This is a genomic window from Paenibacillus intestini, from assembly GCF_030803945.1.
GTDB lineage: Bacteria > Bacillota > Bacilli > Paenibacillales > Paenibacillaceae > Paenibacillus > Paenibacillus polysaccharolyticus.
The window spans coordinates 345817-403487 of record NZ_JAURUN010000001.1; the positions used below are offsets into that span (position 1 = coordinate 345817).

General features: G+C 44.2%; 55 protein-coding genes and 2 riboswitches (2 of these 57 only partly in view). Of the genes, 40 read left to right on the forward strand and 15 right to left on the reverse strand.

All coding sequences use genetic code 11. From position 1 onward, the window contains the following. The 3 genes in view from J2T16_RS01520 to J2T16_RS01530 are tightly spaced (at most 14 nt apart) and all read left to right on the forward strand, a layout consistent with a single transcriptional unit that may run on beyond the window. Positions 1-628, forward strand: the 3' end of a protein-coding gene (locus J2T16_RS01520) for an FG-GAP repeat domain-containing protein (protein WP_499017589.1). Its footprint begins 689 nt before the window's first position; the window shows 628 of its 1317 coding nt (coding positions 690-1317); the start codon falls outside the window, past its left edge; its stop codon occupies positions 626-628. Positions 629-642: 14 nt separating this feature from the next. Beyond that, the gene (locus tag J2T16_RS01525; protein ID WP_090916668.1) at positions 643-1341 is read left to right on the forward strand and encodes a response regulator transcription factor; all 699 of its coding nucleotides are present in this window, start codon (positions 643-645) and stop codon (positions 1339-1341) included. Next, positions 1338-2891, forward strand: coding sequence for a sensor histidine kinase (locus J2T16_RS01530; RefSeq protein ID WP_261769335.1), 1554 nt, complete (start codon positions 1338-1340; stop codon positions 2889-2891). Before J2T16_RS01525 ends, J2T16_RS01530 begins: the two co-directional genes overlap by 4 nt. Positions 2892-3004: 113 nt before the next feature. On the opposite strand, the gene J2T16_RS01535 is transcribed toward J2T16_RS01530, so the two are convergent. Beyond that, positions 3005-4231, reverse strand: coding sequence for a glucose-1-phosphate adenylyltransferase (locus J2T16_RS01535; RefSeq protein WP_154890433.1), 1227 nt, complete (start codon positions 4229-4231; stop codon positions 3005-3007). A 196-nt stretch (positions 4232-4427) separates the two neighbouring features. Between J2T16_RS01535 and glgB the strand changes: the two genes are divergently transcribed. Both glgB and glgA read left to right on the forward strand, forming a co-directional pair. Further along, positions 4428-6449: a 1,4-alpha-glucan branching protein GlgB gene (gene glgB, locus J2T16_RS01540; RefSeq protein WP_154890432.1), complete on the forward strand. Its 2022-nt coding sequence runs from the start codon at positions 4428-4430 to the stop codon at positions 6447-6449. Next, complete coding sequence (glgA, locus tag J2T16_RS01545) at positions 6446-7876, forward strand: glycogen synthase GlgA (protein ID WP_499017592.1); 1431 nt, start codon at positions 6446-6448, stop codon at positions 7874-7876. The genes glgB and glgA overlap by 4 nt, the downstream gene beginning before the upstream one ends. An 83-nt stretch (positions 7877-7959) precedes the next feature. Here the strand turns inward: glgA and J2T16_RS01550 are convergent, their stop codons facing one another. Next, entirely contained in the window at positions 7960-9135 is a 1176-nt protein-coding gene (locus J2T16_RS01550) for a M20 family metallopeptidase (protein ID WP_154957379.1), read from the reverse strand. 198 nt (positions 9136-9333) lie between these two features. On the opposite strand from J2T16_RS01550, the gene J2T16_RS01555 reads away from it, so the two are divergent. The 3 genes from J2T16_RS01555 (at position 9334) to J2T16_RS01565 (ending at position 12565) form a co-directional block, all read left to right on the forward strand. Next, positions 9334-10800, forward strand: a complete 1467-nt coding sequence (locus J2T16_RS01555; protein ID WP_499017595.1) for an ABC transporter substrate-binding protein/permease — start codon at positions 9334-9336, stop codon at positions 10798-10800. Beyond that, positions 10787-11509 carry an amino acid ABC transporter ATP-binding protein gene (locus J2T16_RS01560; protein WP_123065699.1) on the forward strand — a complete coding sequence of 241 codons (723 nt, stop codon included), beginning with the start codon at positions 10787-10789 and terminating at the stop codon, positions 11507-11509. The genes J2T16_RS01555 and J2T16_RS01560 overlap by 14 nt, the downstream gene beginning before the upstream one ends. A gap of 185 nt (positions 11510-11694) precedes the next feature. Beyond that, a riboswitch (cyclic di-AMP (ydaO/yuaA leader) is annotated at positions 11695-11891 on the forward strand. Between the two features lie 2 nt (positions 11892-11893). After that, positions 11894-12565, forward strand: a complete 672-nt coding sequence (locus tag J2T16_RS01565; protein ID WP_221789416.1) for a 3D domain-containing protein — start codon at positions 11894-11896, stop codon at positions 12563-12565. 131 nt (positions 12566-12696) lie between these two features. On the opposite strand, the gene J2T16_RS01570 is transcribed toward J2T16_RS01565, so the two are convergent. Then, entirely contained in the window at positions 12697-13515 is an 819-nt protein-coding gene (locus J2T16_RS01570; RefSeq protein WP_090916651.1) for a polysaccharide deacetylase family protein, read from the reverse strand. A gap of 154 nt (positions 13516-13669) precedes the next feature. On the opposite strand from J2T16_RS01570, the gene lpdD reads away from it, so the two are divergent. The 5 genes from lpdD to J2T16_RS01595 all read left to right on the forward strand — a co-directional run bounded on the left by lpdD (position 13670) and on the right by J2T16_RS01595 (position 16665). Then, on the forward strand, positions 13670-14005 hold the full coding sequence (gene lpdD, locus J2T16_RS01575) for a prenylated flavin chaperone LpdD (RefSeq protein ID WP_253494227.1): 336 nt from the start codon (positions 13670-13672) through the stop codon (positions 14003-14005). Positions 14006-14197: 192 nt separating this feature from the next. Beyond that, positions 14198-14869, forward strand: a complete 672-nt coding sequence (locus J2T16_RS01580) for a PspA/IM30 family protein (protein ID WP_090916647.1) — start codon at positions 14198-14200, stop codon at positions 14867-14869. 95 nt (positions 14870-14964) lie between these two features. Then, the gene (locus tag J2T16_RS01585; protein ID WP_090916645.1) at positions 14965-15366 is read left to right on the forward strand and encodes a DUF350 domain-containing protein; all 402 of its coding nucleotides are present in this window, start codon (positions 14965-14967) and stop codon (positions 15364-15366) included. A gap of 31 nt (positions 15367-15397) precedes the next feature. Continuing rightward, entirely contained in the window at positions 15398-15904 is a 507-nt protein-coding gene (locus tag J2T16_RS01590) for a DUF4178 domain-containing protein (protein WP_154890427.1), read from the forward strand. A gap of 11 nt (positions 15905-15915) precedes the next feature. Continuing rightward, positions 15916-16665 (forward strand): DUF4247 domain-containing protein, encoded by a 750-nt coding sequence (locus J2T16_RS01595; RefSeq protein WP_499017599.1) that lies wholly within the window; start codon positions 15916-15918, stop codon positions 16663-16665. Between the two features lie 135 nt (positions 16666-16800). On the opposite strand, the gene hlpB is transcribed toward J2T16_RS01595, so the two are convergent. After that, complete coding sequence (hlpB, locus tag J2T16_RS01600) at positions 16801-17145, reverse strand: HNH nuclease-like protein HlpB (RefSeq protein ID WP_261764491.1); 345 nt, start codon at positions 17143-17145, stop codon at positions 16801-16803. A 238-nt stretch (positions 17146-17383) separates the two neighbouring features. Here hlpB and J2T16_RS01605 point away from each other — a divergent pair, with 238 nt between their 5' ends. Together J2T16_RS01605 and mobB are read left to right on the forward strand one after the other, a co-directional pair. Then, on the forward strand, positions 17384-18652 hold the full coding sequence (locus tag J2T16_RS01605; RefSeq protein ID WP_499017889.1) for a molybdopterin molybdotransferase MoeA: 1269 nt from the start codon (positions 17384-17386) through the stop codon (positions 18650-18652). Between the two features lie 5 nt (positions 18653-18657). Next, positions 18658-19227: a molybdopterin-guanine dinucleotide biosynthesis protein B gene (mobB, locus tag J2T16_RS01610; protein WP_499017601.1), complete on the forward strand. Its 570-nt coding sequence runs from the start codon at positions 18658-18660 to the stop codon at positions 19225-19227. A 129-nt stretch (positions 19228-19356) separates the two neighbouring features. Here the strand turns inward: mobB and xerS are convergent, their stop codons facing one another. Beyond that, complete coding sequence (gene xerS / locus J2T16_RS01615) at positions 19357-20448, reverse strand: tyrosine recombinase XerS (protein WP_260510965.1); 1092 nt, start codon at positions 20446-20448, stop codon at positions 19357-19359. Positions 20449-20648: 200 nt separating this feature from the next. Between xerS and J2T16_RS01620 the strand changes: the two genes are divergently transcribed. The 3 genes from J2T16_RS01620 to J2T16_RS01630 all read left to right on the forward strand — a co-directional run bounded on the left by J2T16_RS01620 (position 20649) and on the right by J2T16_RS01630 (position 23025). Next, positions 20649-21137 carry a GNAT family N-acetyltransferase gene (locus tag J2T16_RS01620; protein ID WP_090916635.1) on the forward strand — a complete coding sequence of 163 codons (489 nt, stop codon included), beginning with the start codon at positions 20649-20651 and terminating at the stop codon, positions 21135-21137. 57 nt (positions 21138-21194) lie between these two features. Beyond that, positions 21195-21968 carry an SDR family NAD(P)-dependent oxidoreductase gene (locus J2T16_RS01625; protein ID WP_499017604.1) on the forward strand — a complete coding sequence of 258 codons (774 nt, stop codon included), beginning with the start codon at positions 21195-21197 and terminating at the stop codon, positions 21966-21968. 166 nt (positions 21969-22134) lie between these two features. After that, positions 22135-23025 (forward strand): aldo/keto reductase, encoded by an 891-nt coding sequence (locus J2T16_RS01630; RefSeq protein WP_499017606.1) that lies wholly within the window; start codon positions 22135-22137, stop codon positions 23023-23025. Between the two features lie 285 nt (positions 23026-23310). Here J2T16_RS01630 and J2T16_RS01635 read toward each other — a convergent pair whose 3' ends face one another. Then, a complete protein-coding gene (locus tag J2T16_RS01635; RefSeq protein ID WP_336120139.1) occupies positions 23311-24540 on the reverse strand; it encodes a DUF418 domain-containing protein in 1230 nt (409 codons plus the stop codon). 273 nt (positions 24541-24813) lie between these two features. On the opposite strand from J2T16_RS01635, the gene J2T16_RS01640 reads away from it, so the two are divergent. The 5 genes from J2T16_RS01640 (at position 24814) to J2T16_RS01660 (ending at position 28188) form a co-directional block, all read left to right on the forward strand. After that, positions 24814-25509: a two-component response regulator YrkP gene (locus tag J2T16_RS01640; RefSeq protein WP_090916627.1), complete on the forward strand. Its 696-nt coding sequence runs from the start codon at positions 24814-24816 to the stop codon at positions 25507-25509. Continuing rightward, positions 25496-26803, forward strand: a complete 1308-nt coding sequence (locus J2T16_RS01645) for a HAMP domain-containing sensor histidine kinase (RefSeq protein ID WP_499017608.1) — start codon at positions 25496-25498, stop codon at positions 26801-26803. Before J2T16_RS01640 ends, J2T16_RS01645 begins: the two co-directional genes overlap by 14 nt. A gap of 77 nt (positions 26804-26880) precedes the next feature. Next, positions 26881-27468, forward strand: a complete 588-nt coding sequence (locus J2T16_RS01650) for an RNA polymerase sigma factor (RefSeq protein WP_499017610.1) — start codon at positions 26881-26883, stop codon at positions 27466-27468. 17 nt (positions 27469-27485) lie between these two features. Continuing rightward, complete coding sequence (gene psiE / locus J2T16_RS01655; protein ID WP_154890419.1) at positions 27486-27929, forward strand: phosphate-starvation-inducible protein PsiE; 444 nt, start codon at positions 27486-27488, stop codon at positions 27927-27929. Then, on the forward strand, positions 27904-28188 hold the full coding sequence (locus tag J2T16_RS01660) for a barstar family protein (RefSeq protein WP_499017613.1): 285 nt from the start codon (positions 27904-27906) through the stop codon (positions 28186-28188). Before psiE ends, J2T16_RS01660 begins: the two co-directional genes overlap by 26 nt. Before the next feature lie 246 nt (positions 28189-28434). Here J2T16_RS01660 and J2T16_RS01665 read toward each other — a convergent pair whose 3' ends face one another. After that, the gene (locus tag J2T16_RS01665) at positions 28435-29079 is read right to left on the reverse strand and encodes a LysE family translocator (protein ID WP_154983513.1); all 645 of its coding nucleotides are present in this window, start codon (positions 29077-29079) and stop codon (positions 28435-28437) included. A gap of 186 nt (positions 29080-29265) precedes the next feature. Then, positions 29266-30018, reverse strand: coding sequence for a YqcI/YcgG family protein (locus J2T16_RS01670; protein ID WP_154890417.1), 753 nt, complete (start codon positions 30016-30018; stop codon positions 29266-29268). Positions 30019-30189: 171 nt separating this feature from the next. On the opposite strand from J2T16_RS01670, the gene J2T16_RS01675 reads away from it, so the two are divergent. Beyond that, on the forward strand, positions 30190-31044 hold the full coding sequence (locus J2T16_RS01675) for a manganese catalase family protein (protein ID WP_499017615.1): 855 nt from the start codon (positions 30190-30192) through the stop codon (positions 31042-31044). Between the two features lie 160 nt (positions 31045-31204). On the opposite strand, the gene J2T16_RS01680 is transcribed toward J2T16_RS01675, so the two are convergent. Continuing rightward, complete coding sequence (locus tag J2T16_RS01680) at positions 31205-31561, reverse strand: AMP-dependent synthetase and ligase (protein ID WP_154890415.1); 357 nt, start codon at positions 31559-31561, stop codon at positions 31205-31207. 137 nt (positions 31562-31698) lie between these two features. On the opposite strand from J2T16_RS01680, the gene J2T16_RS01685 reads away from it, so the two are divergent. Beyond that, entirely contained in the window at positions 31699-33138 is a 1440-nt protein-coding gene (locus J2T16_RS01685) for an amino acid permease (protein ID WP_499017617.1), read from the forward strand. Here the strand turns inward: J2T16_RS01685 and J2T16_RS01690 are convergent. After that, complete coding sequence (locus J2T16_RS01690; RefSeq protein ID WP_499017890.1) at positions 33131-33763, reverse strand: LysE family transporter; 633 nt, start codon at positions 33761-33763, stop codon at positions 33131-33133. The two genes, J2T16_RS01685 and J2T16_RS01690, sit on opposite strands and share 8 nt — an antisense overlap. Before the next feature lie 263 nt (positions 33764-34026). Between J2T16_RS01690 and J2T16_RS01695 the strand changes: the two genes are divergently transcribed. Beyond that, positions 34027-35592 (forward strand): glycoside hydrolase family 43 protein, encoded by a 1566-nt coding sequence (locus tag J2T16_RS01695; protein ID WP_499017619.1) that lies wholly within the window; start codon positions 34027-34029, stop codon positions 35590-35592. A gap of 124 nt (positions 35593-35716) precedes the next feature. Here the strand turns inward: J2T16_RS01695 and J2T16_RS01700 are convergent, their stop codons facing one another. The 4 genes from J2T16_RS01700 to J2T16_RS01715 all read right to left on the reverse strand — a co-directional run bounded on the left by J2T16_RS01700 (position 35717) and on the right by J2T16_RS01715 (position 40098). Then, positions 35717-36229 (reverse strand): DUF3231 family protein, encoded by a 513-nt coding sequence (locus tag J2T16_RS01700; RefSeq protein ID WP_154983504.1) that lies wholly within the window; start codon positions 36227-36229, stop codon positions 35717-35719. A gap of 303 nt (positions 36230-36532) precedes the next feature. Then, on the reverse strand, positions 36533-38041 hold the full coding sequence (locus tag J2T16_RS01705; RefSeq protein ID WP_499017621.1) for an amidase: 1509 nt from the start codon (positions 38039-38041) through the stop codon (positions 36533-36535). Between the two features lie 192 nt (positions 38042-38233). After that, positions 38234-39214, reverse strand: coding sequence for a DMT family transporter (locus tag J2T16_RS01710; protein WP_499017623.1), 981 nt, complete (start codon positions 39212-39214; stop codon positions 38234-38236). A 146-nt stretch (positions 39215-39360) separates the two neighbouring features. Then, a riboswitch (FMN riboswitch) is annotated at positions 39361-39511 on the reverse strand. Positions 39512-39594: 83 nt separating this feature from the next. Beyond that, positions 39595-40098, reverse strand: a complete 504-nt coding sequence (locus J2T16_RS01715; protein ID WP_154890412.1) for a DinB family protein — start codon at positions 40096-40098, stop codon at positions 39595-39597. Between the two features lie 162 nt (positions 40099-40260). Between J2T16_RS01715 and J2T16_RS01720 the strand changes: the two genes are divergently transcribed. The 9 genes from J2T16_RS01720 to J2T16_RS01760 all read left to right on the forward strand — a co-directional run bounded on the left by J2T16_RS01720 (position 40261) and on the right by J2T16_RS01760 (position 52793). Continuing rightward, positions 40261-40833 (forward strand): CGNR zinc finger domain-containing protein, encoded by a 573-nt coding sequence (locus tag J2T16_RS01720; protein ID WP_499017625.1) that lies wholly within the window; start codon positions 40261-40263, stop codon positions 40831-40833. Between the two features lie 205 nt (positions 40834-41038). Further along, positions 41039-42412, forward strand: coding sequence for an amidohydrolase family protein (locus tag J2T16_RS01725; RefSeq protein ID WP_499017627.1), 1374 nt, complete (start codon positions 41039-41041; stop codon positions 42410-42412). Between the two features lie 324 nt (positions 42413-42736). Then, entirely contained in the window at positions 42737-43576 is an 840-nt protein-coding gene (gene licT, locus J2T16_RS01730; RefSeq protein ID WP_090916598.1) for a BglG family transcription antiterminator LicT, read from the forward strand. Positions 43577-43722: 146 nt separating this feature from the next. Then, on the forward strand, positions 43723-45588 hold the full coding sequence (locus J2T16_RS01735; RefSeq protein WP_336120128.1) for a beta-glucoside-specific PTS transporter subunit IIABC: 1866 nt from the start codon (positions 43723-43725) through the stop codon (positions 45586-45588). A 24-nt stretch (positions 45589-45612) separates the two neighbouring features. Beyond that, the gene (locus J2T16_RS01740) at positions 45613-47067 is read left to right on the forward strand and encodes a glycoside hydrolase family 1 protein (RefSeq protein WP_336120127.1); all 1455 of its coding nucleotides are present in this window, start codon (positions 45613-45615) and stop codon (positions 47065-47067) included. Between the two features lie 594 nt (positions 47068-47661). Beyond that, positions 47662-49071, forward strand: a complete 1410-nt coding sequence (gene bcaP / locus J2T16_RS01745) for a branched-chain amino acid transporter BcaP (RefSeq protein WP_221789435.1) — start codon at positions 47662-47664, stop codon at positions 49069-49071. Between the two features lie 275 nt (positions 49072-49346). Further along, a complete protein-coding gene (locus tag J2T16_RS01750; protein WP_499017631.1) occupies positions 49347-50435 on the forward strand; it encodes a hypothetical protein in 1089 nt (362 codons plus the stop codon). 116 nt (positions 50436-50551) lie between these two features. Continuing rightward, positions 50552-51487 carry a tyrosine-type recombinase/integrase gene (locus J2T16_RS01755; protein ID WP_499017633.1) on the forward strand — a complete coding sequence of 312 codons (936 nt, stop codon included), beginning with the start codon at positions 50552-50554 and terminating at the stop codon, positions 51485-51487. An 82-nt stretch (positions 51488-51569) separates the two neighbouring features. Beyond that, on the forward strand, positions 51570-52793 hold the full coding sequence (locus J2T16_RS01760; protein WP_499017635.1) for a chromate transporter: 1224 nt from the start codon (positions 51570-51572) through the stop codon (positions 52791-52793). A 206-nt stretch (positions 52794-52999) separates the two neighbouring features. On the opposite strand, the gene J2T16_RS01765 is transcribed toward J2T16_RS01760, so the two are convergent. Further along, positions 53000-53929: an L-lactate dehydrogenase gene (locus J2T16_RS01765; RefSeq protein ID WP_154983488.1), complete on the reverse strand. Its 930-nt coding sequence runs from the start codon at positions 53927-53929 to the stop codon at positions 53000-53002. Between the two features lie 347 nt (positions 53930-54276). On the opposite strand from J2T16_RS01765, the gene J2T16_RS01770 reads away from it, so the two are divergent. The 5 genes from J2T16_RS01770 to J2T16_RS01790 all read left to right on the forward strand — a co-directional run. Beyond that, the gene (locus tag J2T16_RS01770; RefSeq protein ID WP_090916582.1) at positions 54277-55554 is read left to right on the forward strand and encodes a WD40/YVTN/BNR-like repeat-containing protein; all 1278 of its coding nucleotides are present in this window, start codon (positions 54277-54279) and stop codon (positions 55552-55554) included. Positions 55555-55771: 217 nt separating this feature from the next. Continuing rightward, entirely contained in the window at positions 55772-55981 is a 210-nt protein-coding gene (locus tag J2T16_RS01775) for a hypothetical protein (RefSeq protein WP_090916580.1), read from the forward strand. A gap of 228 nt (positions 55982-56209) precedes the next feature. Further along, positions 56210-56539: a hypothetical protein gene (locus tag J2T16_RS01780; RefSeq protein WP_499017638.1), complete on the forward strand. Its 330-nt coding sequence runs from the start codon at positions 56210-56212 to the stop codon at positions 56537-56539. 497 nt (positions 56540-57036) lie between these two features. Continuing rightward, a complete protein-coding gene (locus J2T16_RS01785; protein ID WP_499017640.1) occupies positions 57037-57609 on the forward strand; it encodes a histidine phosphatase family protein in 573 nt (190 codons plus the stop codon). Positions 57610-57629: 20 nt separating this feature from the next. Continuing rightward, positions 57630-57671 carry the 5' portion of a phosphotransferase gene (locus J2T16_RS01790; protein WP_499017642.1) on the forward strand. The gene runs 738 nt beyond the window's last position, so only the first 42 of its 780 coding nucleotides appear in the window; the start codon lies at positions 57630-57632; the stop codon falls past the right edge of the window.

The following is a 57671-nucleotide window of genomic DNA, read 5'->3' on the forward strand; positions in this document are numbered from 1 at the left end:
TGTTACTGACTATACGGTTAAAGAAGTGTATAACGCTCTTGGCGGTGAGATCGCTGACCGAAAAATGGGGATTGTACTTGATGCGGATCTGGATGATCGCAGTTCGTTTACACAGATCATGTATGTGAAAGACAATAAACTTGTTAGTGCTTTTAAATCACCGGATCAAACGTACAGAGATGACAAAATTTTAAGCGGTGATGTGAATAATGATGGTATTATTGAGTTTGGATTAAAAGAAACACCAAAAGGTTGGGAGCACTACGTATTTGATTCGCGCATGTGGTTTTATACATTCTACCAGTGGGATGGCAAAGAGGGGAAAAAGTTTGTGTCGTTCCAGTTCCGGGATGATGCGGATTTGTTCCATTTGAACTTAAAGCCTGAATGGTATGGCAAGATCACGATTGACACCAAATCGGAGAAGGAAAAATACATTCGGTTTAAGATGATCAAAACGGATGAAACCGTGGCCGAAATCAAATATTTCACGTTTTCTCAGTGGGATCTTGAAAAGGGAAAGAGCTGGAAGGAAATTACTCGAACAAAAGATCGGGTGATTGCATCGCGTGTTGCACAATCTGAGGCGGGCAAGGATGCATTAAGTAAAAACTTCTCAGCTGAATAGAAAGGAAGAACTTGATGAGTAAAGTACTTATTCTTGAGGATGAAGAATCTATCCGCAGTTTTATCGTCATTAATTTAAAAAGAAATGGATTCGAAGTGCTGGAAGCGGGCGATGGTCATGAGGCCTTACGCATTTTGCAATCTGTACCCGATATTGATCTTGCACTGCTGGACGTTATGGTTCCTGGCATTGATGGGTTTGAAGTATGCAGACGGATTCGTGAAACGAACGAACGGCTCGGTATTATTTTCTTGACAGCCAAAGTTCAGGAGCAGGATAAAGTATACGCTCTTTCAGTAGGGGCAGACGATCACGTAAGCAAACCTTTCAGCCCGACTGAACTGATTGCACGGATTCAATCACTTCTTCGTCGTGTCAATGTACACCGCGAAACTGCGGCTAAAGTAACGTTCCAATCGGGGCCGTTTTCACTGGATCTGATCTCCAAACAGTTTAAAAAGAATAATGAAGCCATTGAATTAACACCTACGGAATTTTCTTTAATCCAGTTCTTCTTGGAAAAAGAAAATACGCCGCTGAGCCGTGACTTGCTACTGGACCATGTGTGGGGCAAAGAATATATGGGTGATCCCAAAATTGTTGATGTTAACATCCGTCGTCTACGTCAAAAAATTGAGAACAATCCTTCCGAGCCTGAATACCTGCAAACTGTATGGGGTCACGGGTACAAATGGAAGGGCCGGGATCAATGATCAAAAAGGGGATCACGCGGCAGATCGTATTACACTACTTTATTGTCGTTTTCCTCGCTCTGGTGCTTGTTGAGTTTGTGTTTATGCTAGCTGTGCAGCGGTATTATTATGAGAGCATTTACAATACCATTAGCACGCACATTACCAATAACAGAGACTTTCTTGAGCCAATAGCCAGAGCTAGTAATGGAGAAGACGGCAACAACAACTTGTCCAGACTCCTTGTTCGACTTGCATTAGACAATACTGAACTGGAGATTCTGGATCTGAACGGCCGCGTGCTGGCGAGTTCGACGGCCTTTGAGTCAGATCGAGCGATGTTACAAACGAGCGACGTTATGCAGGCTTTGAACGGGGATATGGGACGATGGATTGGCAGACAACCCAACACCGGAGAATCGGTGATGGCAGTTGCCAACAAATTCGACCTCGGTGGTGAAAATACGTACATTGTACGTTATCTGACTTCGCTCGAATCCGTAAACTCTAAATTACTTGTCATGGGGTTACTGGCTATTGCCGTAGGCGTTGGTGTACTTGCCATCGTGTTAATTATCAGTATTGGAATGGCCAACTCCATTGTAAGGCCTATTAACAGTATCACAGCGGTATCTGCTCAGATGGCGAAAGGACGGCTGGATGTCAGAGTCAAAGGGAATTATAAACATGAACTGGGCGAACTCGCGTCAACGCTTAACTTCATGGCCCACGAAATTGTACGTAGTAACCAGATTAAAGACGATTTTATTTCGTCCATTTCCCATGAACTGCGTACACCGCTGACCAGTATTAAGGGTTGGAGTGAAACGCTTGATTCAGGTGGATACGATCCGGAAGAAACACGTATTGGTATGGGTATTATCGCGAAGGAAACAGAGCGGCTAATCGGGTTGGTAGAGGAGATGCTTGATTTCTCCAAACTGCAACAGAACCAGATGAAGCTTGTGAAAGGCACAGTTAATATTCGTGAGGTTGTGCAAGAGACCATGCTGAACGTATGGGCCAAAGCTGAACAAAAGCAGGTACATCTGAAGTTAGAGACGGACGAAACACGCGCCTACAATGTATATGGCGATGGGAATCGTTTGAAGCAGGTGTTCTTAAACATTGTGGACAACGCGATCAAGTTCTCACATGAGAACTCGTGGATATTCCTTACGGTCAAAGAAGAGAATGGTCAGATTGTGGCTGTTGTGCAGGATACAGGAATTGGGATCAGTGAGGAACATTTGATTAAGGTAAGGGATCGTTTCTTCCAGGTAAACCACCAAAATGGAGGCACGGGACTTGGTCTTGCCATTACTCAGGAGCTTGTGGAATTGCATGAGGGCACCATTACGATGCAAAGTGAGCTTGGTTCAGGGACAACGGTGACCGTATCCTTACCTATGCTTAATCAGGAGATAGCTTCAGCTGAACAAGATATAACGGATGAGGTAGCACTGATCGAAGCTGGTACACCGGAGAAACTGGCAAATACAACTTCGGAGCCAGACCAGAAGGAGCAGATACAGGCTCATGACTCATCAACTGAGGGCGAGAAGCGCTAGTTCGTCATTATCACACGTACGGTGGTAGCAGACGATGAAATCTTATACAGCGAAACCAGAAAGGCGAGCCATTATGGCTCGCCTTTTTACATTTAAGGTACATCTTAAAGAATTTATGAGGATAATTCACCAGCACGGAGACGACCACTTTTTTCATACACTTCTTTGAGCATACGTACAGGTTGCGTGCGTACGGCTGGTTTAGGTGCGACAATCTCATTCGGGCCAACGACAACAATTTCATCGGCTGTACCTTTAACAATGGCACCATCTTTGATAATGGCTCCTTCGCCGATAATTGCGCGTTCGATATGAACACCGCGGCCTACGCGTGCATTAGGCATAATGACACTGTCAAGCACTTCAGAGCCTTTGCCAACTTCGGCACCGCAGAAAATCACGGAGCGTTCAGCCCGGCCTTCAATAGCGCAAGAGTCGTGAACCATGGAAGCCAGATGTTGCATCTGATTTTGTCTCGCTTTGATCGCGCTTGGTTTGGAGCGCCATTCGCGGGTGAACATAGGCCAATCTTCTCGTTGCAAGCTCCAGTTTTCTTCGTTATATAACAGATCCATATGCGCATCCCAAAGACTTTTCACCGTACCGACATCTTTCCAGTAACCATTGAAATTATATACGTAAAGCGAATTGGTTTCATTTAACATCTGTGGAATAACGTCTTTTCCGAAGTCATGACTGGAATTTGGATTCGCAGCATCTTCAAGCAAGTGACGTTTCAGATATTGCCAATTGAACATGTAAATGCCCATCGAGGCCAAGTTACTTTTAGGTTCAGCCGGTTTTTCGGCAAATTCGGTTACTCTCATGTTTTCATCAGCAGCCATAATTCCGAAGCGGTGAGCTTCGTCCCAAGGCACTTCCATCACCGAAATGGTTGCAACAGCATGATTAGCCTTGTGTGATTCAAGCATTTCGCGGTAATCCATATGATATATGTGGTCACCCGACAAAATTAGAACATTTTCGGGGTTTTGCTGGTCAATATAGTCCATATTTTTATATATGGCATCCGCAGTTCCCAAGTATTCGTCATTTCCTGTATGATAAGATGGAAGCAAGGAGATTCCGGTCTCATTCGAATTGCCAGGTGTCCATGGCTCTCCTTGACCAATATGTTCGTGCAATGATTCCGCCTGGTACTGCGTCAGAACACCTACAGTGTCGATCCCTGAGTTGACGCAGTTACTGAGAGGAAAATCGATAATCCGGTAATGCCCGCCAAACGGTACAGCGGGTTTTGCAATCCTCGAGGTTAAAGGAGCTAATCGCTTTCCTTCTCCTCCCGCCAACAGCATAGCGATGCAATCTTTATTAAACATGATCGTTTCCCTCCCAAAATATTTGTGCAGTGTAGTACATTAGTAAACGAAAGCGAAGCCTCTGAAACGATAGCTATTGTAAAAATTCTGAAAAAATACATCATTTTTTAAAACAACGCATTTTTCTTTTCAACTTGGCTAGAATGGGGTAATGGTTAACGTTATATCTATTTTCTGGAGAAAAGAAGGTGATCCCTTGGCTATTGAACCGTTGACACAACCGGATAAGTTATCTGATCTTATTTATTTATTTCATGAAGGTAATCTTCATCACAGTTATCGAATGTTGGGCGCGCATCCTGAGACTCGCGATCACCGTCAAGGATTCCGTTTTACCGTATGGGCACCCAATGCCGTAGAGGTGGGACTGGCTCTGGACCGTAATGGATGGCAAGGAGAAAAGGAACCTTTATATAAGATACCCGAATCTGGATTTTGGAGTCGTTTTATTCCGGGAATCGAAGAAGGTACTTTATACAAATTTCGCATTTTAACGGAAGATGGGACTGAAATTCTCAAAGCGGATCCGTATGCATTTGAGGCAGAAGTTCGTCCTCGAACGGCGTCAATCACAAGTTCCATTGAAGGTTACAAGTGGAATGACGGTGCATGGAGGCGTAAACAACGCTCGATGTACAACAAACCTTTACATATTTATGAAATGCATCTGGGTACCTGGAAGCGCAAAGGCGATGGGAGCCTGTATAGTTATCGTGAGATGGCGGATTTGCTCGTTCCTTATTTGCTTGAGATGAATTATACCCACGTTGAAATGATGCCCCTTAGTGAGCATCCATATGACCTGTCATGGGGATACCAAAATACGGGTTTTTACGCACCTACAAGCCGTTACGGGCAACCCAAAGATCTGATGTATCTGGTGGATACACTACATCAGGCGGGTATTGGTGTATTACTGGATTGGGTGCCAGCTCATTTTGCCAAAGATGCGCATGGCCTACGTTTGTTTGATGGTACACCTTTGTTCGAGTACGCAGATCCAATGTTAGCCGAGAAGCCGGGCTGGGGAACCCTTAGTTTTGATTATTCCAAACCTGAGGTTCGCTCATTCCTTATTTCGAACGCACTGTACTGGATGGAAATGTATCATTTTGATGGACTTCGTGTTGATGCGGTGACGAGTATGCTTCGTCTTGATTTCGAAAAGCAGCCAGGTCAATATCGTACGAACGATGAAGGTGGCCTGGAGAATAAAGAAGCGGTTGCTTTTTTACAACAGTTGAACACAACTGTTTTCGAATATTATCCTTATGCTTTAATGATGGCTGAAGAATCCAGTGCATGGCCAATGGTTACCATGCCAGTGGACAAAGGTGGTCTGGGTTTTAACTATAAGTGGAACATGGGCTGGATGAATGATACGTTAGATTACATGGAATCTGATTTTCATGAACGTGCTTCCAAACATCATTTGCTGACATTTCCGGTGGTATACTCCTTTTCTGAAAATTATGTGCTTCCTTTGTCTCATGACGAGGTAGTGCATGGTAAAAAGTCCCTTTTGAACAAAATGCCAGGAAGTTATGAGCAAAAATTTGCGGGTATGCGCGCGTTTCTCGGTTATTTCATGACATTTCCAGGCAAAAAGCTGTTGTTCATGGGTGGAGAGTTTGGACAGTTCATCGAATGGAAAGATGAAGATCAGTTGGACTGGTTTTTGCTGGACTATGATAGTCACCGCAACCTGCACAAGTTCGAGCGCGAGCTATCTGAGTTGTACGTCCGTGAAAAAGCTTTGTGGGAGCTTGATCATTCCTTTGACGGTTATGAGTGGATCACTCCGGATGACCAGGGCCAAAGTGTCATTTCATATGTACGCAAAGGAAAAAAACCTGCGGATACACTCCTTGTGCTCATTAACTTTCAGCCTGTCAAAAGGGAGCGTTACCGGATTGGCGTCATGCGTCCCGGTATGTATACCGAAATATTAAATAGTGATCATTCGGATTACGGTGGTTCAGGGATAATTAATGATATGCTGATCCCTACGGAAAAGATTCCATTTCACGGGCATGCAAACAGCCTGGAGCTGGACTTACCACCGCTAAGTATCGTTATTTTAAAAAAGAATACACGCCGGAAAACGGAGCCCATCGCTGAAGGTAGCGCTTCCGTGAAATCAAGAAAAAAGACTGAAAAAAATACAGAAAAAAAAGGGAATAGCACGCTTAAACCGAATAGGGGGACAAAAGCATGAATATTTTATTTGCAGCAGCAGAGGCCCATCCGTTTATCAAAACGGGAGGTCTGGCTGACGTTATCGGTGCTCTGCCGCAAGCGTTGAAAAATAACGGAGCAGATGTACGCGTGATTTTGCCGAAATATAAAGGGATACCTGAAGAATACAAAGAAGCTATGAAACCCGTGCTCGTGACGGATGTCCCGCTTGGTTGGCGTAGAGCCTATTGTGGCATTGAGATGCTGGAGTATGAAGGAATTCCAGTTTATTTTATTGACAATGAGTATTATTTTGCACGGGATGGCGTTTATGGGTACATGGATGATGGCGAGCGATTTGCATTTTTCAACCGCGCTGTACTCGAGGTGCTTCCACAGCTTGATTTTAAACCAGACGTTCTGCACACACATGACTGGCATGCAGGTATGATTCCGTTGTTGCTCAAGGCTCACTATGCCCATGATGCGTTTTATAGTGAAATCCGAACGGTATTCACCATACATAATTTGTTGTATCAAGGTGTATTTCCACACCAGTTGTTCAGCGAAATTTTGGAGCTTGATGATCGGTATTTTACGATGGAAGGCGCCGAATATTATGGGAATGTCAATTTCTTAAAATCAGGTATTGTGTATTCTGATCATGTGACAACGGTGAGCCCAACCTATGCTAGAGAAGTGCAGACATCTTATTATGGGTATGGACTGGACGGATTACTAAGTTCGCTTGGAGATCGCTTCAGCGGTATTGTGAACGGCATTGATACCAAAAGTTATAACCCGGCAACAGACAATAAAATTGCAGTCAAATACAGATCAAGCTTGTCCAAAAAAATCGAAAATAAAAACGAATTGCAAAAAGAACTGGGACTTCCGGTGCGTCCAGATGCACCACTGATGGTCATGGTGACCAGGCTCGTTGATTCCAAAGGGCTCGATCTGGTATGTCGGGTTCTGGATGAACTGCTCTACTACGATGACATTCAATTCGCCGTGCTGGGGACTGGAGATTCAGCTTATGAACATTGGTTCAGAGAGGCGGCTAACCGGTATCCACTAAAAATGTCAGCACAGATTACATTCAATGACGGATTATCTCGTCGTTTCTATGCGGGCAGTGATATCTTCCTGATGCCATCCAAATTTGAGCCGTGTGGAATTAGCCAGTTGCTGGCATTGCGTTATGGCAGTGTACCACTGGTAAGGGAAACAGGGGGATTAAACGATACGGTTCAAGCTTACAATGAGTTCACAGGAGAAGGTAACGGCTTCTCATTTACAAGTTTTAACGCACATGACATGATGAATACCATTCGCCGTGCAGAAGAGTTCTATCGTAAACCGGCTGAGTGGAAAAAAATTGTGAAAAATGCAATGAGCGGGGAATACAGCTGGGGTGTATCGGCTGAGGAATATATGGATATTTATCGTCGAATTCAGGTGTGATCTAAGAGTAAGATTTTATTTCGATTCTTGTATGGATTGCCGCAGTTTAATAACTGCGGCTTTTGTTGTTACTCCGGAATCACTTAGCGAGTAATTTGGTCAAATTCCTTACGGATGGCTTGCAACAGTTCAGGCTTGCTTAGAACATCATAAGCTGTAGCAGCGAGCGCTTTGGCTCCTAAAATCATGCCATCCAGAGCGCGTTCCTGCAACGCCAAATCACGGAATTCAATAGAATGCAGGGTATGAACTTCATCAACGACACGGATATAAGGGTGAATCGCTGGGCATCTCAAGGAAACATTACCGATATCCATCGAACCATGGTCGTTTCCACTGACGATTTCTTCCTGTGGAATGCCAAGTTCCATTAAATTCTGACTGAACGCGTCAGAGAAGGTCTCATTCGTGACCATCTCATCATAGGATGTTTCGTAGTTGGATGTCACGAGTTTACATCCGGTCTGAAGTGCAGCGCCTTGTGCAATCTGAATGACACGTTCGGTTAGCACGTTCAGTTCTTTGCGTGTGGCTGCACGCACGTAAAACTGAGCAGAAGCATAGTCCGGGATAATGTTAGCAGCTTGTCCACCGCTATTTATGATGCCGTGAATACGGACGTTGCTTTTCACCTGCTGTCTAAAGGCATTAATTCCGGTGAACGTTTGGATAACCGCATCGAGGGCATTAATACCTTCATGCGGGCTGGCTGCCGCATGTGAGGATTTACCATGGAACTCGAATTGTACGGCATCGATTGCAAGGGAGCTGCCTGATTTTTCATAAGCATAGAATGGATGGGCCATCAGTGCGACATCACAGTCGTCGAATAACCCCGCTTCCGCCATCGGAACTTTAGCCCCGCGTGTCTCCTCTGCAGGTGTACCAAACACCTTGATCGTTCCGCCGACTTCGTCCACAATGGCTTTCAGGCCAACGGCTGCGCCAAGACTCATCATGCAGATCAGGTGATGTCCGCAAGCATGACCAATTTCGGGCAAAGCATCATATTCACATAGTAGGGCAATGGTCGGGCCTGGCTTGCTCGAAGCATAAGTACCGATGAAAGCTGTTTCCAGTCCGAGAATCGGAGCTTGTACTTTGAACCCATGATAAGACAATTCTTCCTTCAAACGGGCAGAAGCAAGATATTCCTCATTTCCAAGTTCAGGATGAGCTCCGATATATGATGAAATGTCTTTGAAACGGGAAGCATATTGATCAATAACGTTAAAAATTTGGGTTTTATTTGTTGTCATGGCTAAACTCCTTAGGCAAAAATGAAAATAACTCCATGAGTATAACATGTTTGCAGTATTTTTTCAGAAACAAGTCAAGATTTGATCTTGAAAATGCATTGCATAATCATGCATTGTACTTTATAATGACTCAGTCATCAACATGACTGACGAATCAGTATGTAATCGTAATTATAGCATTGTAAGGGGAGAACAAGGTTGAAATTAATAAGTCGTTATACCGTAATGTTGTTAACGTTCCTTCTTTTTCTGACGGCGGCTGCACCTGCGGCGCTGGCGAGTGGAACGACAGACAACAGCTCAGGCGGTAAAAAACTGGTGCTCGGTACAAGTGCCGATTTTGCACCGTATGAGTTCCACAAAGTCATCAATGGTAAAGACGAAATCGTCGGATTTGATATTGCGATTGCCAAAGAAATTGCGGCGGATCTTGGAGCTGAACTCGTTATCGAGGATATGGGCTTCGACGGACTTTTGCCCGCACTTCAGAGTGGTCGTGTAGACTTGGTCGTCTCAGGCATGACGCCGACGGATGAGCGTAAGAAAAGCATTGATTTTTCAGATACGTATTACAAATCCAAACAAGTGATTATGGTTCGTAATGTCGACAAAGACAAATATCCGGACATGAAATCACTGGAAAATGTCAAGATTGGCGTGCAAAAGGGATCCATTCAAGAAACCATTGGACAGAAGATTCCTGGTGCAAAGCTGACTTCACTGGATAAAATCTCCGACATCGTGCTACAACTGCAAACGAAACGCGTTGACGCAGCTATTGTAGAAGATACCGTAGCCGCTGGTTACCTGGATGACATTATCGGTCTTGCGGCAGCAGTTCCTGACGAAGAACAGGCTGAAGCCGCTGTCGGGATTCGTAAGGGCAATACGGAGTTATTAGCCTCTGTAAACAAAACCTTGGACCGCTTGAAAAGCGAAGATAAGATCAACCAGATGGTTACAGAAGCAAGTCTCCTGATGGCTGACAAAGTCAATAAATCTCAAAACATTTTTCAATTGTTCTGGGAATACAAAGGCTTATATGCAACAGGTATTGGTTACACGCTCCTGTTGTCGGCGCTAGGCGTATTATTCGGGGTCATCATCGGTCTGATTATTTGCCTGTTCCGTCTTCATAATATGGCGATTCTTCGCTGGATTGGTACAACTTATGTAGAGGTGATCCGCGGGACGCCAATGCTGGTACAACTTATGATTATCTATTACGGGGTGTCGCTAACTTTTGGCATTAACTTCTCAGCACTTCAAGCAGGGATTATGACGCTTTCCATTAACAGCGGTGCGTATCTCGCCGAGATTTTCCGTGCCGGTATTCAAGGCGTTGATCGTGGTCAACTGGAAGCAGCCCGTTCACTGGGTATGGGCAGAGGCGCAGCGATGCGTTACATTATTCTGCCACAGGCCTTCAAGGCCGTTTTGCCAGCCATCGGTAACGAGTTCGTAACGATTATTAAAGAATCATCCATTATTTCGGTCATCGGTATGGTGGATATTATGTATCAAGCAAGTGTAGTCAAAAATCTCACATTCCAGGGTCTGAACCCGTTCATTATTGCGGCAGCGATTTACTTTGTGATGACATTTATTCTGTCCAAGCTGCTCGGACGATTGGAAAGGAAGTTGGGTGCAAGTGATAGACGTTAGGCAATTACACAAATCATATGGTAAAAATGATGTCCTGAAAGGCATCGACGTAACGATCGGCAAAGGTGAGGTCGTTGTAGTTATTGGTCCTTCCGGTTCCGGTAAAAGTACATTTCTGCGTTGTCTGAACCTGTTGGAACAGCCATCATCGGGACAGATCGATTTCGAAGGTGTTTCGATTACCGATCCGAAGCATAACATCAATGCTACACGTGAGAAGATGGGCATGGTGTTCCAGCATTTTAATCTGTTTCCTCATAAAACGGTGCAGCAAAACATAACGATTGCTCCAATCAAGGTGAAGAAACAATCCACGGATGAGGCCAACAAAATTGCCGAGGATCTCCTGAAGACAGTCGGTTTGGCGGACAAAAAAGATGTATATCCTAACCAGCTGTCCGGTGGTCAAAAGCAACGGATTGCCATTGCAAGAGCACTCGCGATGCAGCCGCATGTGATGCTGTTTGACGAGCCTACATCGGCCCTTGATCCGGAGATGGTCGGAGAGGTATTGGAAGTCATGAAACGTCTTGCTGAAGGCGGAATGACGATGGTCATTGTAACGCATGAGATGGGTTTTGCGCGTGAGGTGGGAGACCGCATTCTGTTCATGGACGGCGGCGTCATCGTTGAGGAAGGTACCCCGGATGAAGTGTTTGGTGCGCCAAAACATCCGCGTACGCGAGACTTTCTTGCAAAAGTACTTTAATTCATGCCATTCCGTATATAGAATCAAATGAATAACGGCGTTATCGGATCGAAAGATCCGGTGACGCTTTTTTGTTGTTTGCAGAAAAGGTAGAGCTGAAAAAGTAACTTTTCTGTTACCTGTAAAATGAATTAAAACGCCAAATGGAAACATTTACTACAGCTTAAGGTTACAAATTTGTGATATATTCAAGACTGCCGAAACTTCCGAAGCGGAAGTGCGGGGGACGTAACAATGCAGACATAGTTAATGATTTGAGAAATATGCTGCTTGGGGTGAATTAGGAATACATAATGCTTCAGCATGTCACGTACAGCCTATAGGGTGGGTTCCTCCATCCGAATCCGACAACTAACTTCGCAGGCATCATGAGGGAGGAAGACCATGCATAACAAGAAACGTTTAGCCAAAACAGCCATCGCACTACTGACATCCATTCTATTCATTCAAGCCGTTCCGGCTCACGCGGATTCCGTTCATGTGGCCAAAGAAGGGGATACCTTCTTCACCTTATCCAAGCAATACGGCGTTGATATGAACACATTAATTAAAACGAATAAAGACATCTCACCTTATAACATCTATGGTGGTTTGAAAATTACAATCCCAGGTAACGAAAACAAAGTAGAAGCGGCACCAGTTCAAGCGAAGTCGCAGGAAAAAACGGTGACTGCTGCAAGCCTGGACGTGAATACAGATAATAAAGTGGTACAGGCTTGGGGGAAAACATTCGACTACAGCAAAACGCTTAGTGTTAAAGCAACAGCGTATTCCGCGGATGCTTCCGAGAATGGTGGATGGGGCCCCGTTGATTATTTTGGCAACCCGCTCGAACTCGGCACAATCGCAGTGGATCCCAAGGTTATCCCTTTTGGAACCAAGGTACTAGTGACAGGGCATACACACCCTGGATTGCCGAAACAGGCTTTCGTAGCAACGGCTTTGGATGCAGGTAGCGCGATCAAGGGAAATCGTATTGACATCTTTATCCCTGGAAGCAAACAGTTCGTTAGTTCGTTTGGTTTTCAGGATATTGAGTTGTACATTTTAAAATAAGGCTTAAACCCTCTCATTTATGGATGTGAGGTCATAAGTTGAATTGAGCATTAATAAACAGGGTGTTCTTTCTTGCGTAATCATGATAGGCATAATTCATGACGACGTAGAGGGACAACCTGTTCTTTCAATTATTGTTTCTCTTTTGGCAGTTTAAGCATCTCGTCCAATGTAACTAATTCATATCCTCGGTTTCGCAATTCCTCAATAACCTCAGGCAAAGCCTCTACAGTACCTTTCAGGTTCGAACCTGTACCGCCGCCAGCATGTTGTAATACGATGGAACCAGGCTTCACCGCGGTGAGAATATTATGTTTTACCTTTTCCTTGTCTAGTCCCTTCCAATCGAGAGAATCCACATTCCAATTCACGATGCTGTAATGCTGTTTTGCAGCCCATCTCAACTGTTCTTCGTTAATGTCCCCATACGGAGGACGAATCATTTTGGGCGTATACCCCGTCAGGCGGTGAATGATATCGCCGGTATGTAATATTTGTTTGCGAAAGGCAGTCATTGATAATTTGCTGAATTCAGGATGATTGTAGCTGTGATTGCCAACGATATGTCCTTCTTTCACCATCCGTTTCACCAAGTCCGGGTGTTTCTCCGCACGGCTGCCAACAACAAAAAAAGTAGCACGAACCTTATATTTTTTTAATACATCAAGTACCTGCGGTGTAAATCTTGGATCAGGTACATCATCAAAAGTCAGCGCAACTTGTTTGGTGGAAGGGCCATTGGTTTTGAACGTATCCGCGTATTTCTGACGAAGTTGACCTAGAGTCAACTGTTCTTCTTTAACATCTGACCCAGACGCCGGTGTATCACTGAGGGTTGAAGAAGGTTCCTCAGATGAAGCAGCAGACACAGGCGCAGGGGCTAAAGGAGCTGTATAAACCCCAGAACATATAATAGTAACGAGTGCGAGCATGACGAGGCGTATTCGCATGTTAACGGCCTCCTTTTTCCAAAATTGCGTTCTCTATGGTATGCCCGTTGCCTGTTTCTTTTATGCGTGTGTGAGAAGTTTCATTGCATCATCAGGTCATGAAAGCCATAATTCCACCATATATAACATATAGAGAAGGATAGGTGGAGAGACAATGAGTACATATGATTTGAAATCCATTCGTTTAGAGGTTTTTGAGGCAGGACAGGACAAGGTATTTCTGGTTACGGGTGGTAAAGCTCATATCGGGGCTGTAGCTACATTCTATGTTGACCATGATCGGGTTAGTGGAACAACGGTACATATCCCGGGACACAAGGAACAAGAGTTATGTGAGCGGCTAGCCCGCAAGGCGGCACTGCAATTGAAAGTTACGGTAACCGTTATTATGGGCATACATTTTGACAGCATTACACGAGTGCAGATCGACGAGATCGTAATGACTGCAGAGAGACTTGTGGATGAACATTTGAATAAGAGGTCAGAGTAATGTTTTGGTAATCGGTCATCTTTTAGGATAAACGACACGTGCCTGGATAAGTATAACCTTCAGAGGTAATCCTCCTTATATTTAGAGGTTGTCATCAAGTTTTAATTTTTTTTTGTAAAATTGAAACGAGTTGCAGATTGTAACGTATGTATCTTTATATACAATGCACAATCCACTGGGAGGAATAACCTAATGTCTATTTTTAAAAGATTACGTGACCTGACAATGTCTAACATCAATGCGATTATCGACAAAGCTGAAGATCCAATCAAGATGACGGATCAATATATCCGTGACATGCAAGAGGATCTGGAAGATGCTGAGAAAGCAGTAGCTGCACAAATCGCAATCGAGAAGAAGTTCAAGCAATTGTTCGAGGAACAGGAAGCACTTGTGAAGAAACGTGAAGAGCAGGCTCACACGGCAGCTCGTGCACAGAACATGGACCTTGCTCGTCGCGCTTTGGAAGAGAAGAAAGCAGCGGAAGAGAAAATGGTGGAATACAAAGCCAGCTACGATCAAAACAAAGCGTCCGCAGACAATCTTCGTGGCAAACTTGATGAGATGCGCAAACAATTGACACAGATGAAAAATAAGCGCGAAACGCTGGTTGCTCGTTATAACGCAGCCAAAGCACAAACCGAAATCAACAAAGCGCTAAACGGATTTAGCTCAGATACGGCAAGTGCGGGCCTGAAACGTATGGAAGAGAAAATGATGCAGATGGAAGCTCAGGCTGAAGCAAGCAACGAAATGTCTTCCAAAGGCAAATCCCTTGACGAGGAATTTGAGAAACTTGGTAAGGATGCGGCTGTTGAGGATGAACTTGCTGCGCTTATGAAACAGTACGAAAATAAAAACTAACACCTTGGCGTTCAGCAGGGTTAACCAGCGGAGGGGAACAGCGTTTCTCCTTCGCTTTTAAATGCGGATCATGTTGATAAGTGGAGGCTGTGTAAATGGATTTGAACATTTTGGCGATGCTGGTCTGGACGGTTTCAGGTTCGGTTTTGCTGTTTGTACTGATGTATGTAGATTCACTCTTTACGAAATACAAGGATTTTGCTGAAGTCAAGGCTGGCAATATGGCGGTCACTACCCGGATGGTAATGAAGTTATTTGCGCAAGGTTACGTGCTTGCAACATCCATCTCAACAGCAGGACATCTTGGAGAAGCTTTGCTCGTTTCTGTTGTATCATTTGTAATTTTATTAATTCTGGAAAGTGTTGTTCACTTTATGATTCGCAAATGGGCCACATTGGATCTGGATACGGGAATACAGCAAGGTAAGACAGGGTATGGCTTGTTCTCAGGTGCTTTGCATATTGTAGGCGCATTGATTATTGCAGCGTGCTTGTAAGCCGATAAGATAAGGAACAGGAGTAATTGGCATGAGTGTATGGAAACGTATTAAAGGAATACTAACAAAGCCCGAGCCACCTAAAGTGGAAAAAACGATGCTTCAGCTTGCTCCTGGGGATATCTGTGAAGTGTCTCTGGTCACTTATGAAGTCGTTGGCAGGGTGCAGAATCGGGCTCGTAACGCAGTTGTATTAACGCTCCAGGATGGTAGTTCATTCCGATATTTACATGTGGAGGAGCGTGAGATCACGCGTTACGCCCTGTATACACCTATTGATGGGAGACTTGATGCCCCTGACGAGGTGCCCACCATTCTTGAACTGGATGATCACGTGTATCATTTGGAGGAAGAATATGGAGGTATGGTTCAGACTGTGGGTAGAACGCCTTATGGTCAGGCTGGTGAGCAGCTTGTGTGGCAGTATCAATCGGATGATAACAAACTTCTTCGTGTGGAATGGCAAGATAGAAGGTTTAACCTCTACGAGGGTGAGTCCATTCTTCCTGCGGATATCAAAGTGATTCGTTCGAACTAGGAGAGGTTCCAATGAAAAAACGCTTGGCACATGGATTAAAATTAATGCTGGTCCTCAGCCTTGTGATGTCTCTGCTATCTGCGTGTGGTGCAGCTCCTTCCGTACAGGATACATATCCTCTTGAATCGGTAAGTGGCAGCGGTCAATCCACGTCTTATGTGTATCGGGCTGCAGATCGCACAGTTCCTGAAGTAGCAAAAGAGCTGTCCGATCAACGAACACCCGACCAGATCTCGGCAGAAAATACAGAGCGTATGTTCCTGGTGTATCAAGACCAGTATTATCATCTGCAACAAGATCCCAAGAAACCAGAGGATACGCTCGTCGAAGTCGATTCCAAGGAATATGTTCGTCAGAACTATAGCTCTTCCTTCTTACAAGGGTATCTAACGGCAACGTTAATCGGGAATTTGTTTGATACTTTTGGTGGACGCGGTTCAGGCAATTATCGGGGATACACGGAACGGGATACGTACAAACCGAGTGCAGGATCGTATCGGGTCCCAACGAGCAATGATAAAAAACTGGCTCCACCTATTACCGTTGAGCGAAAAGGCTCCATTACGCGGCGTGGCAGTGATAAGGACACAAGTGTTGGTTCTGGCGGCGGTTTATTTGACCGCAAAAAGGATCAAAGTCGAGGAAGTATCGATCGCAACAAGAGCAGTGGTGGCTTGGGTGGTTTGTTTGATTCACCAAAAAAATCCTACAAAAAGCCAAAGACTCGAATCGGTGGTGGCAGGATTATGAGGCGAAGATAACACCTCACAAGCCTGATATATATGCTTCATGGAATGATTATGATTCACAGGATGATGATTATATACAGGACAAAATAACAGTAGCATGGTGAGACACTGACGAATGACAGTGAGCACCTTGTTACTGTTATTTTTTTATGATTTGCGGACATGATGGGACTTGCGAACACGAGGAATCGAAGAAGCTGGCTGTTTGCGTATCCAGCGCAGGTAAGGAATGATCCGTTCATCTGCACGCAGCGATTGTAGATCGGTCAATCCCAGCGTAACCAGATCCCGATTCGTATATAACGAGTGGATTTGCTTATGACAGGGAATGCACAGGTTAGCTGTGGGCATGAAGCTACCGCCCATCTCCTTTGGCGTTAAATGATGAACTGTTGTCTCGACGGGTTCTCTCCCGCATAACTCACAATGATGATTCGTGGTGATCACCTCCCGATTTCGAATGCTATTATGTGCAAAGAAAGGGTATTTCATGTTACCAGTTTGGCCCCTGATCATATTAGCGGGTAGTGATAGCAATGATGTTCTTCCTGTTAAATCTCAAGAGTGAGCACATTTAGAATGTGTCTGTTCAGCTACATATGCAGTTTTTCTATTCGGATTCAGTGAGTAATCGACTTGTCATCGGCGTATATTCGGGCTACACTTTCTTAAATGAGAAAAAGACCTCAGGAGGTAAGTTACTTTGAAACATAATTCCCATTCATATGATATGACCACCGCTAAATTTCATCGTACGGCTGTACAAGTACCGGAAGCACAGAGCAGAATTGCTGCTCAGGTATCGGCAGCCCGGATTGAACATGTCCCTCTTGCCGACTCACACGGCCGCACACTTGCAACGTCGATTGAAGCGCCGCATGCGTATCCTTTTTTCCGCAGATCAGGTATGGATGGTTTTGCGATTCAAAGTGCAGATACGGCTGAGGCCACAAGTGATCATCAAGTGTGGTTTCGCGTTATTGATGAAATCCCGTGCGGATATACACCAGAACATCATATTACACCTGGAACGGCTGCAAGAATCATGACGGGTGCTCAAGTTCCGGATGGTGCAGATGCTGTCGTCATGATGGAGATGACGGAAAGCAAGCAAGAAGAAGGGCAGCACTGGATTGCACTGAAACGTCAGATTCAGGCTTGGGCTAATATTACGCCCATTGGGCTTGAAGTGCAGGAGGGCCAGCAATTGATCGAAGCCGGTACCGTAATCGGGGCGGGTGAACAATCTGTGCTGGCGACGTTTGGCGTGGCAGAAGTGCCGGTCTTTGAACGGCCGAGGGTGGCTATTTTTGCTACAGGAACGGAGTTACTTGAGGTTCATGAGCCGTTGCAACCTGGTCGGATTCGCAACAGCAACAGCTATATGTTACGTTCTCTGGTTGTGGAAGCTGGAGGAGAGCCCGTCATGTACGGAGCCATCGCAGACGATGTGAATACCGCAAGGGCAAAACTGGAGGAAGCGATTCGGGACAATGATATCGTTGTGACGACAGGTGGCGTTTCTGTTGGGGACTACGATATTATGGGCGAACTTGTGCTCGAAGAACAGATGCAACTTCTCTTTAACAAAGTCACGATGCGCCCAGGCAGTGTAACTACGGCTGCTGTATATAAGGACAAGCTGTTATTTGCTTTATCAGGTAATCCAGGCGCTTGTTTTGTTGGATTTAATCTGTTTGTTCGTCCCACACTTCGTGCGATGCAAGCAGATGTCCATCCTTATTTGGAAGAATGGAATGTGATTTTGGAAGACGGCTATGCAAAGGTGAACAACTTCACTCGTTTTGTACGAGGACGTACGATCATTCGAGACGGAAAAGTATTTGCGGCTCCAGCTGCATCTCGTGTGGATGAGTCAAGTGTCATGATCACCATTAAAGACAGTGACTGCCTCATTGTGATTCCTCCTGAGAAAAAGGGCATAGCTGCAGGGGAACAGGTCACAATTCTCAAACTTCCAACCGGGCAGGCAAGGTAACTAGAATGGATAAAAGGATTGCTTCAGAGCCAAAGATCATCCAAGTCGTTGGATATAAAAATACAGGCAAGACAACAATGACAGCTGCATTAATCTCCGGACTTGCTTCCAAAGGCTTGAAGGTTGCTGCATTCAAACATGACGGGCATGACCATTTTGAGATGGATCAGGAAGGGACGGACTCGTATCAGTTTGGCAGGGCGGGTGCTGCAGCTGTTGTGGTGATGTCTCAGAAAAGAACGGCGGTCATCAAGCAACACAATACCCGGCTTGACGATATGTTGAGCCAGTTCTCAGACTATGACTGGATTGTGATTGAAGGTTTTAAAGACGCCCCGTATCCCAAATTGGTGATGGTGCGCGAAGCCAATGACCTGACCCTGATACGCAAGCTTCAGCAGGTGGTTGGCATTGTTTTTTGGACGCCTGAATTAATGAAGGAAGCAGAGGCGGAAAAGTTAAGTGCTCAGATGGATAAGAAACAGGAGATAAGCAAAGGAGCTATGGCCGGTTTCCTGTTCCATGAACGGGAAGTTATTGTAGAGGCTCTGCTTCAGCTAAAATGCTCCATTTAACCTATCTTCGAATGGCCTGATATTTCATTTTGGTGCTTGTTTCACACCGCGTGTGGCACGCGGTGTACTTTTTCATAATAAGAGAGGACAGCCGCATGTGTAATTGTCTACGAGACTCTTGTGATAACTCTAAGCATTATCATCCATGCGGCGTTCGATGGCCTCGGACATCGTTTTGTCGGTGAGATGCGCATATATTTCGGTTGTTTCGGTAGAAGCATGACCTAGTTGCTCTTTCGTTTTGTAAATATCATTTTGCAAATAATAGTCGGTGGCAAAAGAATGGCGTAATTTGTGCACGGTAAGATACGGTTTGCCAAAACATTTAGCGTATTTCATAATCATCGCCTGAATCGCGCGTTTAGTCATTCGACTTCCTTCAGATTCCCCGTTACGGAGTGCAATGAAAAGTGCTTTTTCTCGTTTAGGTGTGCGGTAACGGGATTGCCGCAGATTCATGTAAGCTGCCAGCTCATCTTTGGCCTGTTCTCTGAAATATACGGGCGTTTTGTATGTTTCATCATTGTTACCTTTGCGGTAAACATAGAGCAGTTTGTTACCTAGATCGAGGTCATCCACATTCAAGTTAACCACTTCAGATACCCGTAGACCGGAGTTGAGGATGAGGCTGGCGATACAGGCATCTCGTTCTTTGTTCAACTCATGTGAGTACAGGGCCTGTTTGTTCTTCTGCATATCTGTAGCGTAGCCCTCGAGAATGTAACCGATAAATTCGAGTAATTCATTCTCTTCCAATATCTTGCCTTTGAGTTTCGCGGCAGTATCTTTGGGTTTATGGGTACGTTTGATCTCAATCTTGGCCATGATATTACGTTTAAGCAGGGGATAGAAGTCCTCATCTTCAGCAATTTGGCTTAAATAATGAAATAACGACCGCAGGGAAGAAAGCTTGCGTGAAACCGTAATTCTTGAATTGGTTCCCTCACGCTTCGTAGTCAGGAACAGTCGGTACGCAGTAACCGAATCCATACGTAGCACTTCCAGTTCGGTCAATGTTACCCCTTGGTTGGACTCAGCTTGGGACAGCCCTTCTGCACGTAGCCAGCTGAAAAAGGTATCATAATCTCTCAAATACTCCAGCAGCGTGGACGGAGACAGATCAGGCAGTTTATAGTCAATGAATTGCTGAACAAACCAGGGCATGGATGGTAGTTTTTCATCTAGTTTGCGTCGGTCAATCTCTTTTTGCACGTTGGTCAAGTTCGGCACCTCCATGTGAACGATTATTTATCTACAAAGTATATTAAGTGTACCATAATTTACATGCATCATCTTGTTTGATTATGCTGATAGGTATGGTCAAGCGTTGTGCTACACAGGCTACGATTTGTCACGTTGTTGCCCTTCATCTTATAAAGGTTTACAGTATGTATACATAAAGACTAGAGGAGGCGAACCAAATGAATATGCAGATTGAGCTGGTTCCCCGCGAACGCAGTCAGGTGATTCGGCATCTCATGCAATTTTATCTCTATGATTTTACGAAATATCTGAATATTGATGTAGACCAGGATGGTATTTTTCCGGAATATCCGGGATTGGATGCGTTCTGGACGGAGAAAGGACGCAAGTTTCCTTTTTTGATCACGAGTGATGGTTCACCAGCGGGGTTTGCACTTGTGGAGAAGTTAGATCCCGGGAGTAAGGATAATGACTACTATTTGACTGAATTTTTTGTAATGCAAAAATACAGACGTAGCGGCGTTGGAACAAATGCGGCGTACGAATTATTTAGACGTTTCCCTGGGCGGTGGAAAGTGACACAGGTTCGGAACAATGTGATCGCACAGGCATTCTGGCGCAAAATCATTGGGGATTATACCGGAGGGCGTTTTCGAGAAAAATTCCATCCTGAACTGGGCAATCCCAGTCAGTATTTTGTTACCTGATATCGTAAAAACATGTCTGTTAACTGAAACCTTATAGTACAACAAAGGAGGTCTAACATGATCGTACCAGCATTTCATCTGGAAGGACAAACAGCATTAGTCACAGGGGCAGGGAGAGGTATCGGAAAAGCGCTTGCCATCGGCTTAGCGGAATCGGGGAGCAATGTCGTGCTTCTATCTCGAACGATGAAGGAGATCGAAGAGACAGCAACAATGATTAATGAACAGACAGGCCGCAAAGCTTTGGCTCTCTGCGCAGATGTCACTTCTAAAGAGCAGTTGGAAAAGACTTTTCAGCAAGCCATTTCGGAGATGGGACGAATTCATATTCTCGTAAACAATGCGGGTATGAACATTCGGACGCCAGCGCTGGAAGTAACGGAGGAACAGTGGGAAACGATTATGCAAACAAACCTCAAATCCGCTTTTTTCGCTTCACAATTGGCAGGTCAGCATATGAAGCAGTATGGGGATGGGACAATCATTAACATCTCATCGGTAGGTGGACATACTGCCTTGCGAACAGGTGTCGTATATGGTTCTACCAAAGCGGCTTTAATCCATATGACTAAGGTGCTGGCGCTGGAGTGGGGGAAATACGGTATTCGCGTGAACTCGGTTGGACCCTGGTATTTCCGAACTCCACTGACCGAGAAGTTACTTGATGATCCGCAGTATTTGCAAGAAATTATTAACCGCACACCGCTTGGACGTGTAGGTGAATTACAAGAGGTTGTTGGGCCTGTTGTTTTTCTTGCTTCGGAGGCAGCCGGATATATCACAGGTCAGACTTTATTGGTGGATGGCGGCATGTCTATCTACGGTTTTTAAAAGTTTAAAAGAATGTGCCGCCCCGTGACTAAACGGTGAATAACATATGATACGACATGAAGAGGTCATAAACCCGGAAAAGGTAGACACCGGTAATAAGTACATGTTTTTTATCATATCAACTTGCCTTGTCTAAGCTACAAGCCTGATTTGGAGGAGGGTCATGATGGAACTTCGTAATTACGGAAGTACCGGAATGAAAGTCAGTACACTTGGTTTTGGCGGCTCTGAGATACGGGATGCGTCCAAAGCAGACGTAGAATTGTTGCTGAATCGTGCTTTGGATGCGGGTTTGAATATGATTGATACGGCGGAATGTTATGGAGACAGTGAGGAGAAAATCGGTGATGTGCTGGGACATCGCCGGCAGGAGTATTTTCTGTTCACCAAATGTGGACATGCAGCTGGTGTGAATGGACCCGACTGGGATGCCAAGGTGCTCGCACAGACCATTGACCGTAGCCTCAAACGCTTAAAAACAGATTATGTGGATGTCGTGCATCTGCACAGCTGTTCGGAAGAAGTACTTCGGCAAGGTGAGGTAATCGAGGTATTGCAACGAGCAAAAGAAGCTGGTAAAATTCGTTTTATCGGATATAGCGGAGATACGACAGATGCGCTATACGCCATTCAGACAGGTGCATTTGATAGTTTGGAGACATCATTGAATATTGCCGATCAGGAAGCGATTGAACTGACTTTGCCTGAGGCGCGAAAAAGAAATATGGGGATCATCGCCAAAAGACCGATTGCCAATGTAGCCTGGATGTATGATAAGGTGACAGAAGAGGATTATGCTTATCACTATTGGGAGCGGTTAAAAGAACTGAAATATGACTTTTTGGCTGAGGATGCAGAGCGAGTCGTAGAAATTGCATTGCGTTTTACGCTGAGCACTGAAGGTGTGGATACCGCCATTGTGGGAACCGTCAAACCTGATCGTTGGCTACAAAACGCCGAACTGGTGGCGAAGGGGCCGCTTGAGCAGGGCCTATATGATGCCATTCGTGAACGCTGGAAGGAAGTAGCGGGATCCGACTGGACAGGCCGTATCTAATTCGAGTTAATTTTAATAAATTCCATTAATCATATAAAATTGGTTGTGAACGATTTGAATTTCTAAAAAACTGCCTTTGTTGGGCAGTTTTTTTTGTGTTTAAAGGAGAGTGCTTGAAGGGACAGCAGAGAAAATAATCTGTCTAATCTCTATAATTTTTTTGTATTTTCATCATATGAAAAATTCACAATAAAAGAAGCCTTTTCGAAAAAAATAGAAAAAAGCCCCCGAAGGGACTTGGGATGTTGGGTAGAACTTATCCGAAATTCTTAAATTCATTAGCGGTTATTGACGCAAATTGCTGTTCAATGGCTGGGCGAGCTTAGCCGGAATTGTTTTGGAAGCACGGTTAACCTTACCATACGTAAGTTTGCGCCAGATCGACTCCATTGGTCCGATCTTGAAGCGGTTTAACCACAGCGAGGCAAAAATGACGAGTACAACATACACAGCAATGCTAAGTATAAGTGTACCAATAGGTTTTATAGAACTAGCCAATCCAAATGCATATGGTAGCAGAAGTACGGTTCCCATGATGGAATGAAGGAGGTAACAGGTCAGCGACATACGTCCAACTTTGGTAAATACCATCAACGCTTTACGAAGTGCAGGAACATACAAAAACAGCATCGCGAGGCTACTCATATAAAACATGCTCCCGGTTAAGTTCCCCTGTTGACCCAAAATCATGAATAGCTCCATCCAAAATGTATTTTCGGCTGAAATAAGTGTATTCACCATGGAGCTGAACTGAGTGAGTATAAATGCAGCCAAGCTGATGAACCAGATTCGCTTCCAGATCGATTGCTTTGCTTCCATGTTCGTGAAGAAGTCCATCTTCACAAAATACATACCGATCAGGAACATCAGGAACATGGAATAAACTGTAGAAAATGAACTAGCCGCCATTACGCTCATATCAGCCCATCTTGCTACAAAGGAGTTTAAGTAGGTAGAACTGGTATGACTGGATAATGTGAAATCAAAATAAGTTGGCACGTTTGAGGATGGAGTGTTCATCGCATTATAGACCATCATAAATACAGGAGTCAGAAATTGAATCAATATAAGTGCAATAATCCATCGCAATATCGTTTTAGGCGTGTGAGCATAGAACGCAAATAGTAGAAATCCGGCTACGGCGTAAAAGGTCAATATGTCGCCAACCCATATAAAGGTGATATGCAATAAGCCAATACAGAATAAAATTAATAACCTGCGGGCAAAAAGCATTCTAGGATGTTCTACTCGTTGCACGGCCCGATCCATAAAAATCATAAATCCAACACCAAACAGAAAAGAAAATAAGGTCACGAATTTCCCTTCGGCGAATGTGGAAACAAAGTTGTGGACTAGATCGCTCGAATTCATTTCGAATCCCTTCACCGAGTCCACGATCAAAAAGTAATTCACAATAATAATGCCGAGCATAGCAAATCCGCGAACGATATCTAGAAAATGGACACGTTCATTCAGACTCAGGGGTTGTGCAAGGTTCTCTTTTTTCTCATTCATAACATTTCTCCTATTCATTTTTATATTTAACTTGAGCGAGTCTAATCTTGGTGTGTATAAATGCTTTCCTTACCTTGGATAACTATACTTATCGATTCTTAACAGTTTCTGAAAGTTCGTTTCATTTTTTTGATTTGTGACAAATGTATGACAAATGATTGCATTCATAAATGGTTAAGATTTATGATTTATCGTATTACCTAAGTGTTACCAAAGGACGATATATATTGAGGGCACCGTAAATAACATCAGGAATCATGAGGTGAGAAGGGCATGACCCATCGGATATTAGTTGTCGAGGATGATCAGGATATTGGTGATTTGTTAGAAGAATCCCTTACGAGAGCGGGCAATGAGGTATTAAGAGCCAGAGACGGACAGCGTGCGCTGCAGCTTGTAGATGACGGGCTAGACTTGGTCATTTTGGATATCATGATGCCGGGGATGTCGGGGATTGAAACATGTGAGCAGATTAGAACGTATTCCAACGTTCCCATTTTGTTTCTAACGGCCAAATCGAGCACATTGGACAAAACAGAAGGTCTCCTGGCAGGTGGCGATGATTATATGACAAAGCCATTTTCAGAAGAAGAGCTTCATGCCCGTGTTATCGCTCAATTGCGAAGATATAAGATTTATAAGGAGAAAAAGGAAAGTGGAGATACGTTTCTGGTTGGAGGCAAGTTAAAAGTCAATGAACATTTTAATGAGGTCTCGAAAGAAGGACAGCAGCTCAAGCTATCTGATCTGGAGTATCGCATCCTGAAACTCTTGATGAGCAAACGAAGCAAAATATTTTCCGCTCAAAATATTTACGAGAGTGTATGGGAACAGCCGTATTTTTATTGTTCAAACAACACCGTGATGGTGCATATTCGCAAACTGCGTGCAAAGATCGAGGATGACCCGGCACACCCGGTTTATATCCTTACCGAATGGGGGAGAGGATACCGTTTTGGCACACCGTAAATTTACGCTGACCAAAAAATTGGCCTTAATCATCTTGATGGCAGCTACGGTAAGTGGTCTGTTTTTTTTGACGATGCAGAAGGTTAGTAATGGGCTGATTGACAGATACCTTAATTCCGATGCGTACTATGAAAGTGAATCGTCTAAATCTATTGCAAAGTTTAGCAAATATGTTGAGACGAATAATTTATCTTCAACCGATCGAAAGGCATTTGGAGAATGGGTGAAAAAAGAGAACTACATCATGCTCACCATCTACAAAGACCAGCTACTGCAATATGATTCGAATTACGCAGCGGAAGATGAGTCTGGATATGGGATAGAGCAGGAAACGCTATATGCTCAGAAACACTCATTTCCTGTCATGTTTAGTGATGGAGAGGGGAGAGTAACGGTAGACGGGTTTTTCTCATCCCGATATTACGATATTGCCTTTACTCTGGAACTACTCAGCGCCACGATGATTTTTCTGTTGATTGTACTGCTAGGCATCCGTCGAAGCCTCGCTTACCTGAGAAAGATTCATGAGGAGATCCACATTCTTGAAGGTGGAGAACTGGAATATGAGATGACGATTCGGGGCCATGATGAAATAGCGATGATCGCTGAGAGTATTGAGGAACTTCGTAAAGCCTTTCTCGATAAATTGGGTGCGATTGAAGCTTTACAGGCGGAGAGTCGAAGCCTTGTTACCGAAATGTCACATGATATGCGAACCCCGCTTACCTCTTTGATCATGTATTTGGAATTTGCCAAGAAAGAACGCGGAGACCAAGGGACGGAACATAGCCATTACATCACGAATGCCTATGGAAAAGCCATTCAACTTAAAAAGTTGTCCGATAATTTATTTGATTATTTCCTTTTGGATAAAGAGCAAGAGGCTGACCTTGAGAGCATAGCTGTGCAGGAGGCTATTTATGATCTGATATCTGATCAGGTGGCCATTTTGAGGCAGGAGGAATTCAAAGTCCGCATTATTGGTGAACTGCCGCAAGTCTATATCACAGTGAATTTGGAGGAACTCGGGAGGGTCTTTGATAATATTTTGTCTAATCTGTTGAAGTATGCAGAACCCAAAGATGAAATCTGCATTACATTCAACTCTAGTCCGGAGATGTTTGACATTCAACTGGCCAATACGATTAAAATTGCCGAGGTTTCTCCGGAAAGTACCGGACTGGGCGAAAGGATCATAAGCCGGATGATGAGCCGCATGCAAGGGCAGTTTCTCAGGAATCAAGATGGAGTACATTATAGTGTTGTGTTGAGGTTTAGGAAATCCAAAATCTAACCGAAGTACTAGAATGAAACATTCAAATTCAGATAAAAAAACACAAGGGGTTTAATTACATCTGTGGAGGAATCAGAATGAGCCCGATAGACAAACCTATGAGAGGTACTTTATTTGCAACTCAATCTACATTTACGTCACTTATGGCCACTTATCAATCGATGGTATGGAGATTGGCTTCGCGCTATTTCCGGGACCCGCAAGATCGAGATGATATCGTGCAGGAGACATTCCTGCGGGTGTATACACATATCGAACAGATGAACAGCCAAAAGAATGTCGTAAACTGGATTTATACCATTGGGAGAAATGTATGCCTGGATGTGTTGCGCAAGAAAAAGAGACAGACTCTTGCCACAACTTCGTTATATGTGGAGGATTCAAATAGATCTCCGGATGCCATATCTGATCTAATGTCCTATGAACCTGGCCCTGAAGAAAGGCTGATTCAGAACGAGACTTCTTCCGAACGCAAACGTCGGATCAATGATGCATTTCATCAGATTCCAGGTAAATGGAGGCATTACGTCTATCAGCGGTACTATTTGGAAATGACTGTCAAAGATATCAGTGTATTGAACGATATACCGGAAAATACGGCCAAAACGTATCTTTTTCGAGGAAGAAAACATATGAAACAACAGTTAGTTGACATCAAGAATTGAAATAGGGGACATGACAAATGAAAGATTTAATGACTAAATTCCAAAAAACACCACACATTCTACAAGCGCTTTTGAATATCTGCCTGTTCTTTCTGGCCTTAGCTTTAAGCGCACTTCTAATCAGTGAGACATGGTATATCGTACAAATTGTGTACCAGTCCTTTGTAACTCGTCAGGATAGTTACTATGAGATGTTATCCGAGTTACTCGTTTTCTTCTTGTACTTTGAGTTTATCGCTTTAATTGTGAAGTACTTTAAGTCTAATTTTCATTTCCCTCTTCGTTACTTTATTTATATTGGAATCACAGCGGTGATTCGCTTAATTATTATAGATCATGATAACGCAATGTCGACGTTCTGGTGGTCGTTGGCTATTTTGATCATGGTAGGTGCTCTGTTTATATCAAATCGACGGAATTCAGGAGCTCAGAAACATGAAAAAAGTGAAAGTGATCATTGATGGGAAAGCAATAGGAAGCGTGGAGGATCTGCAACGTATACTTCAGGCCGAATTTTCGTTGCAACCAGCTCATTTTGAAAGTATGGACACCCTCTGGGAAGCGTTAGTATGGCATGTGCCAGTCCCGGTTACGCTAGAATGGAACCATTTTAATGACAGCAGAGCCTCAATCGGATCTTATGCAGATCAAATGATGAATTTATTGTACGAGGTCGATGAGCAACTGGAGGAATTGTTTAGATTTACATTAAAATTATAAAATTTCAACATATGAAAAATTCACAATAGTAAGATCAAATATGCTCCATTGTTACATCGCTATAAATCATACAATCACACTCCAATCAACTCCGAGTAACGTATAAACGAACCTCCACATTCTGAGAAGAACGTCAATAGAAAAAGCTGCTCCTTTCCCAATGAAAGGGCAGCTTTTTTTAATCACAATGTAAGTAATATATGTAACGAGTCGGATGAGATGACGAAGGGTTCAAGAGCCTTATTCTTAAAAAAGCACTTGCCACAATGCGCTAACAAACTTATAAAAAAAGTAGAACGCAAAGCCAATTAGAAGAACTCCGGCCAGGCTGGAAACGAGCTGTACCATTCTGGCACTCATCATTTTACGTGTGATGGATACGATGGTGAGCAAACCGAGATCATGTAGCAGAATGCCACATAATATCCCGATTGCCGCAATGACAAAACTGAGCTTGCCTGCCGATTGATAAGAGTCGGATAAGACAACACCAAAGACAGAAACCCAAAACATCAGATTACCCGGGGAGATCGCAACCAATAAACCATTACGATAAGTCCGCCAAAAAGAGGGTTTGGTCGGAAAAGTCTTTCCGTCTGTTGTCATGAGGCTCACATCCGAATTACGGATGGACTCATATCCCAAATAAGCTAAAAATCCTGCACCCACCAACCATAGTGGAATCTGAACGAATGGAACGGATAACAGTGTAGCAAATCCAAAATACATAGCAATAATTAGAGCGATATCCAATGTCATACCACCTAGACCAACCGCCCAGCCATGAAGGAATCCATTTCGCAGTCCCTGCTTGGTCATCTCTACCGTGATTGCGCCTACCGGCATGGCAATAGCAAGCCCGATCAGGATAAATTTCACATAAATCTCCATAATCATTTCCTTTCTGAGAGATGGGTTGATGGAAGAAAAGAAGCTTGTCCACTTAAAAAAGACGTTTGCTCTAGTAGTCTATGTAACTCTTTCACATGCAAGAGATATAAAAAGAAGTGCTCTCCTCGCACCTCGGCTCGTATAACAGCTTATTCGAAGGAGAGCTTGTTTAGAATACGGATGATGTTATTCTTTTGCTTGTGGTTGTTGTAACAAAGAGCGTAGAAAAGGGCATTTGGATGGGGCAGTGTCATCATCTCGTAGAAAATACTGTTTATACTCCAGATTTCCTTCTGCCCCGTATTGCTTCAATTCAGGATGTGCGGGAATCGTGTCATAGGCAGCAAGCCTCGCTCGAATTCTCGGCCCAATGGCTGCAGCCCGCTGTGGCTGCTCATTCCATAAATCAAGGACCCAGCGAGGCGTCATAGCTAACATGAGATAAGGAAAATGGCGACTTTGTCTTGAAATGTGAGCTGGTGTACCGCAATAAACGAAATACCGTTCATCGTTATAACAGTACTCCCATAATGGATTCTCGGGGTCTTCCGGGATATCTGCTGGCCATGATTGGGTATCGAGAGTTCGCATCTCACTTAACAGGTTCCAGAATGATTGTTCGTAAGTGAGCACGTCTTTTGTTTCCTTTTCTTTTTCAAAAAAAATGACTAGTGATGAAAAATCTCCGAAGGAACGTGAAGAAGCTCCATATTCCGTTACAATTGCTGATAATTGCTCCGCAAGAGAAAGATGTTTGGACTGAAAGACAAATCCATATCGAAGATGACCCAGTGCATATGCCTGGGTTGCAGGAATGCAGGGGAACCTGGTCTCCCGGTCACTCATCTTGGCAGAGAACAAACGATAAGCATCCCTTTGCCACAGATCCAGTGGGAGCTCACCATTTTCCATATCCGTAGAAGAAAACAATAGCGACATCAGTAAGCCTCCTTTTACTTATAGGATATCGCCTGCAAGCAAAATGGTGACTGTCCATTTATGAAAAGTAAATATTGTCGTACCCTAAAGATTACTAATTATAAAAATACATATAATCAACAAATTCTCAGGAAACTAGAAACGCAAGCAACTTTAGAATGGAGGACTACCATGTTTTTCTATCGTGAAGACCTGATTAATCTGATTGTACCGGACAAGCCCGATCCGGCGGCAGCCAAGGTACTACAAGAAACGCTCGGTGGTCAGTTCGGTGAAATGCGTACCATGATGCAGTTTTTCTTCCAAAGTAGCAATTTCCGGGGAAAAGCAACACAGTATAGAGATTTGATCCGCGGCGTGTTTCTGGAGGAGTTAAGCCATATCGAGCTTGTACAGCAGACCATTAACCAGTTGTTAACCGGAGCTGGAGCAGATGGGGTTGGAAATGCAGGTGTAGACGGTGCTCCACTGGATGAAGCGATCAAACATGCCAATCCGCATCATTACATTATGGGAGCACAGAGTTCCTTGCCTGTAGATGCTGCTGGCAATCCGTGGCTTGGCAATTATGTATATGACCATGGAAATCTCATTAGTAATCTGTTGGATAACATTGTGCTTGAATCCACTGGTGTTCTGCAAAAATCGAGAATATATGAGATGAGCACCAATAAAGCGTTTCGTGAAACGCTCGCCTTTCTGATCGTTCGGGATAATGCCCATCAAAATGCATTTGCGAAAGCACTGGAAACACTAGGTGTGGATTGGGGCGGAATATTCCCGATTCCGAATTATGACATTAACAAATATCCGGAGTGCCGGAAATATGTCGATATGGGCTTTCACAACGCACAATTCAATTTCCGTTTGGATAATACTCGTATAGCTGAAATTTTCAGCGGTCAAACACCAAGCCGCAACGGGGGAGAGCTTAGAGTTATTGACCCACCTCAGGGCCATCCGCTTCCTTATATGCCAGAGCTACCTAACGAACATAGCCCAGGTACACATGATTTAAATGCTTAAGTTACAAGAAGAATGATTGAGCAGTGAAGACTCTGATAATAAAAAAATGAACAAAAGGAAGACCCTTTGGGGTCTTTCTTCTTCAATAGTTTTAGCTGAAACGCCAATAAGGAGCTCAGTTTTGAGCTCCTTATTTCTTGCGAATGACTGATTTTCTAACCTATTGGCGGTGCTGGTTGGAGAAATTGCCGAATGACTGACCTTGGCCTTGGATTGTCGTGTTAGGCGTATTATACGGTTGATCGATGTAGGATACATGCTGTGAAGAGGTGTTCGCAAGCTGTTGAGCAAGGTTAGAAATCTGTTGCAATTGCTGAATCGCTGTTTGATGTCCTTGCAATGCGGTTTGAATAATATGCGCCGCTTGCTGCTCGCGCTGGGCCAGTTGTTCCAGCTGCTGAGCATTGCTTTGCTCTTGTCTCAGCAATTGTTGATATTGCATAGAAGCTTGTTGTGTTTGTTGCGTCAGTTGTTGAGCGAGTTGCGTAATCTGTTGAGATTGTGAATATTGGTTCATGATGGTGCCTCCTATTTGTTTGAATTTACCTGTGTATTATGCTGAGAGGTCCAAAGAAATATTCAAGGAGATGTTTTGCTCTAATTGGGGAAGGCTACCTGTTGCGAGGATTATCAAGATTAGAAAGGATTGACGAAATGAGTCAGGCTTCAAAAAAATCATCGGATGAAAAGAAATTGAAATGGTGGCAACTCAGTTTGCTCGGTGTTGCGGGGACTATTGGAACGGGTTACTTTCTTGGCTCAAGTCTAGCCATTACAATTGGGGGACCCGCTGTAGTAATTGCTTACGCACTTGCTGCGTTAGGTACATACGTTGTTTTCGATGCTTTGGCACGCATGACTTCGGACCATCCGGAGCAAGGATCGTTTCGTTCTTATGCGAAGAAGGCGTTTGGTGCATGGGCAGGTTTTGCGAGTGGATGGGTCTATTGGTTTTCGGAGCTTCTCATTATGGGGAGCCAGTTGACTGCACTTTCTATCTTTTCGCGCTTCTGGTTTCCCGGCGTGCCACTCTGGATCTTTGCAGCGGGGTATGGAATCGTCGGTTTATGTATTGTGTTCTTCGGAAACAAGGGATTCGACAGGGTTGAAAATGTACTCGCAGTCATTAAAATAGCGGCTATAATCATGTTTCTGGTTCTGGCGATTGCTTTGCTTGCCGGATGGATTGGGGGCACCAAATATGCACATAAAGTACCGATGGACATGGCTTCCATTTTCCCGAAAGGGGCGGTGGGATTATGGTCTGCATTCCTGTTTGCGTTCTATGCGTATGGAGGGATTGAAGTACTCGGCATTATGTCGTATCGATTGGAAAAACCGGAGGATGCACCGAAGGCGGGTAAAGTCATGCTTATTTCGCTGTCTTTGGTCTACGTTGTATCCATTGGACTGGCATTAACGATGGTGCCTCTGTCAGCTTTTAATCCAAAGGAGAGTCCGTTTGTACTTGCACTGAGCAGTGATCACCTTGCTTTTGTACCACATTTGTTCAACGGTGTTCTGATTGTGGCCGGTTTCTCGACGATGACCGCATCGCTCTATGCAGTGACCTCCATGATGATTACGCTGGCACAGGAGGGGGATGCCCCAAAGTTATTCTCACAGAAATGGAAGAAGAAATATCCTCTATTTGCCTTGTGTCTGATTGGTTGTGGTTTGATTGGTACGATTATCATGTCGCTACTGCTTCCTGGAAAAGTCTACGAATATGTAACTACTGCCGCAGGGTTAATGCTGATGTATAACTGGCTGTTTATTTTGCTCTCTTCAGGTAGGTTGCTCAAATCCCGCACCATAGATGTCATAAAACGGTGGACTGGATTGGTGCTGATCAGCACGGCGATAACAGGAACTCTTTTTCACGAATTAAGCCGGCCCGGTTTCTTCATTAGTTTACTGCTGGTTTCTCTGATTGCTCTAAGTGATATCATTGTGCAGAAGCGCAAGAAAACATCATCCGCTACAAATACGGAGCAAAGCGAACTGACGGAGCAAGCTGACGAGAGTAGCTCATTGAAGGGAGCCGGCTTTCATATTACAGGAATTCGTAAACAAAGGAACAAAATCAAGTGAAGAACAGAAACAGGAACGCCTTGTACGCAAAATAACATCCAAAGGCAATCAAGGATAAACCAGAGATGATCGAGATTCCTTTAAGTACAACTGGTGTCAGGTACCCTCTGAAAAAACTGACGGCTGCTGCCATAAACAAGTCCCATAGAAGCACACCGAAAATAATGGCCCCACTGTGGATGAGCAATTGATCCATGGAGGAATGGTTCACCGTTTTAGCCAGAACCGATCCATAGATCCCCAGCCAAAACATAATGGAGAGTGGGTTAAATAGTGACATCAGAAAACCTTGAAAGAAGGATCTCGACAGTTGCGATGAACCACCGCGCAAAGGCGAGGAGACTAGGGTACCTACTTTGGCCATGCCTTCTATACCGGTGTAGATCAGGACAAAACTGCCAAACAACCATAAGAACACCTGAACATAGGGAAGCTCCAGCAGATGCACAACACCAAGATAGACGATCAACATGTAGATAATATCTGCTGCAATAGCACCCAATCCAACAAACCAGGCTGGCATAAATCCTCCCCGAACACCTTTCTCCAATTGAGCAGCATTGATGGGTCCGATTGGGGCAGAAAGTGTCAGCCCTAAAACAATATATCCAAGTAAATTAGAAATGAAAAGATCCTCCTTTCGCTTCATTGGGTCATTCGCATAACTCTACCAGCATATTCGGGAAGCCTAACTTATAGGACAAGAAATTGACAAGAAGTTACGGTGATCCTATTAAAACACGATGTCTGCAAACATAGAGATCGTGTTTGACCTGTCTATTAAATTGAAATTCAAGTAGTATAATGATTACGAGATTCGAAGTGTAATGTATTAGAGCCTCAAATAGATAGGTTAACGGCATCCCAGAAAAGCGATGGAGGAGAACGATGATGAACAAAGATTACGTTTTGCTTTCCAGTGAAGGAAAATGGGGCGATCAAGGGGACGGTACTTATGTCAATCCGGTCTTGCCTGGAGATTACTGCGATCCAGATGTGATAAGCGTTGGGGAAGATTACTATGCGATCTCTTCCACATTACATTGCTCACCAGGTATGGCTGTTCTGCACTCTAAAGATTTGGTGAATTGGAATGTAATTAGTCATGTTGTAGAAGATTTGACAGTTATCGGGCCTGAATATCGGCATGATCGAATGAATCGTTATGCAAGAGGTGTCTGGGCGGGAGCGATCCGTTTTCATGACCATCAATTTTGGGTGTATTTTTTCACTCCGGATGAAGGATTGTTCGTAAGCACAGCTGCAGATCCTGCTGGCCCATGGGAGCCTCTTTATCATAGTTGGGAGATTGCTGGCTGGGACGATTGTTGTCCTTTTTGGGATGATGACGGTCAAGGATATCTGGTGGCTACGAATTTTGCTGACAATTATAATATTTATCTGTTCAAACTGAGCGACGATGGAAAACAAATTTTGCATGACAGTGGTGTTGTGATCCATCAATATAAAGGTAGCGAAGCGAGTAAGCTTTACAAAATAAACGGACTTTATTACATCTTCCATAGTGAAGTTCGACCGAGAAATGGTGAGGAGGTAAGGGTTGTTATGATGCTTCGTTCAGAGCATTTATACGGTCCTTACGAAGAAAAAGAGTTAATTCATACGCATGGTGTGGAAGTGGACCGCGAACCGAATCAAGGCGGACTTGTGCAAACAGCGTCTGGGGAGTGGTATTTCATTAGTCACCAAGGAGCCGGTGGTTACTTTGAAGGCAGAACTCTTCACCTGCTTCCCGTTACGTGGGTTGCCGGTTGGCCAATCATTGGTGAGGATACAGATGGGGACGGTGTCGGAGAGATGGTATGGGGAGGAAAAAAACCAATTCAAGGTTATCCCAAAACGATCTTAACCGTGAATGATGATTTCAATAGCCCGGTACTGCAGTCTCAGTGGGGATGGAACCACCAACCCAAAGCGGATACGTGGTCTTTAACAGAGAGACGAGGATATTTGCGTTTGCATGCTTGTGTGCCTTCGGAGAAGAATGATTTCTTTAAAATCTCGAGCATTCTTTCCCAAAGGACGTATCGTGTGCCTCATAACGTAGTGACTGCCAAGTATGATCTAAGTGGGATGGTGGATGACCAGGAAGCGGGTCTATGCCACTTTGGACAAACCTATTGTACGATTGGTATTCATCAGCAGGAAGGAACTCGGGTATTGAAGTTCAATCATTCAAATACAATCGAATGGGGACCATCTGTTGATACCACTGACTTATGGTTGAGATCGACTTGGAACTTGCATGGTGAAAACAGGTATGAATACAGCCTGGATGGAGAGAATTTTATCTCCTTTGGTGAAGTCTATCCATTGGGTTGGGGACCCTACCGGGGAGACCGGGTAGGGGTGTACAATCTGAACCATGAAAGAGAACAAGGGTATGTGGATGTAGAATACTTCAATTACGAATCGGGAGATAAGAAAGTCTAATTCTTTTCTGAATACGAAAGAGGCCGAGAAGAGGAATATGTTATTTCCTCATCTCGGCTTCTTTAATGTTGTGTGTTTATTTCATTATTAAATGTCTTTATTTAATTCGTTTAATATCACAAAACTATTCGCCATCTGGTCTTTTCACTTGCAGCGGCGGGGGAATAAGCCATCCTTTTTCTTTGCTCAAACGAAGAATGCGCACACCCAGTGCTGTTTTGGTAACATGGTATTTCGCAAACAGTGCACCAATGTCCTCGCGGATGGATTGGCCAATAGTCTGACTCGCGGCGACTAATCCAAGAGCAGTATCAGCTGCAATTTTGGCACCTATCTCTGGATCAGTAAACCTTGCGCCAGGAGGAATGTCCTCTAATGCCACAACGGGTCTCTCTGGAAGAGTCGGAGCGGGCGTGATACCGTTCTCGGTGAGTAAGGCGTCACATTCTTTAATTTCCAGTCTTGCCTGATCCAGCAAGTCTTCTAAAATTTTCTTCAAATCTTTGTCTCCTGCGTGATTCATATAAGCCTGATAACAAGAGACAGCTCCTTTGGCTACCATTGAGCACTCCCATACACTATAGATTTCTCCATAATGCATGGGCTCGTTTTTAGGATTTCCACTTAAAATTCCCATGCTGATCCCTCCCGCTAAGTTATTTATTTCACTACATTAGGGTTTACATGACAAGCAAATTTTATCCGGTAGAGAAGTAGTCCGAGATTTTAATTTACATCATCATTATTATGTTAACCGAAATCTATTGTCAGAAAGATGGTCACATGAACAACTGTAATTATCATCCAAGATAGTCACATGGACTAAATTAAAGAATCATTCAAATCGCATCAGGTTCTTTGCTCTGATGCGATTCCTGTTCCACTGAAAAAAAGCCATACAGTTATGTTCTGCTGGCTTCTTTCCACTTTTATAAATACTTTAAGCTTTTGTCGAGGTTGGGAACATGGGATTCGCCTCCATGCCAACCCACAACTCGGTTGATTCGAGTTGACCAGCCAGATGGAATAACCAATCTTCACGCCCTTTGGTTGCCATAACCTGAACACCCATTGGCAGGCCTTCCGCAGTCAAATGCAGAGGAAGACTAATGGCTGGCTGACCTGTCAGATTCGCAAGTTGTGTAAACGGGGTGTACGTAAGGCTCGGCTTGAACATCTCATAGATCAGCTCTTGTTGCGCCATTTTATCCAGATCACTGACGGACATCAGATGTTGAATCTGCTCCGCATGTGGCGTCAGTTCGCCAATCCGGGGTGCGGGAAAAGCGTTAACAGGTGTGATGTAAAAATCATACCGTTCAAACAGCGTAGACATCTGCGCAGCCGCCACGTCCCATTCGGCCAAACTATGAACAAATGCAGCAGCAGATACTTTTTTGCCCGCTTCAGCCAGTACCCAGGACTCAATCTCCATATCATCTGCAGTGAGAGAACGACCCATACTATGTTCCATGGATGAAATCATAGCGGCCATCTCGCCGCTGTTCATCATGTAATAGTTTTCCATCAGGCGTACGCCATTGACTGGACTTAACTTTTCTTCAACATGATGCCCTTGAGATTCCAAGAAATGGACTAATTTCATCACAGCCTCTTTGGCATCTTCACTGACAGGTGTGCCGACAGGTGAATCCATCGTATAAGCGATTCGCCATTTGCGTTGATGCGGATAGTTCATATCAGCCAGGTAACTTCCTGGGAATAATGGTGCATGAAATGCGGCTTCCGGTTGGATAATCTGGAGCGTATCCAGCAGTGCAGCACTGTCTCTGACGGAGCGAGATACTGCAAAATCTATCGAGGCTCCTTGCCATTGTCTTCCCACACCTGGACCAACGGGAGTGCGTCCGCGGGTTGGTTTCAGCCCAAACAAACCGCTGAAAGAAGCGGGAATTCGAATGGAACCACCGCCATCACTTGCGCCGGCAAGCGGCACGATGCCTGATGCTACAGCGGCAGCGGCACCGCCGCTTGAGCCGCCTGGGGAATGATTCACATTCCATGGATTGCGCGTTTGCCCGTGTAGACGTGGCTCGGTTATATTTTTCAACCCGAATTCCGGCGTATTCGTATGTCCGATCACAATAAAACCTGCTTCGAGCAAACGAGTTACGAAATTGGAGTTGCGAAGAGCACGATGTTCGCTGAACAGACGTGAGCCAGAGGTAAGAAGTTCACCTTCCAAAGATTGAGAAATATCTTTGAGGAGCAACGGCACACCTGCAAATGGCTGTTCTCCAGGCCTAACCATGCTGGCTTCCTGCCGAGCACGTGTTTCATATGTACGAATGACTGCATTGAGATGTGGATTGACTTCTTCCAGACGTGCATAGGCAGCTTCAAGCAGTTCAACCGGGGATACTTCCCGGGAGCGAATCAGTTCGGCGAGCCCTATAGCGTCATAGGAGGTATATGAGAATGAAGACATTAGTAATCGTTCCTCTCTGAAAATAGTTCCTGTTGGATATTGTTCCAAGTTCCATAAGCCATCGTACCACCTAGGCAGACAAAAAACAAAACATCAATCCATCATAATAGAAGAAATACGGCAGAAGAAAAGCACTGTTCACCTCATTAAGGTGAAACAGTGCTTATATTATTTGAACCAGATGAAAATGTATTACTCCGTGCGAAGTTTGGGTGCAGCCTCGGCGATCGGTGTAGAGCGTTCCTGCTGTTTGGAGATCAGGAATAGTGCGATCCAGATCAGGATAAAGCCAAGCAATTGCTCCCAGGTTATCAGCGTACGGAATGCAATCCAGTTTACAAGCACGCCGGCCATCGGGAAACTGAGTTCTGCGAGGGTTGCAACAGAAGCTTTGGTGGAAGACAACCCTTTGTAATACAAGAGTAGACTTAGCAAGCCTGGTAAAAGCGCCTGCCCCAAAATATTCAGAATGACAGCAGCCTGTGCCCCTGTTCCAGCCGGGAGTGTCCAAGGTGCACCTTCATTCCAGGTCATTAAGATCAGGAGTGGAAGCGCAACGACGAAGCGAAGGGAGGTGACCGTCTCATAACGAGCTTGACCAAGCATTAACCGGCCCATAACGGTAGATCCACCCCACAAAGCTGCGGCACCAAGAGACAGCAGGCTACCTGCATGAATCCAGTTATTCCAGTTGCCGAGCGGAAGTGAGAAGCCAAACGTAAGCAGATATGTGCCTGCCAGCGCAATGATGAATAGTCCGCCGAAGTGACGCGGCAATGTTTCTTTTAATAACAATTTCGCAAGTACAATTGCGAAAAGTGGTTGCATTTTTTGCAACAACAATACCGTATTGGGATCGTTATGGGTAAGCGCCAAAGTGAATAATACCGTTGCCAGCGCTGATCCGCCCCAGGAAATGAAGATAACAGCGATCCAGTGACGTGCACGCAGTTTCTTCAGATCATCCCGGAACTTCCATAATACCGGAATCGCAACAAGGCTGACGATGATGTGTTCGATTAGAACAATCTGTGTAGAAGTCATCGTTTTTAGCAAAAGGATGCGGAATAAGGGGTCTACACCCCAGAGGGCTGCGCCTAGCACAACTAGCCAAAATCCGGTGTTGCTTCGTTCCTTGCGATAAATCGTTGATGCTGTTGATGTGTTTTCCATATTCAGGACTCCTTCGTCAGAACACGGAATCTTCAGTTGGCAAAATCGACAAAATCCCCCGTCCTTGGCGTACGCCAAATAAACGGGGGACCATTCAAAGACAAGGCGTCAGGGAAAAAGACTTCCCAAATACGGCTTGCCGTTGTGTTGATCTTCTCTCATCCGGACTGTACCGTCGGCCTTGGAATCGCACCAAGTCAGTCGCTGCCAGGTCGGAACCTTAAACAGCGAGTCGCGGGCTGGTTCTATAAGAACATCACCGCCGGTTGGGAATTTCACCCTACCCCGAAGATCCTATTCAATTAATTAGTGTATTGAACAAGTTGTAACCTTATGAAGTTCATCTTATTCCTGTAAACGCTATCAGTTCAAGTGTTTTTTTAGAAAACAATACTCCAGCATCCCTGTTGCCTCCGCAACTGCACAATCTGACCTGCATGATAGGCATCGTGTAGAACCCAGCGGGCAAGCGTCTGAGCCCAGTTGTCGTCGGAATCCATATAAGCTTCCTCAAGCTTCGAGTCCTGTAATGTAGCAAGGGTATCGCGTAACTGCTCAGCCAGTTTAGTGGTTTGTTCCATCAGCTTGCTCCAGCCAGCTTCGTTCAAAGGATCACCGGAAATACCAAACGTAGCTACGTTGGAATCTGCAGCGGGTACAGACGGTTCTTTTCCCTGAAGACGTTCCAGAATCCGTTGATTGTAATAAAACATATGATTTGCTAGTTGCCATATGCTCAGTCCACCTGAAGGAGGAACCCAGGCAGCCTGTTCGGCGTTCAGTCCCTCAAGCGCTTTTGACAATGGGACGATCCAGTTACATTGATCCCAGGTATCTTCATTCTGAATAACCAATACATCTAATGCTGTGGTGACTGTTTTCATTTTTTAATTTCATTCCTCTCTTGTCAGATTCATCTCGCCCTTGCATCTTCATGATGGTAACTAGCTAATGTGAGTGGAAGTGGTTACAATTAATATAACACAATTTTAAAGGGTGTAACCATCTTTATATAATTTAGATAGTTACATTAATCGGAGGCTCTCATGGATAGATTATGGACTGATTTTGTAAACAGCGATTATCATGATTGGCGTGGTGGGGAGCGATCAGAAGACAGACTAGGGAACGTAAACTGGCAACAAGATTTTTTGAATCGTTGGCAATTAGAAGCGTCAGTACCGGCGTCGAATGAAGAGGAATCCGCAATGAGAAGTTTTAGAGATGATTTGCAGTCACTGGCTATTCGTTTGTCTAACGGAAAGCTCTTTACTGAGAAGGATCAGGCCTGGTTGAATGATTTTATGATGGCTGGCGAAGTCATTAGACGAATAATTACACAAGATCAACAACTGGGTGTTGCGCTTGTTCCTATTCATAGACATTGGGCTCAGGTGATGGCAGAGGTTGCGGCTGATTTTGCCGTGACACTCGTTGAGGGCGAAGGGAAGAGAATTCGCTCCTGTGACAATCCGGACTGCCGCTGGATCTTCTATGATGATACCCGGAGCAGAACACAGAAATATTGCGATGATAAGATGTGCGGTAATCTAATGAAGGTGAGACGTTTTCGAGCGAAACGAAAAATACACTCCAATGAGGAAAAGAGTAAAACATAATTATTAAGTTTACCAACGAAGTTCTACCTTTTCCAATCCGTGAATCACCATATAGGTCTCAGTTAGCTCTTCCAGAATTTGATAAATATTAAGGTATGATATATAATGTATATATACTAGCGAAAATATAGTCGTAAAGTATATGTAAGAACAAGCAATGCGGATCAGATCATTTTACAAACCATTACGATTGGAGAGATGTCTTATGAGGACAGGTTATCTTTTGAAGAACGGTTGCGTATTATCGATGGATGCTCGTATTGGTCAGTATAACCGGGCGGACGTACTTATTCAGGAATCTTTGATTACGGCCATTCAACCAAATATTGAGGTGTCCGATGCAGATGTTGAGGTCATCGACGCTTCAGACATGATTATTATGCCTGGACTGGTGGATACACACCGGCATATGTGGGAATCGCTTGTCAAAACAGCCGGAACAAACTGGTCGCTCCCCGTCTATCTGCAAAATTTGTACTATGGAGCTATGGGAAGCAAGCTTCGTCCAGAGGATAGCTATATTGCCAATCTGTTTGGATCGCTGGAAGCGCTTAATGCAGGCGTCACTACGGTACTGGATTGGAGTATGCCATACTCGTCTGAGCACACGGATGAACTGATTCGAGGATTACAGGACGCAGGAATTCGTGCTGTTTTTGCCCATGGTGTGCCAGGGGAAACGATGTATTGGAATCGTGAGAGTAAGCTGTCGTATCCAGAGAATGTGAGAGGTGTTAAGGAGCGATATTTCTCTTCGAACGATCAACTCCTCACCTATGGACTGGCTATTCGAGGACCAGAGTTTAGCCATTGGGATACAACGGTGCAGGATATTCAGCTTGCGGAAGAACTGGACGCCATTTGTTCGATGCATGTCGGTTTCGGCAGCTGGGGATCAGAGGATCGTTCGATCAGCCGAATGTATGAGTCAGGACTGCTTGGTCCACGAATCAATGTTGTTCATGGCAATACAATGGGCATGGATGAATTCAAAATGCTCGCAGACAGCGGAGCATCTTTGTCGGTCACACCTGAAGTTGAGATGATGATGGGACATGGCTATCCGGCTACAGGATACTTTCTGGAGCATGGAGGTACGCCAACGCTTGGTGTAGATGTCGTGACTTCGACGGGCGGAGATATGTTTTCACAGATGAAATTTGCGTTGCAAGCTGAGCGTTCAAGAACGAATGAGTACCTTTTGCAACAAGGTGAAATGCCGGGTGAACTCAGTTTGCAGGCAAGCCAGGTGTTGCGATTTGCGACCTCCGCGGGTTCACGGGCCTTAGGACTGGAGCAAAAAACAGGCTCGCTTACGCCGGGAAAAGAAGCGGATGTGATCATGATTCGCACGACGGATCTGAACTTGTTCCCCGTGCACGATCCGATTGGTGCTGTTGTGCAATTCGCGAATCCGTCTAATGTGGATACGGTCTTTGTTGCTGGGAAACCTGTGAAGCGAGAGGGCAAGCTGTTGCATGTTGATCTGGATGAAATTCGGCGTAAAGCCATGCAGAGTACGGAATATTTGTTGACGCAATATCGGATGTCCGATGCAGATCGGGTTGTTTTTTCATAATAGAGCTGAGATAAAATAAAGCAAAGGGCCGTTTAACTCAAATTACGGCTCTTTCTCATCTTCTCTTTCTTTTCGGATCAATTATCCATACATTCTTTTCACATGAAATTAGGGTTGGAGTAAGGTATGTTGACAAATAGAACGCTTTCTACTAAGATAGCGATATAAGTTAATAATGAATATAATCAGGATTGTTACTGATCAGCAGGCAAGACCGATTGATAATGCAAACATGCAGAACTGTATTCTTTCATGTGTGCATAATTAATGGTCTTTTTTTTGTTGCTAAATTCTGTTAACGTTTCATTTTAAAAGGAGATTCCGATGAAGATCACACGAATTATTAACAATAATGTCGTCTGTGCAGTGAATGAACGGCGCCAGGAGATGATGCTTTTAGGCAGTGGCATCGGTTTTCAGAAGAAAAAGGGAGACGATGTGGACACAGTCAAAATCGAAAAAGAATTTTTTCTGAAATCCAAAAATGTAACAGGTAAATTATATGCCCTGCTGGCACAAATCCCGATGGAATATATTCGTGTATCCGATAGCATTATTCAGTACGCCAAGCAGTCTTTAAACAAGGAATTGAATGAAAATATATACCTAACGTTAACGGACCATATTAATTTTGCTGTGGCACGTTACAAGCAGGGTATGAATTTCAATAATGCGTTGTTGTCTGAGATTAAAGCGTTTTACTCCAATGAATTTCGCGTGGCTATGAAAGCCCGGGATATGATTAATGAAGAATTCAACATTACGCTGCCTGAAGATGAGGCTGGGTTCATTGCACTTCATATTGTCAATGCAGAATTGGGATCTGAAATGGAAGAAACCATGAAGATTACACAGTTGATTCATAAAGTCTTGAATATAATTCGATATCAGTTTAATATTCATTTCAATGAAAGCTCGCTTCATTATTCCAGACTTGTCACTCATTTGAAATTTTTCGCCTACCGCTTGTTTAATCATACGGTTGTGAAAAGTGGTGACAGTGATTTTCTCCATATCATTAAGGAAAAGTATGCGAATGAATATCAATGCAGTCTCCGAATTGCACAGCTGATTCGGGTCGATTATGGAAAAGAATTAACAGAAGACGAATTGGTATATTTAACGGTTCATATCAAAAGGGTCATTGATGAAGAGAAGGAATAATTCATCGGCCACTATAATGAGTATACTAGGATTGTTACTGGTGAGGCAGGCAAGACCTAGAGTTCCATCGTGTATAGAGCTTATCTATATTCGATAGAATTCTAGGTCTTTTTTTATACCTAAAAACGTTTGAGGGGGAGCAGTACATGAAACATGAAAGCACAGCCGCCGAGATTTTAAAACTGGTTGGTGGAGAAAAAAACGTAGATAGTGTAACACACTGTGCTACAAGGTTGCGATTTAATCTGAAAGACGAGAAGGTCGCGAATGATGAAGCTTTAAAAAATGTCCAAGGGGTTGTAGGTGTTGCCAGCAGTGGTGGGCAGTATCAGGTCATTATCGGTAACGAGGTAAACAATGTGTATAAAGCTTTGACGCAGCTGGGGAACTTTGCAACCAATAATGATGCCCCTACTGTGAAAAAAGGAAAACTGACTACGCTTCTGGACACGATCTCCGGAATTTTTACACCGATCCTGCCAGCCATGATTGGTTGTGCGATGATCAAAGCCGTTCTTCTTATTTTGAAAACATTTGATCTCGTTGATCTGGATGGACAATTTAATACGATTATGACCTTTATCGGTGATGCGGCTTATTACTTCTTGCCGATGTTGCTTGCCTGGAGTGCGGCTGTAAAGCTTAAAGCTAACGTAGGCTTTGCATTAACGATTGCTGGTGTTCTGTTGCATCCTTCCTTAGGGGCGTTGATGTCTGCAGGTGAGCCTGTTTCGTTTTTAGGACTGCCTGTCACGCCAGCGACGTACACTTCGTCGGTTATTCCGATTATTTTAGCGGTTTGGATCTTGTCATATGTTGAACGCTTTGCGGAGAAGTATTCTCCATCGGTTATTAAATCTATTCTTAAACCGTTGATCGTAATCCTTATCATGGCTCCATTAACGCTGATTGTACTGGGTCCAATCGGTGCTATCGCGGGTAACTACCTTGCGTCAGGCGTTTCTTTTGTGAATACACATGCAGGATGGTTAGTATCTGGTATTATCGGCGGGGCATTCCCGTTCTTGATTATGACAGGTATGCATTACAGTTTAGGGCCTGTAGTGCTCACTGCGTATGCACAGACGAAGACGGATAGCATTGTTGGTCCAGGTATGCTTGTACACAATATTTCTCAAGGTGCTGCTGCGCTTGCAGTTGCTATGAGAACTAAAAATAAAGCATTTAAACAAGTTGCATATTCTACAAGCATCACTGCCTTGCTCGGAATTACCGAGCCTGCCTTGTTTGGTGTAAATTTACGGTTGAAAAAACCACTGATTGCTGTAATTGTTGGTGGCATGGTAGCTGGTGTTTATGTCGGGTTGTTCGGTGTAGCTCGATCCGCTCTAGGTATTGCAGGTATAGCTACGCTACCCGCATTTATCACGGATCATCCATGGAACTTGGTTCATGCGGCAATTGGTTGTTTGATTGCATTTGTAGTTACTTTCATCATGACTCTTATCTTGGGATTTGAAGATGTACCCGAGGATGGAAAGATTCAAGAAACACAAGAAAAAACGTCTACAAACGATCGTGTAGCTGTTGCCGGTGTTTCTGAACATATTCTTGTTGCACCATTGACTGGTAAAGTTCTGGAGTTATCCACGATTAAGGACGAAGCTTTTGCAACGGGAGCTATGGGAAAAGGGATCGCTATTGAACCTGCGGTTGGCAAACTGGCATCACCAGCAGATGGTGTGGTATCTGCGATTTTCCCTACGTCCCATGCCATCGGTATTAGTTCAAATGATGGTGCGGAGCTTCTCATTCACATCGGAATGAACACGGTGAAGTTGAAAGGTGAGCATTTTAAGGTTCACGTCAAAGAAGGCGATACTGTAAAAGCTGGAGATCTGCTCATTGAGTTTGATACAGATGCGATTGCTTCCAAAGGCTTTGACCTGACTACACCCATTATCGTTACGAATTCACATGATTTTGTAGATGTGATCAACACGGACAAGCCATCGATTACGATTGGTGAAAAATTGATCAAAATTATTTAAAGGTAATTTAAGGAGGAATGGTTCATGAATAACAAAAATGGTTTCCCTGAATCTTTTATGTGGGGTGGTGCAACAGCGGCGAATCAATACGAAGGTGCCTGGAACCTTGATGGTAAAAAAGCGAGTACAGCTGATATGATGACAGGCGGAACCCATACGGTTCCCCGTCGCATCACGATAACAACTGAGGAGGGGGTTCATTACCCTTCTCATGAAGCGGTAGATTTTTACCATCATTACAAGGAAGATATTCGTCTGTTTGCAGAGATGGGTTTCCGTTGTTATAGAATGTCCATCGCATGGTCCAGAATTTTCCCGAACGGAGACGATGCAGCGCCGAATGAAGCAGGGCTTCAATTTTATGACAATGTGTTCAATGAATTGAAAAAGTATAATATCGAACCCATCGTTACGATCTCGCATTATGAAGCACCGTTTGCTCTAACTAAGAAATTTAATGCTTGGGCTTCCAGAGAAATGATCGATTGTTACGTGAAGTATTGTGATACAATCTTTAATCGTTACAAAGATATGGTGAAGTATTGGATAACCTTTAACGAGATTAATAGCCTGATTGTTCCGGCAGGTGCATACCTGGCAGGAGCTCTGCTGGTTGATAAAAAAGGCGGCGTATTTAACAATACATCCGTAGACAGCACGCAGATGAGATTTCAAGCGCTGCACCATCAATTCGTGGCGAGTGCCAAAGCGGTCAAGCTTGCACATGAGATCAATCCAGACTTCAAACTCGGCTGTATGATCAATTACAGTCATGGTTACGGAAGTACATGTAAACCGGAAGATATGTTACAAGCACTAAGAATGGATCAAATTAACAATATGATGAGCAGCGATGTACAAGTTAGAGGAGAATATCCCGACTTTGCGAAGAGATACTTTGAAGAGAAGAATATTGACATTCAAATGGCTGAAGACGATCAAGAAGTTCTTAAACAAGGTTGTGTAGATTTCTATAGCTTTAGCTACTACAAATCTCATGTGGTAGGTACGCGACCAGAAGGGGATGAAACCCAAGGTAACGTTTTTGGTGGATACAAAAATCCGTATCTAGAAGCGACGGACTGGGGCTGGCAGATTGATCCGGTTGGGCTCCGGTACGTGCTGAACCATGTCTATGATCGCTATCGCATTCCGATGATGATTGTAGAGAATGGCCTGGGTGCAGTGGATGTCGTTGAAGAGGATGGTACCATTAACGATACGTACCGAATTGAGTTTTTGCGCGCTCACATTGAACAGATGAGAGAAGCTGTCCGTGACGGCGTTAACCTGATCGGTTACACATCCTGGGGTTGCATCGATATTGTGAGTGCTTCCACGGGTGAAATGTCCAAGCGCTACGGTTTCATTTACGTAGATAAGGATAACGAGGGCAAAGGCACACTGAAAAGAAGTAAAAAGAACAGTTTCTACTGGTATAAAAAAGTGATTGAATCCAACGGGGAAGATCTGAGTTAGGATTTAAAAGTTTCGTAGTGAAATACCCGTTGGTTATGATCTTTGTTTAGAGAAATTGGATATTTCCCAGATGAAGATGTATTGAAAGAAGCCGCTAAATGCTAGCGGCTTTTTTATTACGAACAGTAAGGACACAATCCGAATTAGATAATAAGAGAAGTAAGCAGTAGGAAGGAAAGAACAAAGAATGCAAGCTGATCAGACGAAATAGAGGAAGATATGACAGCGAAAAAAGACGAAAAAACAGTTCAATTGCATAAATTCATGTAACAACGATAAAAGTTAGATTTCGATCTATAAAAAGCATTCAAAAAACTGCGCATAATATAAATTATACGCAGTTTTTATTTAAATCCATTTTCATCCTTCAGCATGGGTAACAGAACGTGATATTTTTCGTGCATAAAGGTCAAAATAAGCCATCTTCAAAAATAAATTTAATCATTCAACGCGATAACGTGTAGAATTCGATAGGTTTTTATAGGTGATGGATAAGATAGAACAAATGAGTTTTTCATAGAACAGATGAGAAATGTTATTTCGTCCTAGTTACGCGGCAACACATTCGAGATTCACCATGAAAGGAACATGCGTATGAGTAGAAATGAGAAAATCAGTGTGTTATTCCGTAAAAAGCCGATTGCCAGCCAATCCAATGAAAGCGGTGTATTGAAGAGGGCACTTGGGGCCTTTGATTTAACGACGCTTGGTGTAGGAGCGATCATTGGTACAGGCATTTTTGTACTGACAGGTGTCGCAGCTGCCAAGTATGCAGGCCCTGGTCTGGTATTATCCTTTTTACTGGCGGGCATCATCTGTGCGTTTGCCGCCTTATGTTACTCTGAATTTGCTTCCACCATCCCGGCATCGGGAAGTGCTTATACGTACAGCTACACTGCATTTGGTGAAGTGATTGCGTGGATTCTAGGTTGGGATCTCATTCTGGAATATGGCTTTGCGAGTGCGGCGGTAGCCAGCGGTTGGTCAGGGTACTTCCAGACTTTATTATCCGGATTTGGATTGGAATTGCCTCATGCATTAACCAGTGCGTTTAATCCGGAGAAAGGTACGTATTTTGACATTACAGCGGCTCTGATTACTTTAATGATTACTTTCCTGTTGACTCGAGGAGTAAAAGAAGCGGCGAGAGCGAATGGAATCATGGTAGGCATTAAAATTATCGTGGTGCTAATCTTCATCGGTGTGGGTGTGTTTTATGTTCAACCAGCGAACTGGCATCCTTTCCTGCCGTTTGGCTTCTCCGGTGTAACGGCGGGTGCAGCTACAGTATTTTTTGCGTATATCGGATTTGATGCTGTATCAACTGCAGCTGAAGAGGTGAAACGCCCGCAGCGGGATTTACCGATAGGTATTATTGCATCCCTTGCCGTATGTACCGTCCTATATATTGTAGTATCTCTGATTCTCACGGGCATTGTGCCATTCAACATGTTAAATGTTAGTGATCCGGTTGCGTTTGCTTTTGAATTTGTTCAATTAAACGGGTTGTCATGGATTGTATCCCTCGGAGCCATTACGGGAATTACAACGGTCTTGCTCGTCATGATGTATGGTCAGACCCGTCTGCTGTATTCCATGTCACGTGATGGTCTATTATCTCCCGTTTTCTCCAAGGTAAGTGGTAAAAGTCAGACACCGGCAGTGGGTAGCTGGCTCGCAGGTATCATTGTTGCACTGTTCTCCGGCTTCATCTCTCTTGGCCATCTGGCAGAACTTACGAACATCGGTACGTTGTTTGCTTTTGCTGTAGTGAGTATCGGGATTATCGTATTGCGTAAAAATAACCCTGATCTCAAACGGGGTTTCCGTGTTCCGCTCGTGCCATTGATTCCGATTCTTAGTGCTCTCGGCTGTTTCTATTTGATGACTCGCCTTGCAGCTCTGACATGGATTACGTTTTTTGGCTGGCTGATAATCGGATTAATTATTTATTTTGCCTATGGTCGTCATCATAGTCATCTGAATCCACTTCGGCGGAAGTGAATTGAAAAATAAGCTTTGAATCTTTCCCTGCTCCCCAATCGCCAAGCGAAGGAGCAGGGATTTTTTTGTGCAACAATATAGGAGTCATTGGTTAAAAAGAGATGTTTAAAACTAACGATTAAAAGAAGTTTGCTGCGTTAAATTTGTCACTCACCTGGGTAAAGGATAAAGGAAACCTGCTGAGTGTATCAGCAGGTCGGGGTTGCGGATGAATCAAATATGAAATATATTTGGGGGTGTGATCTGCAACCAGAACCGAAGAGAGGGGTTAACGTATGAAAGAACCATTACATAACAATTTTAATGAACACTCGTCGCATTTTGGGTTTGCACTTGCGGATTCAACCGTTCTCGCTGAGGCGAAGCTGATCATATCACAAGAGGATGAAACAGATAATCTGCAGTTGGACATCGATCCACGACGACATCTGGAGGATGGTCGCAAAGTTTCCGTGGTCGCCCAGCTATTGCAGACACCTGTGCACCGGGAGGATGCTAATGTTCTGTATGGAGCCGAAATATCCTACGTACAATACGCGGTTCGTCTAACCGAGAACAGCAAGATTTCAATAGCTTCGATTCAAGGTATAAGTTATCCGATTGAACTTGATCTCGCACCTTATAAAGAGGGTGAATATGAGGTTCGCGTTGCTTTGCACCGCAAAACACCCCGAATCGCAGAAGGTCCGTTAGAACCGGAACAGCTAGCGATGGTGAAATACGCACAAGTGAATACCGTACATATCACACTGTTCCCGGCAGAAGCCTCTATACTCGATTCACCTTCTGCAACATGGACTCGGAATCATCATGTGTTCGACTCCTATGGCCGAAGAGGATTCATCCTGGCGGATCTGGGTCGTCTCGCGAAGCGAGTAGAGGCATTGCTTGGGCCAGGTAATCATAATTTAATTGAACATTTCACGGAAGGCCGACTGGATGTATTGCTTGAAGAGGGACTGATGCTGGTTGTTTGGGGCATCACTCCGTGGTGTTACTCCCTGTATTCCCCACCAAGCGAGCAAGCTGCTTATGCATTGCCATGGGACAAGCTTGGGGATGAACCTGAGCGGCAAGCGATATATCCGATTGATCCCAAAGTGCAGCAGTTAAGCATTGTTCCAGCGAATGAGCTGGCTTTTTGGGCGGATTGCATTCGCAAAGATTGGCCAGTTATTGATATTCCAGGCGAAGGAGAGACACTTCTTCTGGATCTGTATGTTCAGGTGGCGGAATCGGTTAATGAGCTTCATGAAAATCCGATTCCATCGTTTGTGCTCACACGTCGTGAGGGCAAACCGGAGATGATTTTGCTGATGGCTGATGTTGTGATCGTCGAAGAGGTTGATTTTCCACTAAGTTAGGCGTTTGTGTTCTGCAAATAGTAAACCGATTTTGAAATAGAAATACATTGCATTCACGTCAGTCAGTATAGCAGGTCAATCAGTACATTTGAAGTCAGTGGAGGTGACAAGAGCAGGTGATCAATGAAGAGGTTCAGGAGCAGTATGGGGATGAGTTGCAGGCCTTTCATATCTGGATGAAAGATGCTGGATACACCGTATATACGGTCAAATCTTACACGGGGGACGTAACGGAATTCCTTACTTCTATCCAAGGAAAATCGCTGGAGCAAGTGAAGAAGTTGCATGTGCTTGCTTTTCTGTCCCGTGCACGGGAGCGTGGCGTGAATGATGCTACCCGGAACCGTAAACACGCCGCAGTCAACTGCTTCTACAAGTCACTCATTGAACTCGAAGTGCTGTCGAGCAATCCGGCTTCTGGCATCAAAAAGTCCAAAACCGAGAAAAATCGTGCTCCAGTCTTCCTGGACGAAGGAGGTTTGACACGCTTTTTGGCATCCGTCGAAGGGAAATATCGCACCCGAAACCTGGCATTGTTCCTGCTAATGGGTTATATGGGGCTTCGGGTGGGAGAAGTGCATGCCCTTAATTGTAAAGACTACAACCCCGAGCGACGCACACTCGATGTGTTCGGAAAGGGGAGAAAATGGAGAACAATCCCGGTTCCTGAAACGGTTGCAGAAGTGTTATCTCAGGCTCTTGAAGAACGGTTGAATCCGTGGCGGGGCGAGAAGGAAGAGGCCCTGTTTGTATCGCAAAAAGGCAAGCGTCTGTCCATTCGTAGCATTCAACTCATCTCTACAGAAACCTTCGAACGCTTCCAGCAGGAAGCTCCTGTTCATCAGCGCCAAAGCTATTCCAGCCACAAGCTGCGTCACTCGTTCGCCACTATGATGTTGCGGCGCGGAGCTGATCTGCGCACGGTACAGGAACTGCTCGGACATGCCTCCATTCAAACGACAACGGTATACACCCATGTTACCAGCCGGGAAAAAGAAGAGGCGATGGCTTTGCTGGATGTCAAACTTCCGGTTAACGAAGTGATGAATTAGTACAAAACGAACGATATAAGTTGGAGAGAATCCAAAAAAATCTGGACAACAACACATGACCTGCTAGGAGAGATGGGCGAGGATGAAGACGGGAAATCTTGCTTCGGATGATCAAGATCAGGCTGTTACACCAAACCGATGGCGTGCGCTGTGGGAAGTGCTTATGGTTGCTGCCAAGCTGGGACTGACATCCTTTGGCGGCCCGACAGCGCATTTAGGCTATTTTCATAACGAGTATATACGCAAACGAAAATGGATGGACGAGCAGAGTTATGCTGATCTAGTGGCGTTGTGTCAATTTCTCCCTGGACCAGCGAGTAGTCAGGTGGGGATTGGGATCGGTGTCATGCGTGCAGGTCTGCTTGGTGGATTGATGGCTTGGATTGGATTCACTCTTCCGTCCGTACTCATATTAGTGGGGTTTGCTTTTATTTTAAAAGGTTACGATGTGGGCCATGCGGGTTGGATTAGCGGTTTGAAAATCGTAGCAGTGGTAATTGTTGCTCATGCCATTCTTGGTATGGCCCAGAAGCTTGCCCCGGACAAAGCAAGGATTACCATCGCTGTGTTAGTGGCTACAGCGGCTTTACTATGGGCAGTTCCATATAGTCAGGTCATATTAATCCTGTTGTCAGGTTTCATTGGCTGGTGGATGTACCGCAATGTTCCGGTCACTCCAGTTATCAAAATGAAGGTGCACATCCGTCGTAGCTTGGCTGTGCTGTGTTTAATCTCTTTTGCAGGTCTGCTTATCCTGTTGCCGATCCTGCGGCAGGCCATAAATATGGAGTGGATCGCTCTTTTCGATTCGATGTACCGAGCAGGTTCCATGGTATTTGGCGGGGGACATGTCGTATTGCCATTGCTTGAGCAAGAACTCGTACCTCACGGTGTAGTGAGCAAAGATGACTTTCTAGCTGGATATGGGGCAACACAAGCGGTCCCTGGCCCCTTGTTTACATTTGCCGCGTATCTTGGGGCAGTTTCGATGGGCGTAGCAGGAGCGTTTATTGCTACAATCGCTATATTTTTACCTGCATTGTTGCTCATTATCGGTGCGTTGCCCTTCTGGAATGTGCTTCGCGGTAATCCGCATATGCAAGGAGCGTTAGCTGGAATTAATGCAGGAGTAGTAGGTCTTCTGTTAGCCGCACTCTATCAGCCGCTATGGACAACAGCTGTATTGTCGCCTGCTGATTTTGCGGTGGTATGTATTTTGTTTGTTTTGCTGAACTTCTGGAAATGCCCACCATGGATCATTGTTCTGTTAGGTATCGTTGGAGGTATGATTGTCAATCAAATTTGAATTTTAGTTTCCGTCATTATTATTATGTAAACAGAAGAAAATAAAAAGTTAAAGACTGAAATAATTAATGATAATCATGAATGATATGAGATTAAATTACAATATTGTAAGGAAGTGGAGCTTCCAGTCACGTCATATCAAAAGACCATCCCAAACTCTATGCAGAGTTGTTGAATGGTCTTTTTTTTAATGGATAAGTGTATATGTTATTCCAGTCCGGCAATCTGTTCTTTTAATTTGCTTGCAGATGCCTGAAAGGCCAATTTCTCGGTTTCATTCAACGGAAGCGGCAGAATTTCACGCACGCCATGGCGATCTACGACACAAGGAACACCCAGATATACATCAGAAACGCCGTTATAATCTTCAAGCAATGTGGAAACATTCAGAACGGAGCCTTCGTTACCCAGAATGGCAGCGACAATACGATCGAGTGCCAAAGCGATGGCATAGGAAGTGGCTCCTTTAGCATTAATGATCTCGTAAGCTGCGTTTTTGGTGCTATTGAAAATGTCTTGTTGGGTTTCTTCGTCCAGTTCAAGGTCTGTTCCCGCAACGTTTGCCAGACTCCATACAGGCACCTCGGAATCCCCATGTTCACCGATGATGTGAGCGTGAATGCTGCGGGGGTCGATGCCTTTATTTTTACCGATCAGATAACGGAATCGTGCGCTGTCCAGCAATGTACCTGAGCCAATGACCCTGGAAGCCGGCCAGCCGCTTTGTTTCCAGGACGTATAGGATAAGATATCGACAGGGTTCGTAGCAATTAACAAAATACCGTGCGAGTTGACTTCGGTAATTCGATCAATGATGTCTTTGAAAATGCTTGCATTTTTCTTCAGCAGATCAATTCTAGTCTCGCCCGGCTTTTGTGAAGCACCCGCAGTAATGATGATGATATCGGCATCTTTGCAGTCGGAATAGTCGCCTGCCCACACTTTAACGCCCCCGGTAAATGGTAAACCGTGGTTCATATCCAGCATTTCACCGGTTGCCTTGTCATGATTCACATCCACAAATACCAACTCGGACGAACGCTGTCTGAGCATAAGCGTGTATCCCGTTGTTGTTCCTACCGCACCCATGCCGATAATAACGACACGACTGGGCTTCAATGCTGAACTTGTTGTCATAATCTTATCCTCTCCTTTTTGGGTATACTACCATCCATATTAAGGGATATGTGGAGATAAAGCGAGTTTTGTCTATAACTTTTTTCACAACATATCTCATTTTCCAAGGGGAATCCGCTAAAAAGGTGGATAAATAGACTTCAAATGATTCAAAAAAGGTCTACATATTGGTATTCAAGGACAATGATCGGCAAAAATATTCAACATTCGGCAGGTTCCCCGGCGGTGTGAGCCTTTAGGTCGAAGTTTGTGGTAGAATAGGAGCAGTGGATTCTGATGAATCGTAAATATAACTTCGTCACAGAGACATGCGCGTCTGTCTGATGAATGAGAGAGGTGGAACCCACTTGCGCTTGCAATGGAAAAAAATCGCGCAGACAGCAATGCTGTCTATAGGTATCATGATGTTACTGGTTGCTTGTACCAAAACGGAACAGCCGCCAGTTGCAGAACCTCAGGAACAGGATGACAGCGGTAACGTTGGTCAGACTCTTACTGTTGTACCCCCGGCAAACAATAACACCGAAGCAGCGGAGATGGCCAAATATCAGATTCAGACTCGTTTGACCGATTTTCAACTCATTAATGATAACGGGGGCTTGGCCTGGGGAGTTACGCGTAATGCGCTCCGGCTCTATTACACTCAGGATCAGGGAAAAACGTGGACCAACATTTCGCCCTCAGAGAATGTGCAATTCCCGGCTAATCCGAAATATGGAGAAAGTATTTATTTTGTAGATCGTATGCATGGCTGGATTGTTCGAGAGGGGATGGGAGGCACAGATACGATTGTGCTACGTACCAATAATGGAGGCGTGAGCTGGAGTTTGTCTTCCTTGTCGAAGACGGATAAGGTAACAGCGATATCCTTTGTCTCTCCCGAGAAAGGCTGGGTTCTGACGACACTCGATACGGGAATTGGTAAACAGGACAAGAACCTGTATCGTACTCAGGATGGAGGTACAACTTGGGAGCGAATGACTTCCAGTGATGACAAGGATAAATCCCAAACGGGTGAAATTTCAAGACGTGGCTACACCACGGGCATGACGTTTTCGGACTCCAAGCATGGATTCCTGAGTGCCATAGAGTTCGGTACACCGAAGCTGTACGTGACATCAGATGGTGGCGAACAGTGGCGAACGGGTTCTTCCTTTTTTGACCGGGATAAATTCAAAGCGTGCGGTAATTTCACGATCAGTGCACCTCAATTTTTTGGACGTGAAGCGAAGTCGGCCTGGATGTCCATGTCATGTGCCAGCGGAGAGAGCATAACGTTCAGCGGTTTCTTCACAGCTGATGGTGGCGTAAGTTGGAAGCCTTATTCATTTAATCTGGATAAGCAAACAGGGATTAACCGCAATCTGGCGCCTGTATTTCTGAGTCCATCGGAAGGTTGGGCGATGCAGAAGGGCATTATGTATTATTCGAAGGATACAGGCAAAACATGGACAGCCTACCCTACGAGCAGTGTGTTAGAAAAGATTTTCAAAGACTACCCTGAGATTGTGAAAATGCAGATGGTATCGCCGAAGCTTGGCTGGATCTTGGTGGAGAATACTGATGCCAAACGATCGCTACTATTGCAAACCGTAGATGGCGGAGAACATTGGAAAGTACTTTAATGTGCCGCTGCTCCGTTTAACGAATGAGATCGAGCATTAATCTGAATTAAATCTAGGGGGAAGTAAGTAGCATATGAGCGGAAAATGTAAGGGGGAGATCTCGAATGAGGTTTTCCCTTTATTTTTATTTTATTTTTTTGATACATTGTGAAATTAATCACAAATAAATCATGAAGATGATGTTATATTTAACTCAAGAAGAAAAGGAGTGATGAAGATGAGAACCAACGGTCAAACTCAATTCACGCAGGCGGATGAATTAACAAGATACATGCTTCACTTATGCTACACATGTGACGACGCTAATCGTTGTACTACGGAAGAAGCCGTGAAAGCTTGCATGGCTGCACATGCAGAGACAGATCAGCCGGAACAAGCAGAAGGTGTAGATGTAACTCGTGGATTCATGGACATGATGTACGCATAGTGAAAGAAAATGCAGATAAAAATAGCGCTGTATCAACGATTTACCCCCGAAAGGGGGTATTCTTTTTATATGCGGTTAAATGTTCCTACAATCCTCTATTCAATCTTGTGTGATATTAATTTTGAGTATATTGGAATTTTATTGAAATAATCAATTATGTTTCATATAATACTACATATCATACGGTGGTCACAGATGGATAATTCTTTAAGCATAAGGAGTAATATGATGAGGAAAATTAATTTCACTTCGATTTTGATTGCAGTAGTAATTGGGACTACAGTAATTACAGGAACATCTATGATTCAAGCTTCTGAGATTAACACTATAGACTCGCACGAAGTCTCTACAGATTCTCTTCCAGCCAACTTACAATATGATTCTCAACATCCAGATGAGATTTACATAAAGGATTGCGGTGTATTCGTAAAGGCGGACTCAAATCCAGTTGATTTACATGGAAAAGATTTAATTTATGATGCGCAAGAAGTTACAGATAAAACTGAAGTAATTATAGGCTATGATGCAACCTATGTGAAAATAAGGGACTGGGAATAAAACAATGTCATATTGACGAACGCAAGGAGATAATTTTTCTTGCTCTTTTTTTATGTAATGGGGCAAATTCTCAGGATACTTTCTCACAATAGTCACGTAGCATAAAATGGGAAATAATATATCTTCGATACTTTATAGAAAATCCATGTGTAAAATAAAATAAATAGTATGTGATTTTCTGAAACCCATTTCATCACTCGTTGTATAAGAGGGATCACGTTTGAATTTTTGGCAACTTCTCATTACGTGGATTGGCATCCTTTGTTTGGTTATCGGATATAAAGATCGTGTGAACAAATGGATACTGTACCCTATATCACTTCTATGCATATTTGGAACATTCGTTTTCACATTATATAAAACAACAAATCTCAGTCCATAAAAGAGATCAATAGATCTCAAGGACAGCCATTGACGAATACTAAATGTATGTGTTAGCTTCGTTTTACATGGAAGATGCAGGGATGCATGAGTGTATCTAGAAAAGAGGAATACATATGGCTATGATCGGCGTTATCCGCCACGGTGCAACGGACTGGAATGATGAATACCGGACACAAGGGCATACCGATATCCCGCTCAATGCAGAGGGGAGAAGACAGGCACATTTGCTTGCTGACCGAATTCGATCGGAACAATGGCATTACATCTATTCAAGTGATTTATCGAGAGCATTGGAAACGGCATCTATACTTAGCAAAGCTATTTCGATTGAAATACGTGTAGACGAAAGGTTGCGCGAGATGGACTGCGGACAGATTGAGGGTACGACGGAGCAAGAACGTGTGGATCGTTGGGGGTATAGCTGGTCTAAGCTGGATCTGGGGATTGAATCTCATGAATCGATTGTAAAAAGGGGAAGGCAGTGCCTTGCCGACTTAGCTAACCGGCATTCAGGTGAGAACATATTAGTTGTAAGCCACGGGGCATTTCTCAGCCTAACCATGAAAAGACTTCTTTCACATATTGATATCAGAGAAAATCTATTAAACACATCAGTAACTCACTTGCATAGCGGAACTCCTCGGTGGGATTGCTCGCTCTATAACTGTACTAAACATCTCACTTAGTAGGTGGAGGAGGGAATCCCATGCAACTCGCAGATATTCCATCGAAGATATTGAGGCAGACT

Coding starts and splice junctions, on each gene's coding strand:
- J2T16_RS01695 (WP_499017619.1), top strand. CDS start 34,027: ATGATGAACAAAGATTACGTTTTGCTTTCCAGTGAAGGAAAATGGGGC.
- J2T16_RS01750 (WP_499017631.1), top strand. CDS start 49,347: ATGAAAGAACCATTACATAACAATTTTAATGAACACTCGTCGCATTTT.
- J2T16_RS01700 (WP_154983504.1), bottom strand. CDS start 36,229: ATGGGAATTTTAAGTGGAAATCCTAAAAACGAGCCCATGCATTATGGA.
- psiE (WP_154890419.1), top strand. CDS start 27,486: ATGAAAGATTTAATGACTAAATTCCAAAAAACACCACACATTCTACAA.
- bcaP (WP_221789435.1), top strand. CDS start 47,662: ATGAGTAGAAATGAGAAAATCAGTGTGTTATTCCGTAAAAAGCCGATT.
- J2T16_RS01710 (WP_499017623.1), bottom strand. CDS start 39,214: ATGGAAAACACATCAACAGCATCAACGATTTATCGCAAGGAACGAAGC.
- J2T16_RS01635 (WP_336120139.1), bottom strand. CDS start 24,540: ATGAATGAGAAAAAAGAGAACCTTGCACAACCCCTGAGTCTGAATGAA.
- J2T16_RS01765 (WP_154983488.1), bottom strand. CDS start 53,929: ATGACAACAAGTTCAGCATTGAAGCCCAGTCGTGTCGTTATTATCGGC.
- J2T16_RS01640 (WP_090916627.1), top strand. CDS start 24,814: ATGACCCATCGGATATTAGTTGTCGAGGATGATCAGGATATTGGTGAT.
- glgA (WP_499017592.1), top strand. CDS start 6,446: ATGAATATTTTATTTGCAGCAGCAGAGGCCCATCCGTTTATCAAAACG.
- J2T16_RS01660 (WP_499017613.1), top strand. CDS start 27,904: ATGAAAAAAGTGAAAGTGATCATTGATGGGAAAGCAATAGGAAGCGTG.
- J2T16_RS01680 (WP_154890415.1), bottom strand. CDS start 31,561: ATGAACCAATATTCACAATCTCAACAGATTACGCAACTCGCTCAACAA.
- J2T16_RS01715 (WP_154890412.1), bottom strand. CDS start 40,098: ATGAAAACAGTCACCACAGCATTAGATGTATTGGTTATTCAGAATGAA.
- licT (WP_090916598.1), top strand. CDS start 42,737: ATGAAGATCACACGAATTATTAACAATAATGTCGTCTGTGCAGTGAAT.
- J2T16_RS01625 (WP_499017604.1), top strand. CDS start 21,195: ATGATCGTACCAGCATTTCATCTGGAAGGACAAACAGCATTAGTCACA.
- lpdD (WP_253494227.1), top strand. CDS start 13,670: ATGAGTACATATGATTTGAAATCCATTCGTTTAGAGGTTTTTGAGGCA.
- J2T16_RS01760 (WP_499017635.1), top strand. CDS start 51,570: ATGAAGACGGGAAATCTTGCTTCGGATGATCAAGATCAGGCTGTTACA.
- J2T16_RS01535 (WP_154890433.1), bottom strand. CDS start 4,231: ATGTTTAATAAAGATTGCATCGCTATGCTGTTGGCGGGAGGAGAAGGA.
- hlpB (WP_261764491.1), bottom strand. CDS start 17,145: ATGAAATACCCTTTCTTTGCACATAATAGCATTCGAAATCGGGAGGTG.
- J2T16_RS01650 (WP_499017610.1), top strand. CDS start 26,881: ATGAGCCCGATAGACAAACCTATGAGAGGTACTTTATTTGCAACTCAA.
- J2T16_RS01550 (WP_154957379.1), bottom strand. CDS start 9,135: ATGACAACAAATAAAACCCAAATTTTTAACGTTATTGATCAATATGCT.
- J2T16_RS01735 (WP_336120128.1), top strand. CDS start 43,723: ATGAAACATGAAAGCACAGCCGCCGAGATTTTAAAACTGGTTGGTGGA.
- J2T16_RS01740 (WP_336120127.1), top strand. CDS start 45,613: ATGAATAACAAAAATGGTTTCCCTGAATCTTTTATGTGGGGTGGTGCA.
- J2T16_RS01630 (WP_499017606.1), top strand. CDS start 22,135: ATGGAACTTCGTAATTACGGAAGTACCGGAATGAAAGTCAGTACACTT.
- J2T16_RS01785 (WP_499017640.1), top strand. CDS start 57,037: ATGGCTATGATCGGCGTTATCCGCCACGGTGCAACGGACTGGAATGAT.
- J2T16_RS01530 (WP_261769335.1), top strand. CDS start 1,338: ATGATCAAAAAGGGGATCACGCGGCAGATCGTATTACACTACTTTATT.
- J2T16_RS01590 (WP_154890427.1), top strand. CDS start 15,398: ATGAGTGTATGGAAACGTATTAAAGGAATACTAACAAAGCCCGAGCCA.
- J2T16_RS01685 (WP_499017617.1), top strand. CDS start 31,699: ATGAGTCAGGCTTCAAAAAAATCATCGGATGAAAAGAAATTGAAATGG.
- J2T16_RS01565 (WP_221789416.1), top strand. CDS start 11,894: ATGCATAACAAGAAACGTTTAGCCAAAACAGCCATCGCACTACTGACA.
- J2T16_RS01525 (WP_090916668.1), top strand. CDS start 643: ATGAGTAAAGTACTTATTCTTGAGGATGAAGAATCTATCCGCAGTTTT.
- J2T16_RS01580 (WP_090916647.1), top strand. CDS start 14,198: ATGTCTATTTTTAAAAGATTACGTGACCTGACAATGTCTAACATCAAT.
- J2T16_RS01720 (WP_499017625.1), top strand. CDS start 40,261: ATGGATAGATTATGGACTGATTTTGTAAACAGCGATTATCATGATTGG.
- J2T16_RS01585 (WP_090916645.1), top strand. CDS start 14,965: ATGGATTTGAACATTTTGGCGATGCTGGTCTGGACGGTTTCAGGTTCG.
- J2T16_RS01620 (WP_090916635.1), top strand. CDS start 20,649: ATGAATATGCAGATTGAGCTGGTTCCCCGCGAACGCAGTCAGGTGATT.
- J2T16_RS01675 (WP_499017615.1), top strand. CDS start 30,190: ATGTTTTTCTATCGTGAAGACCTGATTAATCTGATTGTACCGGACAAG.
- J2T16_RS01725 (WP_499017627.1), top strand. CDS start 41,039: ATGAGGACAGGTTATCTTTTGAAGAACGGTTGCGTATTATCGATGGAT.
- J2T16_RS01670 (WP_154890417.1), bottom strand. CDS start 30,018: ATGTCGCTATTGTTTTCTTCTACGGATATGGAAAATGGTGAGCTCCCA.
- J2T16_RS01780 (WP_499017638.1), top strand. CDS start 56,210: ATGAGGAAAATTAATTTCACTTCGATTTTGATTGCAGTAGTAATTGGG.
- mobB (WP_499017601.1), top strand. CDS start 18,658: ATGGATAAAAGGATTGCTTCAGAGCCAAAGATCATCCAAGTCGTTGGA.
- J2T16_RS01595 (WP_499017599.1), top strand. CDS start 15,916: ATGAAAAAACGCTTGGCACATGGATTAAAATTAATGCTGGTCCTCAGC.
- J2T16_RS01605 (WP_499017889.1), top strand. CDS start 17,384: ATGACCACCGCTAAATTTCATCGTACGGCTGTACAAGTACCGGAAGCA.
- J2T16_RS01775 (WP_090916580.1), top strand. CDS start 55,772: ATGAGAACCAACGGTCAAACTCAATTCACGCAGGCGGATGAATTAACA.
- J2T16_RS01570 (WP_090916651.1), bottom strand. CDS start 13,515: ATGCGAATACGCCTCGTCATGCTCGCACTCGTTACTATTATATGTTCT.
- J2T16_RS01705 (WP_499017621.1), bottom strand. CDS start 38,041: ATGTCTTCATTCTCATATACCTCCTATGACGCTATAGGGCTCGCCGAA.
- J2T16_RS01665 (WP_154983513.1), bottom strand. CDS start 29,079: ATGGAGATTTATGTGAAATTTATCCTGATCGGGCTTGCTATTGCCATG.